Source organism: Rhodoferax ferrireducens (assembly GCF_049302455.1).
Taxonomy (GTDB): Bacteria; Pseudomonadota; Gammaproteobacteria; order Burkholderiales; family Burkholderiaceae_C; genus Rhodoferax; species Rhodoferax ferrireducens_B.
Map to the genome: position 1 here is coordinate 1 of NZ_JBAQMD010000044.1, position 57,671 is coordinate 57,671.

The window sequence follows — 57,671 nt, forward strand, 5'->3', positions numbered from 1 at the left end:
GACTGGACCGCCCATTGCCCATTCAGAAACTCAACCTTGGCGTCGAGCCGCTCCAGCGGCAGTCGCTGCTGGTCCCATGGACCGCTAAGCGTGTTGGTGAGTTGTATGCCCGCTTGCCAGCCCGGGCCTGCCGGGGTGACGGCTGCAGTGCCACCCAGGCGCGTCTGCGGTGCCTGTGGCCACAGCGCGGCCAAGTCCAGCGCCTGCCAGCGCGCCTCAAGGCTGGCGACCGGTTGCAGTTGCCAGGGCTGGATGCTTGCTTTGATGTTGGCCTGCATCACCTGCTGCTTCACGGTGGGCGTGGCCTTGAGTGCCGGTACCAGCTCGGCCTGCAGCGCCAAGGCGGCGTCACGCCCCGCCAATGCGCCGGTGATGCTGGCATGGGCCTGCACGCTGACCGGCTGCGCGCGCGACGGCACGGTCGTTTGCACGCTACCGTCCAGCTGGAGAGCCAACGCCATTGGCGAGGCTGCCTGCACGCTGGCACTGATCTGGTAGTCTCCAGATGAAATATGCACCTGGCCCCCGTCCAGTCTGTGTGAGTAGCTATCAAAATTATAGCGTCCCGCCAGCCCGGTGGCTTGCAGTGACGTGCCGCCCGCGCCCACCCATTCCACGCTGTCCACGGTAAACGGCAGGTCCACTCGCAACGGCAGGCGCAGGTCGGTGGGTGGTGTGCGGGTGGTGGGCTCCGAGGCCGGGCGGCGGTCTTCGATGCGCAGGTGCCGGGCCGCCACCTTGCCCAGCCGCAACTCGCCGCCGAGCAGTGGCCGCAGCGACCAGGCAATCGTTACGTCGTGCAGCTCGACGCTAAGCTCACCCTGCTGCCAGCGCAGCCAGCCGATGCTGCCGCCGCCGCGCAGTGAGCCGCTGACATCCTTGGCTTGCAGCGTCTGGCCCGCTGGCAGGTAGCGCGCCAGTTGACCCAGCGAGGTGGCCAGCGAGGTGCCGCTGCCGCTCCAGAACCACAGCGCGCCCGCCAGGACCAGCACGCCCAGCAGCGTGGCGGCAAGCAGATAAAGCGTGATGCGCAGTGCCTTCATTAAAAGCTGAACCCCACATTCAGATGCAAGCGAAAGCGTTTAACCGCCACGCCGTACGCTAGGTCAATCTGCAGCGGTCCGACCGGGCTCTTCCAGCGCGCGCCGACACCCACACCAACCTTGGCGCGCAGCTCGGCCGGCTTGTCGGCCACGGCCCCGGCATCGATGAAGACGGTGCTTTCCCAGTCGGTCAAACGATCATCCCTGACGATGGGGCGCTGCCACTCCAGACTTCCCACCGCCAGATAACGCCCTGCCGTGGTTTGCCCGTCTGGCAGCGTGACGCCGAGGTCGCGGTAGCCATAGCCGCGCACAGTCTTGTCGCCCCCGGTCAGAAACAGTTGGGTGCTGGGCAAGTTGATGCCATCTTTGGCGAGCACCGCGCCCGCCTCGGCGCGCAGTGCCAGGCGTCCGGCACGCAGGGCGCTTGATGCACCATCGGCACTGCGCCCCAACGGCCAATAGCCCAGCGCGCGCGCCAGAGTGCGGCCATACGGGTCACGCTGACTGCCCAGCGTGGTGCCGCCGCCCACCTCCACGCCGAAGCCCCAGCCGCTGGTGGGAAAGGGCAGGCTGTCAAAGTTTCGCAGGGTGAAGGCGTAGTTGGCGCTCAGCGCCGCGGCCGTGGCGGGTGCGCCGGCCTCGCTGGTGGCGGTGTCGGCCCGGTCGTATTGCAGGTAGTAATTGCGGTCAATCCGGTCCCCACTCTGGCTGCGCCCGCCGCGCAGGCTTTGGCTGTTGACATCGAAGCTGCCAAGCCGCTGGTTCTGCACCTGGGCTGCCGTGACCCAGCGCCAGTTGTCCGCGTCGGGCGGCGAGGTCAACTCGCTGCCGATCGCGCGTGTCTCGCGGTCCAGCATCAGCTTGCTGACGGCGCGCCAGCCGATACCCGGGACTTTGTGGTGCGTGTGTTCGACCGACAGGCGAGCGCCGCCGTCGGTGCTGGCGCCAATACCGAGTACCAGCTTTTGCAGGCGCGCCTCGCGCAGCTGCACCAACACCGGCGTGGCGGACGGGTCGCCCGAGGTGTCGAGCGAGACATAGGCCGAGTCGAAAAATCCACTGTCCGCCAGGCGCTGCTGTGCAGCCACCAGCTGCGCCTGGTCGTAGCTGGCGCCCGGTGCCAGGCGCGCCAGCCGCGTCACCAGAGCAGCATCAAAACGCTCCAGTCCGCTGATCACCAGGCCACCGAGCTGGTAAGCCGGGCCTGAGTCCAGCGTGATGTTCAAACGTGCGCGGCGGGTGACCGGATCAATGTCCGCCAGGGTGGTGCTGAGTTGTCCTGTGGGGTAGCGCCGGCTGGTGAGCTGGCGCAGCGCCTGCTGCTTGGCAGCGGTCCAGCGGGCCTGGGTAAAGCGCATGCCGGGTCGCAGCAACCAATTGTCTTCAATCTGCTGGCGTTGCCGGGACGCCGCCGGGTCGGTGGCGATCGGGCCTTTGAGTTCAACCTTCACATCAGCCACCACGGTGGGCTCGCCGGGCACGACGCGCAGTTTCAACAAGCGCGTCGAGGCGCCGTTGCTGGGGGCTTGCTGCTCGAACCGGATGTCAGGTGAGAAGTAGCCCAGCGTGGCCACCAGCTCCTGCGTGTTTTGTTCGGCCGCCGTCAGCAAGCGCGCCAGTTCGCTGTCACTCAGGTCCGTCAGTTCCCGGTAGCGCAACAGTTCAAGATGGCGCTGCAACAGCTCGCGAATTTCATCGGGCGCCTCGATGGTGAGTTCGAACGCCGCCTGCGCCGGTGCCGCCGGCACAGCGGCGGCTGACGCAGCAACTGCCGGGCTGGCTGCCAGCTCTTGCGCCCGCAGCTGCGCGGGGGCGAGCGCCAGCATCATGGTGGCAAGCAGACTGGTCAGCGCCCATTTCATTTGGTCAGCAGTCGCATCGTGTCTTCCAGCCCCTTGAGGGTGAGCGGGAACATGCGCTGATTCATGAGTTGCTGGACCACGCTGATGCTCTGGCGGTACTGCCACACGCCTTGCGGCTCCGGGTTGATCCAGGCAAATTTGGGGAAGGCGCTGGTCAGTCGCCCCAGCCATTCGACCCCAGCCTCTTCGTTGTTGTATTCCACGCTGCCGCCGGGCTGCAAAATCTCATACGGGCTCATGGTGGCGTCGCCGATGAAGATCAGCTTGTAGTCCTTGTTGTACTTGCGGATGATGTCCCAGGTGGGAAATTTCTCACTGAAGCGGCGCCGGTTGTTCTTCCACATGAAGTCGTAGACGCAATTGTGAAAGTAGTAAAACTCCAGGTGTTTGAACTCGGTCTTGCTGGCACTGAACAGTTCTTCCACCCGTGCAATGTGCTCGTCCATGGTGCCGCCGACGTCCATCAGCAGCAGCACTTTGACGTTGTTGTGGCGCTCGGGCACCATCTTGATGTCCAGGTAGCCGGCGTTCGCTGCCGTGGACTTGATGGTGTCGTCCAGGTCCAGCTCTTCTTCGTGGCCTTCGCGGGCAAACTTGCGCAGGCGGCGCAGCGCCACCTTGATGTTGCGCGTGCCCAGCTCCTGCGTGTCGTCGTAGTCCTTGTAAGCGCGCTGCTCCCATACCTTCACGGCACTCTTGTTTTTGCCCGCGCCACCAATGCGGATCCCTTGTGGGTTGTAACCGCCATGCCCAAACGGGCTGGTTCCACCGGTGCCGATCCACTTGCTGCCGCCTTCGTGACGTTCTTTCTGCTCTTCAAAGCGCTTCTTCAAAGTCTCCATCAGCTCGTCCCAGCCCATTTTTTCAATGGCGGCTTTTTCTTCGGGACTCAAGTTGAGTTCCAACGTTTGACGCAGCCAGTCCAATGGCACTTCTTTGGTGAAATCGGCCAACTGCTCCACGCCCTTGAAGTAGGCGGCAAAGGCGCGGTCGAACTTGTCGTAATGCTTTTCGTCCTTCACCAGGGTGGCGCGGCTCAGGTAATAAAAGTCTTCGATCTTGTAGCCACTGGGCTCCGCGTCACTCTGCGGCCCGGGCGCATTGGGGCCGACCACGCCCTCTTTAAGCGCTTCGAGCAAGGTGAGGAATTCCTTGACGGAGACCGGCAATTTGGCCGAACGCAGGGTATAGAAGAAGTCAATCAGCATGGTGTCTTGAAGCGTGCGTGTTCCACAGGCCTCAAACTCGCGGTTTATCCAGCAAATACAGCAGGTGCGCCTTGACCTCAGGCCATTCACCACTGCGCAGGCTGTACATCACCGTGTCGCGGATGGTGCCGTCGCGGCGCAGCGCGTGGCCGCGCAGCACGCCGTCTCTTCTGGCGCCCAGGCGCTCAATGGCGGCTTGCGAGGCGAAGTTGAAGTTGTCGGTGCGCCAGCCCACCACGTGGCAACCCAAGGTCTCAAACGCATGCGTCAGCATGAGCAACTTGCAGGTGGTGTTGACATGGGTGCGCTGGCTGCTTTTTGAATACCAGGTCCAGCCAATCTCCACGCGCTTAACGGCGGGCACGATGTCGTGGTAGCTGGTGCAGCCCAGGACGGTCCCGGTGGCGTCGTCCAGCACACAGAAGGCAAAACGGTTACCCGCCTCACGCATGGCCAACGCGTTCTCAATATAGGACCGGGTTTGTTCAGGCTCCGGCACGGAGGTGACGCGCACCTGCCACAGCGCGCCATCCGCGGCGGCGGCGCGCAAGCCGCTTTCATGGCTCAGCGCGAGCGGAACCAGCTTGATACCGCGTGCCGCCAGGGTGACAGGTTCAACAAATGCCATGGTCAATCTCTGTTTCTCGGGGCCTGTGCTTCAGCGGTTATGCCGTTGCATGAACACCAGTTTTTCAAACAAGCTCACATCCTGCTCGTTTTTGAGCAGTGCGCCCACCAGCGGCGGCACCGCCACTTTGTCGACCGGAGTTTGCAGCACTTCAAGGGGAATGTCTTCGGCCAGCAGCAGCTTGAGCCAATCCAGCAACTCGCTGGTGGAGGGTTTCTTTTTCAGGCCCGGCAGGTTGCGCACGTCGTAAAACGTCTTCATGGCGGCACTCAAAAGTTCTTTTTTCAAGCCCGGAAAGTGCACGTCGACAATGCTGCGCATGGTGTCGGCGTCGGGAAACTTGATGTAGTGAAAGAAGCAGCGGCGCAAAAAGGCATCCGGCAGTTCTTTTTCGTTGTTGGAGGTGATGAACACCAGCGGCCGGTTTTTGGCCTGGATCAACTCACGGGTTTCGTAGCAATAAAACTCCATGCGATCGATTTCGCGCAGCAAGTCGTTCGGAAATTCAATGTCCGCCTTGTCAATTTCATCAATCAGCAAGGCCACCGGCTCCTCGGCGGTAAAGGCCTGCCACAACACGCCCTTGAGGATGTAGTTGTGGATGTTCTTGACCCGCTCACCGCCGTCCAGGCTGGACAGCTGAGAGTCGCGCAGGCGGCTGACCGCGTCGTATTCATACAGGCCCTGCTGCGCCTTGGTGGTCGACTTGATATGCCACTGCAGCAGCGGCATGTTCAAGGCGCCTGCCACCTCCTCGGCCAGCATGGTTTTGCCGGTGCCGGGCTCACCCTTGACCAGCAATGGCCGCTTGAGCGTGATGGCCGCATTGACCGACAGCATCAGATCCGGGGTGGCGACGTAGTTTTTGGTTCCGTGGAATTTCATGGTGGTGATTTGATTGGGGGAAACAGCAATGTCGTAGAAGAAAGTTGACCGATATAATAATTCTCTGATCTATCTCAAACTTTGGTTGATTGTCCGAACAAAATGAATAAATTCCTGTCGCCAATGTCTGTCTTGTTGCTCGCTTGTATCACGGTTACTTCTTCTTACGCGCAGGAACTCAAGGGTGATGATAAAGCGGGCGAGAAAAAAATCGCCATGTGCGTCGGCTGCCACGGTATCAAGGGTTACCAATCCAGTTTTCCAGAGGTCTATAAGGTTCCCATGATTTCGGGCCAGGGCGCCAAGTACATTGCGTCGGCCCTCAGTGCCTACAAAAAGGGTGATCGCAAGCATCCCACCATGCGCGGCATTGCCGCTGGCCTGAGTGATCAGGACATCGCTGATGTAGCGGCCTATTATGAAGCGCATGACAAGATGCCAGCGGCGCCGACACCGGGCCCGGCCGCCGCAGGCTCGGCCCCAGTCGCAGCGCTGCTGCAAAAAGGCAACTGCGTGTCTTGCCATGGTGTCAATTTCAGCCAGCCGATTGACCCCACCTATCCCAAAATTGCCGGCCAGCACGGCGATTATCTGTTTGTGGCGCTCAAATCCTACAAGAGCGAAGGCAAAGCGCTATGGGGTCGTGGCAACCCCATCATGGGTGGCGTAGCCAAGCAATTCTCCAATGCGGAACTGAAAGAACTCGCCAACTACGTCAGCTCACTGCCGGGTGTGCTCAAGACCTTGCCGCAAGCCAAGTTCAAATAACTGTTCGAGGGTCTCCCCCCAAAAAAAACCGCCCAATGGGCGGCTTTTTTTTTACAGCTACCTGATCTCAGCCAAGGCGACAACGAGCAAATCCAATTGCCGCGAGTCCGAGCCCCAATAGCGCCAGCGAGCCGGGCTCGGGCACGGTCCCGCCACCGTTAACGGGGACGAACGGAAGGAAGGCGACCACATCCGGGCTACCTGGGGTACTTGTCACATCAAGTCCTCCGCTCAAGCCATTGCTTCCAGCGAGTTCGCCTGCGCAAATGCCGGAGAGGCTGTTTTGAATTAACGTCACCTCACCCGTATCGGCCAAGGCTCTGCCGCAAAGATCTGTTGCGGTGGAATTCATCCAGACGCTAGTGAGCGCCAGAATATTCCCCAGGAATGTAGTGTTTGTGTCGATGGTCGCGGAGCTGCGCACGTTCCAATACACACCGGCACCGTCACCGGTACCGATCAGGTTCACGACCGAGTTGGGCGAGGTGATCAGATCTGAATCCATCTGGAATACCCAGGCTGCATTGGCGTTGCCCTGACCGTCAAGCGTAAGCGCCCCCGACAAATTGGTGGTTCCCGAATGGACGGTGTAGACACCCGGAAAAAGAGTGAGTCCACTCAGGTCAGCGAGCGTCAGGGTATTACCTATTCCCAGCGAATCAAGATTCAGTCTAGCGGTGGTGAGTTCGGCCTGCGCCGACGCTGCAAGCGCGGTGTTGGAGTGCACCAGTCCGCCAGTCACCTGCCCGTCTGCCGTCGCAGTGCCTGAAACCCAGTTGAAGCCCGGAAGTGCATCCCCTGGCGAGACACCCACATTTCCGACAATGGTACTTGTGGGGACATTGGTCACCGTTTCGGCGCCCAAAACCGTAAAGCTCGCCAAACTCGAACCCAGCATTGGCGTCGCCAAGGCAGGGCCGGCGGCGCAAAACACGGCGAGCACGGCCAAGGTCAATGTTGACAACGATTTCAGTGTGCCGCCAGCGCGGGTACTGTTTGCATGCCTGGATGCGATTTTCATTCTGCTCTCCTTATGGGACTTAATGGAGGACAGCCAAGTCGGATAAGCCATCGTCTGCCCTTAGAGCAAACATATGCAACATTCATGCCTAACGTAGATTTTCCTTATTAATCAATTAGTTATATTTACCTCGTCGACACATCAAATCGCCGGTGTAAGAATTCCCGACACAATTTCTTGCTGCCCGCTCAACCGAGCCCAATGCAGCGTCAATCGCGGGTAGCACGCCCTTGCACGCAGGCAATGTAGGACGCGCCGTCGGGCGGACGACCGGCGCGCTGGCTCTCCCAAATCATCCGGCCCAAACAGTCCATGACCTCATGGTGCGCCAGGTGCAAGGAATCGCGCCGGTGCGTGAGCAACTCCACCGCCTGGCGAATGCCGCGCGGCTGGTCAATGCTGCACTGCTCGCTGATGGACAGGTGCATGGACAAGTGCAGAAACGGATTGTTCTGACCGGCCTCGGTATCCTGCATGCTGCCCAGGGCAGCGTCCACATCGGCCAACTCCGCGTGGTATTCGGGGTGCTCGTCAATCCACAGGCTCGCTATTGTTTCAATAGCGTCCAGCGCCTGACCTGCCTGGGCCTTGGCATAAATAGTACAAAAAAATTGGCGGACATCGGCTTGGGAAGGTGAAAACATAGTGGGCCGTATTGTCGCGCCCTGTCGCCCGCTTTGCAGCCGCCTGCAACGGCATCGGGTAGAAATGCAGGTCTTTACCCGGGACCATCGCCATGCGCCAAGCGTCTCAGGCAATACCCACGGGGCTTGGGCCCTCTTTTGCTCTAAACAACTGTGCCACTCGATGACATTCCCCCTCATCACCGACCCTATTTTTTACGCGGTTACCGTCCCCGCCGTGCTCTTGCTGGGTGTCAGCAAGAGCGGTTTTGGCGCAGGCTTTGGTTCGCTGGCGGTGCCTATCGTGGTAATGCGCTGCGTCAACTGCTATACAAAAGATAGCACATAAGGCAATAATGACGGGGGCTACAGCCTGTTTTATTGTATAAAAAGTCCAAAGCGGCCATTTGCGGCCGCTTTCCCCCTGCCTGCTGCCATCAATCGTCTACGACTATCTCCAGCTCAGTCACCATCACCACGTCGCCGGCCTTGCTGCCCCTGAGCTTGACCTCAACCCCCTGTTTCAGATCAGCCAGCGTGCCGTGCTCGACCTTTGTAATACCTGTGGCATCACAGCGCTGCCCCCGCACCCAGAATTCTGCCTTGCTGACAAATGAATCCATCACGCCCTTGAGCTCGACCGTTTGCAGCGTTTGCTCGGTTTCAAGTTCGACCTCGGTGGCTTTGAGCACGCCTGACTGCCAGGTACCATGCACCTCCACCCGCGCTCCCTTTTTGACCTCTGTACTGATGGGCGCAATGGCGCTGGCGTCCACCACAATGTTGCCCAGCATGAAACCGCTGGCCGTCGGCGTGTCGGTCACGAAGCCTTCAATTTCGACCTCAATTTCGTCATGCCCCGGCGGCTGGAAAACCAGCCCTGAGCCCAGCAACTTGCTGTGCTCCACTGCCAGACTGTTACTGGCAGGAGACCAGGTGCCCTGAACGCGCACCAAGGCGCCAACAGTCAGCGTGCCCGCCGTAGAGCCCGAGAGTGACAAGCCATTGAGCAAGCGCTGCGAACCCGACACGTAAACCACGCCGGTGCTGACCATATTCATAGCCATTCCCATCGGGCGCACCTCCACACGGGTGGCAGTCCAGTGCGCGCCATCCGTGCCCGCCTGCAATCCCCACACCATTACCACTTGGTTCGGCATCAGGTCCGAGGCAAACGCAACGCCGTAAAACGACGTGTTGGGGTCGGTTTGCACCGTCATCCCCGCCACCGTGAACTCGGCAGATTCGGCGAACGTGCCATCCGTACGCTGGATGCGCTGAATCACCCTGGGTATTTGCAGCACAGACCCTTGGGCAATCGACCAAACATCAATCCGACGGACCGTGGGCGGAGCGGGATCAACTCCGCGCTCGCTCTGCACTCCGGCCACCATACCTAAGCGCAAATAGTCTGAAGTGACCGTGACTCCGTCGATCTGAATGGAACCATTGGCTGACGCCATCACATCGTCAAACTCGACACCGTTGACGAACACGCTGCCAAAACCGGAAATAGAACCTTGGGTATAGCCCGTGCCGCCGGTGCCGGGCAGCGAGGCCGTGCTGACCCCACTGCCGCCACCGCATCCGCTCACGGCCGACGCGGCCAGGGCCAGCCAGTGGCGCCGGGTTAAATAAAGGTTCGGTTGTGAAGGTTCGCTCATGGTGCAGGCTTTCTCTTGTCTTGACGTCTCTTCTTTGCCCCTGGCTTGGCCGCAGGCCGCAGTTCGGGCGGCGGCTCTGGCGTCGCCTGCAGTGCGTCATGGAAATACACACCGAACCGGATTCTATGTTTGGGCCCGGCATCAGCCTGACTGCGCTGCTCGGCCACTGTGGCGGTCTGCAAAAACTGCCGCAAGCTGCTGGCCCACAAACGCCGCGCCTGCTGCTGCAATTGTCCCGCCTGCTCAGCCGACAGATCCTGCGAAAACGCGCTTTGCTCCAGCATCAAGGGCCCCTGCCGATCAGGGGCCAGGTTGTGCACCGCTGTGGCGAGGTGTTCGCTCACGTTGGCGGCCAGAAAATGAAATGACTCTTCCAGACCCTCGTGCGGCACAAACCCGCTGGTCTTCAAGGCCACATAACCATCCTCACGCAGTTCCACCACTCCCAGGCGCACCAGTTCATCGAGCACGGCGCGCGCGCCGACATCACGACTGACTTCGGCCACCAGCGTGGTGAAGTCAGGCTCGCCCACGCCACTGCGCCGGGGCGTGCGCGCCAAGGGGCGAGCCGTCTGGTCGGCATTCAAAAACCGGGGCTCGCTGATCCAGCGCGCCACCACCGAAGCCGCCACCGGGACCAAGGGCACCGCCGTGCTGGGGCTCACCGGCGCTTCGCGCAGTCGCTTCACATCCTTGCGGTGCACGCCCGTCAATAAAGCAATGCGGCTGTCGGAGCTGCCTTTGTCGGCCAAGCCATACGCTGCCGCTGCCTGTTGCACCAGCTCGTTTTTCAGCAATTCCACCATCGATGGCAACTGCAGCCCGTGGTCAATCATCAAGCGCGCCAGTGGCTGCAACACCCGCGCCATCGCCTGCGCCGCCAGCGCCGGCTCAGGCAAGCCGGCAACGGGCGGCTGAGCGGGTGCAGCGGCGGGGCTGCGCTTGTTCACGGGGTTGGCGGCTTTTTTTCTCACTGAGCGAATTGTGCACGAACAAACATTTGCATACAAATTTTGGGGGTTTTTCCCAAATATTCATCCTAAGATTACTTGACAGGCGCATGAAGATAAATCACATTAATGGGAAATATTCCCAAAATTGGAAAGAATGTTTTGCCTGCTTCTCGTTTTAACCACCTCTGGAGTCTCACCATGAAAGTTTCTAGCCATCAATTCACCCTCGGCTTGATCGCCGCAGCCGTCGTCTCACTCACCGCGTGCGGTGGCGGTGGCGGGGGCACAGCAGGCGTGGACACCACCCCCGTAACGACCACGGTCATGGATGGACTGATCTACAACGCCCTGGTATGTGTGGACAGCAACAACGACGGCGTGTGTCAAGCCACTGAGACACAAGGTTATACCGATAAAGATGGCAAGGTAACACTCAATATCCCGACCACCGAATTCGCCACCGCCAAGCTGATTGCCATGGTCGGCACCGATGCCACCGACATGGATTTCCCGGACGTCAAGGTGCCAGTTGCCTACACATTGAGAACCTCGGCCGGCAAACACAGCGTCATCAGTCCGTTGACCGACATGGTGCAAACCAAAATGGACCTCGACAGTACCAAGACCTTCGAACAGGCTGAAACCGAGGTAAAAACCGAAAAAGGCCTGGACCTCAACGTTTCTGTAACCGTTAACTTTGTCGAAAAACGCGATCACGACGGCGCCTACAAGAAGGCCAGCGACAGAGCGCGTGAGCACGTTCTTGAAATTCAAAAATCAAAGGACGAGTTGAGCAAACTCCATTGCGAACACGCTGATGAAGAAGACAGTGACGACGACCGCATTCGCAAGATGCTGGCCACCAACTCGCCCAATGCCTCTTTGGATCTGGACAACGACGACGATGTCAAGATGGCTTGTAGCGCCGACAGCAACACCAAATGCGACGATGTCAAGAAAGCCAAGATCAAACCGGTCAAGTTGAGCTGCGTGACCCCAACCCCAACCCCTACGCCTACGCCTACGCCTACGCCTACGCCTACGCCTACGCCTACGCCTACGCCTACGCCTACGCCTACGCCTACGCCGACACCGACTCCCACGCCTGCAGCACAAACCATCACTTTCGCCTCGCCTGGCAACCAGACCATGGGTATTGCTGCGCCCGCTCTGAGCGCGACCTCAACGTCGGGCCTGGCCGTCACGTTCGCGTCCACCACGCCGTCGGTCTGTACCGTCAACGGTACCGTCCTGACGCTGGTCGCAGCAGGGTCTTGCAGCGTCACGGCCAACCAGGCCGGCGACGCCAGCTTTGCACCGGCTGTCGAAGTTTTGCGCACCTTCACGGTGGCGGCCGCTCTGCCCCCCGTGGTGGTGGCATCGGCTGCTGCCGGCAAGCTGCTCTATGCTGCCAATAGTTGCGGTAGCTGCCATGGAACGCCTCCAAGCACTCTGAAGGTCCTGAATGGCGCCAATTCACCCATCACCATCAGCAGCGCCATCAGCGGCGTCGGTTCAATGAGCTCGTACAGCGGAAAATTCAGCGCCCAGAACCTCACCGACATGGCGGCCTATCTGGCCACCCCCACCATTTGATGAATAGGGGACTCACAGCCCAAGCCAAGCAGTCAATCTGACTGCCTGTGTGCAGGCTGCTGAGTCGGTGAGCCAGACACCAGGGTGATGCAAAAGCAGATGTTGTTTGATCTGCGTTGACAAGCCCTGATGAGTAAAAAAGCCGGGCCACTCAATCGTGGCCCGGCTTTTTGTGGGTTCAACGCTGGATGGCTCAGTGCCTGAAATGCCGCACGCCGCTGAACACCATGGCCACACCGCGCTCGTCGGCGGCGTCGATCACTTCCTGGTCGCGCATCGAGCCACCCGGCTGGATGACGCAGGTGGCACCGGCATCAACCACCACGTCCAGTCCGTCGCGGAACGGGAAGAACGCGTCACTGGCCACGGCCGTACCACTCAGCGACAAGCCGGCGTGCTCGGCCTTGATGCTGGCAATGCGCGCCGAGTCCAGCCGGCTCATCTGCCCTGCCCCCACCCCCATGGTCATGCCGCCTTTGCAGAACACGATGGCGTTGCTCTTGACAAATTTGGCCACGGTCCAGGCAAACAGCAGGTCTTGTAATTGCTCGGGTGTCGGTTGCACCTTGGTAACGACTTTCAGGTCCGCCAAGGTCAGCACGTGGTTGTCGGCGCTTTGCAGCAGCAAGCCGGAGCCGATGCGTTTGGACTCGACGGCATTGCGGCCATTGTCCCAATCGGTGGCGCCACCGGGCGGCAAGGCAATCTTCAAGATGCGCACGTTGACCTTCGACTTGAACACCGCCAGCGCTTCAGGCGTGAAATCAGGGGCCATCAGCACTTCAATGAACTGCTTGGACATCTGTAGCGCTGCGCGCTCGTCCAACGTGCAGTTGATGGCAATAATGCCGCCGAACGCCGAGGTCGGATCGGTCTGAAAAGCCTTGCTGTAGGCCGCCAGCGCATCGACTCCGACCGCCACGCCGCAGGGGTTGGCGTGCTTCAAGATCACGCAGGCTGCACCATCTTTGGCGACGTCAAAGCTCTTGACACATTCCCAGGCGGCATCGGCATCGGCGATGTTGTTGTAGCTCAGCTCCTTGCCCTGCAATTGCACAGCGGTCACCAGGGAGCCGGGCGCCGGGTGCAAGTCGCGGTAGAAGGCGGCGCTTTGGTGCGGGTTTTCACCATAGCGCAGGTCTTGCAGCTTGACGAAGCAGCTGTTGCTTTGGTCCGGGAACAGCTTGCGGGGTGGCGTGTTGTTGCCCTCTTCAAAATTCAAGGAAGACAAGTAGTCGCTGATGGCGGCGTCGTATTGCGCCACGCGGTTGAACGCCGCCACGCTCAGGGCAAACTTGGTGGCTTGCGTCAGCTTGCCGTCCCTCTTGAGTTCGGCGAGCACTTGCGCGTACTGCGAGGCATCGGTCAGGACGCCAACGTCTTTCCAGTTCTTGGCGGCACTGCGCACCATGGCCGGGCCGCCGATATCGATGTTCTCGATCGCATCGTCGAGCGTGCAGCCGGGCTTGGCCACGGTGGCCTCGAACGGGTACAGGTTGACCACCAGCAAGTCAATGGTGTCGATCGCGTGTGCCTTCAGGGCCGCCATGTGCTCGGGCACATCACGCCGTGCCAGCAGGCCGCCGTGCACCTTGGGGTGCAGGGTTTTGACCCGACCGTCGAGCATCTCCGGGAAGCCGGTGACCTCAGCCACTTCGGTCACCGGCAGGCCGGCGTCGGCCAGCAATTTGGCCGTGCCGCCGGTGGACAGGAGCTTGATGCCCAGCGCGTGCAAGGCTTGGGCAAATTCAACGATGCCGGTTTTGTCCGAGACAGAGATCAGTGCGTTCATAGGTTTCAATAAGTAAGGTGGGAAACAGGTCAGGGCCAGCGCGACGGCCCCGGATGGCTTACTTGATCAACTTGTGATCGAGCAGTTTTTTGCGTAGCGTGTTGCGGTTCAGGCCCAGCCATTGGGCCGCTTTGGACTGGTTGTGATCCGCATGGCGCATCACCACTTCAAGCAGCGGTCGCTCCACCACATTGACCAGCATGTTGTACATGCCGTCGGGTTCGGTGCCACCCAGATCGCGCAGATAACCCTCCAGGTTGCTGCGCACACATTCTTCAATAGGCATATGACTCATCGTGTTGTCTCCATGTGTTTTTCATTCTTTTTCAATACCCCAGGCGGCACGTTCACCGGCAGCCGGTCCATGCGCGCATTCAAAACGTCAAAAAAATCAGCGACCGCTGCGGCCTGCTGGCCACAGTCTTCCATCAAATTCATGCGCGCCCGAAATGCGTCACCACCGGGCAGGTTTTTGACGTACCAGCCAATGTGCTTGCGCGCGGTGCGCACACCGAGAAAATCGCCATACAGAGCGTAGTGGTCGTGCAAATGATCGATCAGCAGTTGCTTGACCTCGGCCACCAGGGGCGGCGCCAAGTGGCTGCCAGTGGCCAAAAAGTGCGCCATTTCCCGAAAGATCCAGGGCCGCCCCTGCGCCGCGCGACCCACCATGACCGCGTCAGCCTGGGTCACCGCGAGTACGTGGCGGGCTTGCTCGGGCGAGTCAATGTCGCCATTGGCCACCACCGGCACTTTGATCGCCGCCTTGACCGCGGCAATGGTGTCGTACTCGGCCGACCCGCTGTAACCCTGTTCCCGCGTACGGCCGTGCACTGTGATCATCTGCACACCCGCGTGCTCCGCGGCGCGCGCCAGCGCCACCGCGTTTTTGTGCGACTGACACCAGCCGGTTCGCATTTTGAGCGTGACCGGCACCCCGCGTGGCGCACAGACCGCAACCACCGCCTGCACGATGGACAGCGCCAGCGGCTCGTTTTGCATCAGGGCTGAGCCGGCCCACTTGTTGCAGACTTTTTTGGCCGGGCAACCCATGTTGATGTCAATGATCTGGGCGCCGCAGTCGATGTTGTAGGCAGCGGCCTGCGCCATCATGGCGGCTTCTGTGCCGGCGATTTGCACCGCAATCGGACCGGCTTCACCGTCATGGTTGGCACGCCGCGCGGTTTGCGGCGTGTGCCACAAATCGGGTCGGCTGGTGAGCATCTCGCTGACCGCATAGCCCGCCCCCAGCCGTCGGCACAGCTGGCGAAAGGGTCGGTCCGTCACCCCAGCCATGGGGGCGACAAAGAACCGATTGGGCAATAAATACGGGCCAATGTTCATCTGAACAAATTGCAGTCGATTGGGAAGAATGTGGTGTTGGAATCTGCGGTGGCAGGACACCGCTGGTTTATTCTAACTGCCCAATATTTCAGCAATTGAAACGCCAGCCAGAATCGCCGCCCAGACGCAAACCTATACTCACGCACCCATGCACGCCTGGCTCGAAACACTCATCACCCTACTGGCACTGCCGCAATTTGGCCTCAGCACCGTGTTTGTGGTGTCGTTCATTTCTGCCACCTTGCTGCCGCTGGGCTCGGAACCGGTGGTGTTTGGGCTGGTTCAACTCTCCCCCCATCTGTTTTGGCCCACGATTGCCGTGGCCACCGTTGGCAACACGCTGGGCGGCATGGTGACCTGGGCCATGGGGCTGGCGTCCCACCAGGTGGTTGACAAATACGGGCACTCCAACCACCACCTGCGCGCGCTGGACTGGTTGCAACGGCTCGGCCCCAAAGCCTGCCTGCTGGCATGGCTACCCGTGGTGGGCGACCCGCTGTGCGCCGTGGCCGGCTGGATCAAGTTGCCCTTCTGGCCTTGCGTGGCCTACATGGCCATTGGCAAGCTGGCCCGCTACACCCTGATGACGGCGGGACTCATCGGGCTGTTTGGCGCCTAGCGCCGTCGCAACACACTCAGGATGCTACTATTTATATAGCTAGTCAAGCATATTTCACGGGGGCTAGAGCCAGATTTCTTATAAATCAGAGGGCCATCAGGAACTGAACAGGAAGTTCATCAAATCGCCATCCTTGACGACATATTCCTTGCCCTCGCTGCGCATCTTGCCCGCGTCCTTGGCCCCCTGCTCGCCTTTGAACGCAATGAAGTCTTCATAGGCAATGGTCTGGGCGCGGATGTAGCCCTTCTCAAAATCGGTATGGATCACGCCGGCCGCTTGCGGGCCGGTGTCGCCCACATGGATGGTCCAGGCCCGCACCTCTTTCACGCCGGCCGTAAAGTAGGTTTGCAGGCCCAGCAACTTGTAGGCCGCGACGACCAGGCGGTTCAGGCCCGGCTCGGTCTGACCGATTTCGGCCAGGAACATTTTTTTATCCTCTTCCTCCATGTCGGCCATCTCGGCTTCCATCTTGGCGCAAATCGCCACCACCGGTGCCTTTTGTGCGGTGGCGTAAGCCGTCAAGCGGTCCAGGTAGGGATTGTTCTCGAAACCGTCTTCGGCCACGTTGGCCACAAACATGGCAGGCTTGGCAGTGATCAGGAAAAATTGTTTCAGGAGTGGCAACTCTTCCTTGCTGAAGTCCAGTGTGCGCACCGGTTTGGCTTGGTTCAAGGCGGCCTGGCACTTCTCCAGAATCGCCACCAGTTTGATCGACTCCTTGTCGCCCGAGCGCGCCACCTTGGTGACACGGTGCAGGGCTTTTTCAACTGCCTGCAGGTCCGCCAGGCACAACTCGGTCTGAATCACCTCCATGTCGGAGATCGGGTCCACCTTGCCAGCGACGTGAATGACGTTGGCGTCTTCAAAACAGCGCACCACGTTGATGATGGCGTCGGTCTCGCGGATGTGGGCCAGAAACTTGTTGCCCAGACCCTCGCCCGTGCTGGCGCCGGCCACCAGACCGGCAATATCGACAAACTCGACAATGGCCCGTTGCACCCTTTGCGGCTTGACAATGGCTGACAGCGCATCAAGCCGTGGATCGGGCACTTCGACGATGCCCACATTGGGCTCAATCGTGCAAAAAGGGTAGTTTTCGGCCGCGATGCCGGCCTTGGTCAGGGCGTTGAACAAGGTCGATTTACCGACGTTGGGCAAGCCCACGATGCCACATTTCATGGAGTAAATACCTTAAAAAACAAGCCCATAAGTGTATTCGATGCCCGCCTTCTACAATGCTTCCATGACTCAACCCTTTGATATTTGCATCCGCGGCGACGGTATTGTGGGACGAACGCTGGCGCTGTTGCTGGCACGCGAACGGCTTCGCGTGGGTCTGGTGTCGAGGCCCGCAGCGACGAGCCCGAGTGCTGCTGCGGCGGCCCCGGACGTGCGCGCCTACGCTTTAAATGCCAAATCCCGGGCCCTGCTGGAATCGCTGCGCTGCTGGCCCGATGCCCAGCACGCGACCGAAGTACTGGCCATGCGGGTTTTGGGCGATGACGGCGGCGAGGTCAATTTTTCAGCGCAGGAACTCAAGGTCCAGGGTTTGACCTGGATTGTGGATGTGCCGGTGCTGGAGGCGCAACTGGCGGCGGCGGTGCGGTTTCAGCCGCAAATCGAGTTACTGGACGCACCGCAACCCGCCAGCCTGACGGTGATCTGTGAAGGCAAGGCCAGCCGGACGCGCGCCGAGTTCGGCATTGAATTTGAGGTCGCCCGCTACCCGCAGACAGCGATTGCAGCGCGCCTGGCTTGCGAAATGCCGCATGCCCAAACAGCACGCCAATGGTTTACGCAAGGTGAAATCCTGGCCTTTTTGCCAATCGACGGTCCACAGGGGAACTCTGTCGCCGTTGTCTGGTCTGTCCTTGACGACCGGGTTGGGGCATTGATGGGAGCAAGCCCAGTTGAGTTTTGTCAGCAGCTCCAGGTCGCCAGTCAGGGCTGTCTGGGCCAGCTCACGCTGACCAGTGAGCGCGGCGCCTGGCCACTGCAGTCGGCGCGCGCCGGGCGCTGGGTGGGAGTCCACGAGGGCAAGGCTTGGGCTCTGGCGGGTGACGCCGCCCATAACGTGCATCCGCTGGCCGGGCAAGGTTTGAACTTGGGTTTGTCAGACGTGGCCGCCTTGGCCCAAACAATGCACGAGCGTGAATACTGGCGCAGTGTGGGTGATGAGAAGCTGCTGCGGCGCTACGAGCGCGCGCGCAAGGCTGAAGTGCTGACCATGGGTGCCACCATGGATGGTCTGCAGCGGCTGTTTTCGAACAGCAGTGCCGTGTTCCAGGCGGCGCGCAACTTGGGCATGAATGGCTTTGAGCGCAGCGGCCCGGTCAAGCAATGGGTAGCGCGCCAGGCCATGGGTTTTTAATGAATGAACGTATGAATGGACGACTCAAGATGAAACTAGCTAAATCCGCACTGCTCTGTGCCACCGTGTTGTTGGCTTTGGGCGTTAGCGCACAAGAGGCCACCATTCGCAAGAATCTGGCGGAGCGAATTCCGCAACTGGCAAAAATTGACGAAGTCAGCAAGAGCCCGATGTCGGGCTTGTATGAAATTCGGGTCAACGGCACGGAAATTTATTACACCGATGCCGAGGGCAATTATCTGGTTCAGGGCAATTTGATCGACACCATAAAGCGCCGCAATCTGACGGAAGAGCGCGTCGACAAATTAACCGCCATCCGTTTTGACGCGCTGCCGTTGAAGGATGCCTTCACCATCGTGCGCGGCAACGGTAAACGCAAGCTGGCCGTGTTTGAAGACCCCAACTGCGGCTACTGCAAGCGCTTTGAGCGCGACCTGCAAGGCGTGGACAACGTGACGATTCACCTGTTTCTCTACCCGATCCTCAGCGCTGAATCCATCGAGAAATCCAAACACATCTGGTGCGCCAAAGACAAGGGCAAAGCCTGGCAAGACTGGATGGTGCGCGACCAGTTGCCCAAAGTGGCGAACTGCGACAGCACCGCCATCACGCGCAACGTTGAGATTGGCCGCAAATACAAGATCACGGGCACCCCGACGCTGATCTTCGCCGACGGCACTCGGGTGCCCGGCGCGATTGGCGCAGCGGACGTTGAAAAGTACCTGACGACAGCCAAGAACTGAGATCGGGCATCGACAGGCTCCACCCCGTGGGGCCGACGAACCGTCTTGCCCGGCAAGTTTATTTCCCATCTCATCTGCTTCTCTATTTGTAGCTGCTTACGCTTATTGGATAAGGGCTAGCGGCCTTTTTATTGAAATATCCTCATGACCCGTCGACCCACCAACGCCACCGCAGCCGTGCACTACCGGGTCGACCTGCAGAGCCTGAGTGCCCATCTATTTGCCGTCACGCTGACCATTGCAAAGCCTGCCGCCTTGCAGCGCGTGAGCCTGCCGGTCTGGATTCCGGGCAGCTATCTGGTGCGCGAATTTGCCAAGAACCTGCAGCAACTGCAGGCGCACCAAGGCGGCCACGCCGTGGCCTTGAGCCAGCTCGACAAATGCAGCTGGCAGGCCCGGTGCCAGACGAACCAAGCGCTGGTTCTGCAGTATGAGATTTACGCGCTTGACAACTCGGTGCGTACCGCGTGGCTGGACGGCGCGCGGGGTTTTTTCAATGGCACCAGCCTGTTTCTGAGGGTCGAGGGCCAGGAGGCGTTGCCGCATGAACTGACGCTATCGGCGCACCCGGACCTACCCGACTGGCAACTGGCAACCGGTCTGACCCCCGCCAAAACCACACGCAACGGCTTTGGCACCTACCTGGCCAGCGACTACGGCGAACTGGTGGACTGTCCGGTCGAGATGGGCCCGTTCTGGCATGGCGCGTTCGTGGCGGGCGGCATCCCGCACCGGTTTGTCGTCGCGGGCGCTCCACCCGCCTTTGATGGTGAGCAACTGCTGGCCGACACGCAACGCATTTGCGAAGCGGAAATCCAGTTCTGGCATGGCGCCCGGTCGAGCAAACGCGCCCCGGCCAAACCACCGCATAAAACCTATTGCTTCATGCTCAACGCCGTGGACGACGGTTATGGCGGTCTGGAACACCGCAATTCCACCGCACTGATCTGCAAGCGTCAGGACTTGCCACGCCTGGGCCACCCGGCGCGCGCGCCAAGTGTCAACCCGTCGCCTGAGCAGCCAACCGAAGGCTATAAGACGCTGCTCGGCCTGATCAGCCACGAGTACTTCCACACCTGGAACGTCAAGCGCTTGCGCCCGGCCGAGTTCACCGACTACGACTATGGGCGCGAAAACTACACGCAGCTGCTCTGGTTTTTTGAAGGATTCACCAGCTATTACGACGATTTGCTGCTGCGCCGCGCTCATCTGATTGACGACGTCGCCTACCTGAAACTGCTCACCAAGACCATCAATCAGGTGCTGCAAACGCCTGGGCGTGCCGTGCAAAGCGTGGCACAAGCCAGTATGGATGCCTGGGTCAAGTACTACCGGCAAGACGAAAACACACCCAACGCGACCGTGAGCTACTACACCAAGGGGGCTCTGGTGGCGCTGTGTCTGGACCTGACACTGCGGCAAGAGGGCAAGACGTCATTGGACGTCGTGATGCGCGCCTTGTGGCTGCGCTGCCAGGGCGGGCCGATGACCGAGGCCGACCTGGCAGCAACGCTGGAAGCCTTGGGGGGGCGCTCCTATGCCTCGGAGGTCGCTCAGTGGGTGCACGGCACTGCCGACCTGCCGCTGCAATCCCTGCTGACAGCGCAAGGCGTCAAGGTACTGGAAGAGCCGGCCCAACTCGCGCAACGTTTGGGCTTGCGCGTGACCGAAACTGCCGGCGTGCAGATCAAGACCGTGCTGCGCGGCGGTGCGGCGGAACAAGCGGGCTTGGCGGCTGGGGATGAATGGCTGGGCCTTGAAGTGGGTTCGGGCAAGTCGGCCAGCGCCTGGCGCATCAACAAGCTTGACGATCTGATGCTCTATGCCGCAAGCGCCAGCAAAATTTACGTCCTGGTCGCGCGCGACAAGCGCCTGCTGAAGCTGCCACTGACACTGCCCCAGTCGGTCACCACCTGGCGCCTGACGGCGCGCGACAGTCAACTGATCGGTCAATGGCTCAATGCCGCTTGAAGACCCAGCGGCCAGCCTCATTTTTTCAACCACTTCCGAAAGAGCACGATGAATTACGAACTGATCACGATTCGCACCGAAGCCGACAAAATTGGCATCCTGACCCTGAATCGACCAAAGCAACTCAACGCGCTGAACGACCAGTTGATGACCGAGTTGGGTGCGGCGCTCAAAGCCTTTGACAGCGACCCGGCGATTGCCTGCATGATCATCACAGGGAGCGAAAAAGCCTTTGCCGCCGGGGCCGATATCGGCGCCATGGCCCAACTCAGTTTTGCCGACGCCTACAAAGGCGACTTCATCACGCGCAACTGGGAGCAAATTCGCAGTGTGCGCAAACCGGTCATTGCGGCGGTCAGCGGTTTTGCGCTGGGCGGTGGCTGCGAGTTGGCCATGATGTGCGACTTCATCATCGCGGCTGACAACGCCCGGTTTGGCCAACCCGAGATCAAGCTTGGCATCATTCCCGGCGCCGGCGGCACGCAGCGGCTGCCACGGGCGCTCGGCAAGGCCAAGGCGATGGACTTGGTACTCACAGGCCGCATGATGGACGCTCTGGAGGCCGAGCGCGCGGGCCTGGTCAGCCGCGTGGTGCCGCTGGACAAACTGATGGAAGAAGCGTTGGGCGCAGCCCTGATGATCGCCGAGTACTCGCAGATTGCCACCATGGCCGCCAAGGAATCCGTCAACCGGGCATTTGAAGGCACGCTGAGTGATGGCATCATTTTTGAGCGCCGCCTGTTCCACGCGCTGTTTGCCACCGCCGATCAAAAAGAAGGCATGGACGCTTTTGTGAACAAACGCAAGGCGAATTTCCAGCATCAATAAGTGCGCAAGGCCGAATCAGCGCCCGGCTTCTGGTTATAATCTGCGGCTTCGGCGCTTTAGCTCAGTCGGTTAGAGCGATGGAATCATAATCCACAGGTCCGCGGTTCGAATCCGTGAAGCGCCACCAGTCAAAGCCCTTATGGGAAAAGAAAAGCCTGCTATTTAATAAATAGCAGGCTTTTTTGTTTCTATTTGCTTTTGCCTCCTGGCAGGCAGTCTGTGGGCAGCGTCGAAATCCACCTCATCGGGTTCCCAGCGTGTCGCCTGACGCATCCGCTTGCCGGATGAGCAGAGGATTTCCACCTCCGCGAGAGCGCCCATGCCGGGCACACCATAAAAAAACCCCGCAGCTGCGGGGTTTTTTTTGAAACCAGCCCGAAGGCTGATTCTTAATGCAAGTTCTGATTACTTGCGCGTACCAACCACTTCGATTTCTACGCGACGGTTTTTAGCACGGCCTTCTTTGGTCTTGTTGTCAGCAACCGGTTGCAATTCGCCCTTGCCTTCGGTGTAAACACGGTTCTTCTCGATGCCCTTGGACACCAGATAAGCCTTCACAGCTTCAGAGCGGCGAACCGACAACTTCTGGTTGTAAGCATTGGAGCCGACGGAGTCGGTGTGACCAACAGCAATGATGACTTCCAGATTGATGTCTTTGACTTTACCAACCAGATCGTCCAGTTTGGCCTTGCCTTCAGGCTTCAGTACCGACTTGTCGAAGTCAAAGAAGGCGTCAGCAGCATAGGTCACTTTGGTGGCGGCAACCGGCATAGGTGCGGGTGCGGGTTTGACCACTGCGGGGGCAGGAGCAGCTGCCGGCGGCGCCACGGGCGCTGGTGCCGCTTTGGCGGCAACGATGGCGCCATCGCAACCAACGGCTGCCGTGGCAGGTGTCCAGTTGGAATCACGCCAGCACAGTTCATTGGTGCCATTTTTCCAGGTAATACCATTGGAGCTGACCCAGTTATCAACTGTTTGGGCACCAGAGATTGTTGCGAATGCTGCGGCAGCAACCAGCATTGCCACTTTATTTAATTTCTTCATGTGTTCTCCTTTTGGGGAAAAAAGCCGCAGCAGCGCTGCGAATATTTATAAGACGCTTTGGATGCCAATCACCCAAATCGTTATAAGGATTGTGCCACAGCGTTATTCGACCTGGAACTCGAAACAGGGCCACGGCATTTTCTCCTACATAGAAAGCAGCATTAACATACATCGCCGTTGCCGGGAAGCCACAAGGCAAGCCAAGCGGACGCCCATTAGAATGGCAGGCTGCCTTTGATCCTGCCATAGCCACGAGCGTCCCATGACCCAATTCGCCAAAGAAACCCTGCCCGTCAGCCTTGAAGAGGAAATGCGGCGCAGTTACCTCGATTACGCCATGAGCGTGATTGTGGGCCGTGCCCTGCCCGATGCGCGGGACGGTTTGAAACCAGTGCATCGTCGTGTGCTGTTTGCGATGCACGAACTCAATAACGACTGGAACCGGCCGTATAAGAAATCCGCACGTATCGTCGGCGACGTGATCGGTAAGTACCACCCGCACGGTGACCAGTCTGTCTACGACACCATCGTGCGGATGGCGCAGGATTTTTCCATGCGCCACATGCTGGTCGACGGGCAGGGCAACTTTGGCTCGGTCGACGGCGACAACGCAGCGGCCATGCGTTACACCGAAATCCGCCTGTCCAAGATCGCCCACGAGCTGCTGGCTGATCTGGACAAGGAGACCGTTGATTTCGGCCCCAATTACGACGGTTCCGAAAAAGAACCGCTGGTGCTGCCAACCCGCTTGCCCAACCTGCTGGTCAACGGCTCCGGTGGCATTGCCGTGGGTATGGCCACCAACATCCCGCCGCACAACCTGAATGAAGTGGTGGATGCCTGCCTGCACCTGCTGCGCAACCCGGACGCCTCGATTGACGAACTGATGGAGATCATTCCGGCGCCCGATTTCCCCACCGCCGGCATCATTTACGGCATCCAGGGCGTCAAGGACGGCTATCGCACCGGTCGGGGTCGGGTGGTGATGCGCGCCAAGGTTCATTTCGAAGACATCGACAAAGGCCAGCGCCAGTCCATCATCGTCGACGAGCTGCCCTACCAGGTCAACAAAAAGACACTGCAAGAGCGCATGGCCGAACTGGTACACGAGAAGAAAATCGAGGGTATCAGCCACATCCAGGACGAGTCCGACAAGTCCGGCATGCGGCTGGTGATTGAACTCAAGCGCGGCGAAGTGCCCGAGGTGGTGCTCAACAACCTGTACAAGCAAACCCAGCTGCAGGATACCTTTGGCATGAACATGGTGGCGCTGATCGACGGCCAGCCCAAGCTGTGCAACCTCAAAGACCTGATTAAAGTGTTTTTGCAGCACCGCCGCGAGGTGGTGACCCGTCGCACGGTGTTCAATCTGCGCAAGGCGCGCGAGCGCGGCCATGTGCTCGAAGGCCTGGCCGTTGCGCTGGCCAATATCGACGAATTCATCGCCATCATCCGCAACGCCCCCACGCCACCGGTGGCCAAGGTCGAACTGATGGCCAAGCCCTGGGACAGCAAGCTGGTGCGCGAAATGCTGACCCGCACCCGGCTTGACGGCGGCGTGATCAACGCCGACGACTACCGCCCCGACGGCCTGGAGAAGATGTACGGCATGGGCAGCGATGGCCTGTATCGTCTGTCCGACACGCAGGCGCAGGAAATTCTGCAAATGCGTTTGCAGCGCCTGACCGGCCTGGAGCAGGACAAAATCGTCGCCGAATACAAAGAGGTGATGGGCGAGATCGAAGACTTGCTCGACATTCTTGCCAAGTCCGAACGGGTCTCCACCATCATTTACGAAGAACTCACCGCCATCAAGACCGAGTTTGGCCAAACCAAACTGGGCGCGCGGCGCAGCCTGGTGGAGCACAGCTCGTTTGACTTGAGCACGGAAGACCTGATCACGCCCACCGACATGGTGGTCACGCTCTCGCACAGCGGCTACATCAAGAGCCAGCCGCTGAGTGAATACCGGGCACAAAAACGCGGCGGGCGCGGCAAGCAGGCCACCGCCACCAAAGAAGACGACTGGGTTGACCAGCTCTTCATTGCCAACACGCACGATTACATCCTGTGTTTCAGCAACCGGGGTCGCCTTTACTGGCTCAAGGTTTGGGAAGTGCCCCAGGGCTCACGCGGTTCACGCGGGCGCCCGATCGTCAACATGTTTCCGTTGCAAGAGGGCGAAAAGATCAATGTGGTGCTGGCACTGACCGGCGAGAAGCGCAGCTTCCCCGCTGACCAGTACGTGTTCATGGCCACCTCCATGGGCACCGTCAAGAAAACGCCGCTGGACGAATTCAGCAACCCGCGCAAGGGCGGCATCATCGCCGTCGGCCTGGATGAGGGCGACTACCTGATCGGCGCCGCGCTGACCGACGGCAAGCACGATGTGATGTTGTTCAGCGATGGTGGCAAGGCGGTGCGCTTTGACGAGAACGATGTGCGCCCGATGGGCCGCAATGCCCGAGGCGTGCGCGGCATGATGCTGGAAGACGGCCAGGGCGTGATCGCCATGCTGGTGGCCGAGGATGAGTTGCAAAGCGTGCTGACCGCCACCGTCAACGGCTACGGCAAGCGCACCAGCATCACCGAGTACACCCGCCATGGCCGCGGTACCAAGGGCATGATTGCCATCACCCAGTCCGAGCGCAATGGCAAAGTGGTGGCCGCCACCCTGGTGCATGCCGATGATGAAATCATGCTGATCACCGACAAGGGCGTACTGGTGCGCACCCGTGTCTCCGAAATTCGCGAACTGGGCCGCGCCACGCAGGGCGTGACGCTGATCGGTCTCGACGAAGGCTCCAAATTGAGCGGACTGCAGCGGATTGTCGAAAATGACGCCAACCCGGTGGCTGATGAAACCGCCAGTGACGATCAGGACGACACCAGCAGCACCGACTGATTGCTATTATTTAAATAGCAACCTATCCATAATAGACGGGGGCTGGAGCCCGATTTTATATAAATTTCTGATGAATCGACCCTATAACTTCTCCGCCGGACCCGCGGCCATGCCGCAGGAAGTTCTGACCGAAGCGGCGGCCGAAATGCTCGACTGGCACGGCAGCGGCATGAGCGTCATGGAAATGAGCCATCGCGGCCGGGAGTTCGTCTCCATTTACGAGCAGGCGCAGTTGGATCTGCGCGAGCTGCTCGCGGTTCCGGACAGCTTCAAAGTCCTGTTCATGCAGGGCGGCGGCTTGGCCGAAAACGCGATTGTCCCGCTCAACCTGTCGGCCCGTGTGTCGTCGGCCGGCGCCGCTGGCAGCGCGGACTTTGTGGTCACCGGCGGCTGGAGCCTGAAGTCGCAGCAGGAAGCACGCAAATACTGCACGGTCAACATCGCTGCCAGCAACGAGTCGGACGGCCACACCACGCTGCCTGAACCTGCCAGCTGGCAGCTCAGTCACGGCGCCAGCTACGTGCACATCTGCAGCAACGAGACCATTCACGGCGTTGAATACCACACGCTGCCCGACCTGCAGGCGCTGGGCAGTGACGCCGCGCTGGTGGTCGACTGTTCTTCCCACGTGGCGTCGCGCCCGATCGATTGGTCGCGGGTCGGACTGGCCTTTGCGGGTGCGCAGAAGAACCTGGGGCCTGCCGGTCTGACGCTGGTGGTGGTGCGCGAAGACTTGCTCGGCCATGCGCTGGCGGTGTGCCCCAGCGCTTTCAACTACAAGACGGTGGCGGACAACCAGTCGATGTTCAATACCCCGCCCACCTACGCCATTTACATCGCGGGCCTGGTGTTTCAGTGGCTCAAGCGCCAGGGCGGCATCGCCGCGATGGAGGCGCGCAACCAGGCCAAGGCGGCCCTGCTGTACGACGCGATCGACAACTCGCAGCTCTACTACAACAAAGTGGCGCCCAACTGCCGCTCACGCATGAATGTGCCTTTTTTCTTGCGTGATGAAAGTCTCAACGACGCATTTTTGGCCGGGGCACGCGAGCACGGTCTGTTGCAGCTCAAGGGACACAAGTCGGTCGGCGGCATGCGCGCCAGCATTTACAACGCCATGCCGATTGAGGGCGTGCAGGCGCTGGTGAATTACCTGTGCGAATTTGAAAAGCGCCGCAGCTGAAAAACCGGCGGTTCCGAACCACGTCTGCAAAATTCAAGTCTTAGCAATGGCGAAAACTCTCCCTGAACTGCGCAACCAGATCGACGCGCTTGATCTGGAACTGCTGGCGCTGCTGAACCAGCGTGCGTCGCTGGCCCATGAAGTGGGGGAAATCAAACGCGTGGATGGCTCGGCCGTGTTTCGCCCCGAGCGCGAGACGCAGGTCATCAGCAGCCTGCAGGCGGCCAACCCCGGCCCGCTCAAGAACATCAGTCTGGCCGTGATCTGGCGCGAAATCATGTCGGCCTGCCGCGCACTGGAGGCGGCGCAGCGGGTCGCCTACCTGGGGCCGGCCGGCACCTTCAGCGAACAGGCCGCGCTGCAGTTCTTTGGCGCCAGCATCGAGCGCGTCCTGTGCGCCAGCATTGATGAAGTGTTCCGCGCCACGGCGGCGGGCAGCGCCGAGTTTGGGGTGGTGCCGATTGAAAACTCGTCCGAGGGCGTGATCTCGCGCTCGCTCGATCTGCTGCTGAACTCGCCGCTGCACATCATCGGTGAAACCAGTTTTCTGGTGCGCCACAACCTGCTGCGACTCAAGCCCACGCTGGCCGACATTGAAGTGGTTTTTGCCCACCCACAAGCCCTGGCCCAATGCCAGGACTGGCTGAGCACGCATTTGCCCCATGCCGAGCGGCGCGCTGCTGCCAGCAACGCCGAGGGCGCCCGGCTGGCGGCCACCAACCCGGCCTGGGCCGCGATTGCAAGTGAGCGCGCCGCCAGCGAATTTGGTCTGCATGTCGCCTCACACGCCATTCAGGACGACGCCTTCAATCGCACCCGCTTTGCCGTGGTCTGCCTGCCGCAAACACTGGCGGCGCCGCTGGCCACCGGCAATGACTGCGTGAGCCTGATCGTTTCGGTGCCGAACCGGCCCGGTGCCGTGCATGACCTGCTGGTACCGCTCAAGAAGCATGGCGTCTCCATGACGCGTTTTGAGTCGCGCCCGGCGCGCTCCGGTCAGTGGGAATATTATTTTTACATCGACCTGCAAGGTCACCCCTCGCAGCCGCATGTGGCTGCGGCACTCAAAGAACTGCAGAGTCTTTGTGCCTTTTGCAAAGTGCTGGGCACTTATCCTGTAGGTGAATGAATGTTTGAACAACTTGGCCTGATTGGCTGCGGTTTGATGGGCGGCTCCTTTGCGCTGGCGCTCAAACGGGCCGGACTGGTGAAACGGGTGGTGGGCTACAGCAAATCGCCCTCCACCACGGAACGTGCCTACCAGATGGGTGTGATTGATGTGGAAGCCCCATCTGCCTTGCTGGCGGTGTCGGGTGCCGACATTGTGCTGATCGCCGTGCCGGTGGCGGCCAGCGAGGCCACTTTCAAGTCCATCAAACACCTGGTCACGCCGCAGATGCTGATCATGGACGTTGGTTCCACCAAGCGCGACGTGGTTGATGCCGGCAGGCGTGCCCTGCGCGAGCAAATCGGCTCTTTCGTGCCGGCTCACCCCATCGCCGGCAAAGAGGTTTCGGGCGTGGAGCACGCCGATGCCGATCTGTACAGCGGCCGCCAGGTCATCCTGACGCCGATTGAACGCACCCTGACCATCCAGTTGCAAAAGGCGGTTGATGTCTGGTCCGCGCTGGGCTGCCGTGTGGTCCAGATGTCGCCCGAGTTGCATGATGCGGCGTTTGCCGCCGTCAGCCATTTGCCGCACCTGATTTCATTTGCCCTCATGAACGCCATCTCGGGCCAGCCGCAAGGCAAGGACTACCTGTCGCTGGCGGGGCCGGGCTTTCGCGACTTCACGCGTATTGCCGCCAGTGACGCCAAAGTGTGGCGCGACATCATGATCTCCAATCGTGAAGAACTGCTGGCGCAAACCAAAATTTTCCAGCGCAACCTGCAAGCCCTCGAACTCATGATCTCCAGTGGCAACGGCGACGCCCTGGAAGGCCTGATTGAACAAGCCAGCCTCACCCGCGCCCATTGGCGCATGGCGCAACAACAGAAATAATGTTTTCCACCGCATTTCTTGATATTCCACCGCTCACCGGGGTGAGCGGAACAGTTGTATTACCCGGCTCCAAGAGCATCTCCAACCGCGTGTTGCTGCTGTCGGCCCTGAGCGCGGGCCGCACGACGCTGCACGATCTGCTCGACTCCGACGACACCCGCGTCATGTTTGAGGCCTTGCGCGCGCTGGGGTGTGGTGTGCGGCAATCGGGCAGCACCGTCGAGATTGACGGTCTGGGTGGCCAACTCGGGCACAGGCAGGCGGCGCTGTTCATGGGCAACGCCGGCACCGCGATTCGTCCGCTCACCGCCGCGCTGGCTGTTTTGGGCGGCGATTTCGAACTGCGCGGTGTGCCGCGCATGCACGAGCGCCCGATCGGTGACCTGGTGGATGCGTTGCGCCAAATCGGCTGCGACATCGATTACCTGGGACAGGACGGTTTTCCGCCGCTGCACATTGGCCGACCCTGCTTGAAGCTGGACACGCCGATCCGGGTGCGGGGCGATGTGTCCAGCCAGTTTCTGACGGCACTGCTGATGGCGCTGCCCTTGGTTGCCGCGACCCGTGATATGGTCATTGAGGTGGTGGGCGAGCTGATTTCGCGCCCTTACATTGAAATCACGCTCAACCTGCTGGCGCGCTTTAACGTGCGGGTGGTGCGCGATGGCTGGCAGCGCTTCACCATTCCCGCCGCCAGCCAGTTCCGCTCTCCTGGCACTTTGTTTGTTGAAGCTGACGCCTCGTCTGCTAGCTATTTCATAGCTGTTGGTGCAATAGCGACGGGGGCTAGAGGTCAAAAAGGCTTGAGGATTGAAGGCGTGGGCGCAGACTCCATCCAGGGCGACATCCGTTTCATCGAAGCCGCGCAGATGATGGGCGCGCAGGTGCAGAGCGGCCCGAATTGGCTGGAAGTATCCAGAGGCTGCTGGCCACTCAAGGCCATTGACCTGGACTGCAACCACATCCCGGACGCCGCCATGACGCTTGCCATGATGGCCTTGTACGCCCAGGGCAGCACCACGCTGCGCAATATCGCCAGCTGGCGCGTCAAGGAAACTGACCGCATCGCGGCCATGGCGTGCGAGTTGCGAAAGCTCGGCGCCACGGTCGAAGAAGGCGCGGACTTCATTCGCGTGACGCCACCGGCCGCTGCCGCCGACTGGCGCGCCGCCAGCATCCACACCTATGACGACCACCGCATGGCGATGTGTTTTTCACTCGCCGCCTTCAATCCGGCCGGTCTGCCGGTGCGGATTGTTGACCCCCAATGTGTGGCCAAGACCTTTCCCGATTATTTTGAAGCGCTGTTCTCGCTCGCGCAGACCTCAGCCGAGGCCATTCCCGTGATTTGTGTCGATGGCCCAACCGCGTCCGGCAAAGGCACCTTGGCGGGCGCAGTGGCCCAGGCGCTGGGCTACCATTTGCTCGATTCCGGTTCGCTGTACCGGATCACGGCTTTGGCGGCGTTGCAGGCTGGCCTGGCGCTGGAGTTCGCCCATGAGCAGGCGATCGCGGACTTGATTCCAAGCCTCTCCATCCGGTTCCGCCAGGACCAGGTGTTTCTGAACGGTGCTGACGTCAGCGAGGCTATTCGCACCGAAGAGGCCGGCATGAACGCTTCCAGAGTCTCGGTACTGCCCAAGGTGCGCCAGGCTCTCATCGACTTGCAGCATGGTTTTCGCCAATTGCCCGGGCTGGTTGCTGACGGGCGCGACATGGGAACCATCATCTTCCCTGAGGCCGCGCTCAAGGTGTTTTTGACCGCCAGCGCCGAAAAGAGGGCGCAGAGGCGTTATAAACAATTGATTTCAAAGGGTATTTCGGCTACACTCTCCGGTCTTCGCGCGGACTTGGAAGCGCGCGATGCACGGGACACCTCCCGCAGCGTCGCGCCTCTCAAGCCAGCACAAGATGCCCAGCTGCTTGACAACTCGGATTTAACGATTGAAGAATCGGTCAATCTGGTGTTGGACTGGTGGCAAAGCAAACAGCCTTTCAGAGCGATCTGAGAGGCACATGCGCAAAATCCACTGGATTTTGCACCGGTCCACACCAGCCTTCTCGCGCTGCTCAAGCGCACTGCCGGTGTGGTTCAACAAACTAACCCGCGGATAAAACCGCAAATTAACCTGCGGTTCATGCCGCACCCAAAAATGTCAGAATCTTTTGCCGCCCTATTTGAAGAGTCCCTACAACGCACCGAAATGCGTCCGGGCGAAGTCATCACTGCTGAAGTGGTTCGTATCGAGCACAGCTTTGTGGTTGTCAACGCTGGTCTCAAGTCTGAAGCCTACGTGCCGCTCGAAGAGTTCAAGAATGACAAGGGCGAAATCGAAGTCCAGGTCGGCGACTTCGTGTCGGTGGCCATTGGCTCCATCGAAAACGGCTACGGCGACACCATTCTGTCGCGCGACACCGCCAAGCGTCTGGCTTCGTGGATGAGCCTGGAAAAAGCCCTGGAAACCGGCGAATTTGTCACCGGCACCACCAGCGGCAAAGTCAAGGGTGGCCTGACCGTGCTGGTCAACGGCATTCGCGCCTTCCTGCCCGGCTCACTGGTTGACACCCGTCCCACCAAAGACCTGTCACCGTACGAAAACAAGACCCTTGAATTCAAGGTCATCAAGCTCGACCGCAAGCGCAACAACGTCGTGCTGTCACGCCGTGCCGTGGTGGAAGCCAGCATGGGCGAAGAACGCGCCAAGCTGATGAACACCCTGAAGGAAGGCGCCATTGTGCAAGGCGTGGTCAAGAACATCACCGAATACGGTGCGTTTGTGGATCTGGGCGGCATTGACGGTCTGCTGCATATCACAGACATGGCATGGCGTCGTGTGCGTCACCCGAGCGAAGTGGTAACCGCCGGTCAGGAAATCACGGCCAAGATTCTCAAGTTTGACACCGAGAAAAATCGCGTGTCCCTGGGTCTCAAGCAGCTGGGCGACGACCCCTGGATGGGCGTCAACCGCCGCTACCCGCAAGGCACCCGCATGTTCGGCAAGATCACCAACATCGCCGACTACGGCGCGTTTGTGGAACTCGAACCCGGCATCGAAGGCCTGGTCCACGTGTCCGAGATGGACTGGACCAACAAGAACATTGCACCCGCCAAGATCGTTGCCCTCGGTGATGAAGTCGAAGTCATGGTGCTGGAGATCGACGAAGACAAGCGCCGCATCTCCTTGGGCATGAAGCAATGCAAGGCCAATCCATGGCAAGAGTTTGCTCAAAACACCAAGCGCGGCGACCGCGTCAAGGGCCCGATCAAGTCGATCACCGACTTCGGCGTGTTTGTGGGTCTGGCTGCCGGTATCGACGGTCTGGTGCATCTGTCTGACCTGTCCTGGAACGAAACCGGCGAAGCCGCTGTGCGCGAATACAAAAAGGGCCAGGAAGTTGAAGCCCTGGTACTGGCCGTGGATGTGGACCGTGAGCGTATCTCGCTGGGTATCAAGCAGCTCGATTCCGATCCGTTCACCACTTTCGCCACCATCAACGACAAGGGTCAAGTGGTCACCGGCAAGGTCAAGACGGTGGATGCCAAGGGCGCTGAAATCGATCTCGGCGACGACATCATCGGCTACCTGCGCGCCAGCGAAATCTCCCGCGACCGCGTGGAAGATGCCCGCAACGTGCTCAAGGAAGGCGACGAAGTCACGGCTGTGGTGGTCAATGTGGATCGCAAGACCCGCAACATCCAGTTGTCCATCAAGGCCAAGGATGCGGCTGATCAAAACGAAGCCATGGCCACTTTGAGCCAGTCCTCTGCCCGCGAAAACGCTGGCACGACCAGTCTGGGCGCTTTGCTGCGCGCCAAGCTGGACAATACCGAAAAGTAAGAAGCGAACTGTCATGCCGGATTTGATCCGGCATGACAACTTCCAAAAATGACTCGCTCTGACCTGATTGAAGAACTGGCCGCCCGCTTTGGTCAACTTACCCGCCGCGATGCCGAATTTGCCGTCAAGGCCATTCTTGACGCCATCAATGATGCACTGGTGCGCGGGCACCGGATCGAAATTCGGGGCTTTGGCAGTTTTGCCATTAACCACCGACCGCCGCGTATTGGACGCAACCCACGCAATGGTGAAAGCGTCGCCATACCCGAAAAGCGGGTGCTGCACTTCAAGCCCGGCAAAGCCTTGCGCGAAGCAGTAGATCAACGTACGGCGGAGGCTGCAAGCCAGCACAAGGCCTGACTTAGAATTGGCCCGTCACTGGGAGACTAGATGAAACAAATCCTGTGGTTGCTTAAGTGGATACTTAAAGCAGCCATTTTTTTTACCCTGTTTGCCTTCGCGCTGAACAATCAGCAAGACACCACCGTGCACTTTTTCTTCGGCACCCAGTGGCGTGCGCCGCAGGTGCTGGTCGTGTTGACGGCTTTTGCGCTCGGCGTTGTGGTGGGCGCACTGGGCATGGTGCCGCGTTGGTGGAGGCATCGTCGCGCCGTCAGCCAGGTGAAGCTGACGGCCATCACCTCGGCTGAATCAGACAGGTCGCAAACCACGCCATCGGCCATCCCACATGGACTTTGACCTGAGCTGGATACTGCTGGGCCTGCCGCTGGCCTTTGTGTTGGGCTGGGTCGCCTCGCGCCTGGATCTGCGCCAACTGCGCATTGAAAACCATCAGGCCCCAAAAGCTTACTTCAGGGGCTTGAACTTTTTGCTCAATGAGCAACAAGACCAGGCGATTGATGCCTTCATCGAGGCCGTCCAAAGCGACCCTGACACGTCCGAGTTGCACTTTGCGCTGGGCAACCTGTTTCGACGCCGTGGCGAATATGAACGTGCGGTGCGCGTGCATGAACATCTGTTGTCGCGTGGCGACTTGAACCTGCTTGATCGCCAGCGTGCGCAGCATGCCCTGGCACTGGACTATCTCAAAGCCGGCCTGATCGACCGCTCTGAAGAGGCCTTGCTCAAGCTCGAAGGAACCCCGTTCGAGGCGCAGGCGCGCCTCGCCCTGCTGGCCAACTACGAGCGCAGCCGCGACTGGTTGCGCGCCGCGCAGATCGCGCAAAAACTGGAACACGCCAACCAGGGAAGCTTTCAGGGCCGTCTGGCGCATTACCTGTGTGAGCAGGCGGCTGAATCCATCACGGCCCAAGAGACTGAACAAGCCAAGTCTTTGTTGCAACAAGCTCTGAGCACGGCGCCAGACGCAGCACGGCCCCCGATTGACCTGGCCCAGTTGTTGGCGCGCCAGGGCCAACCCGAAGAAGCCTATTTGCTGCTGAAAAAATCTTTGCAGTCTGCGCCTGCGGCCACCCCCCTGATCGCAGCACCACTGACCGACTACGCCATCGCTTGCGGGCGCGCCCCTGAGGCCCTGACCTTGCTCAAGACCTCTTACGCGCATTCCCCCTCGCTGGATGTGCTCGATGCCATCGTCCTGCTGGAGGCCGGCCACGGCGGGCCCACGCCCACCGCACGTGGCTGGTATGTGCGCCATCTGGAGCGCGAGCCGTCGCTGGTCGCTGCCGCCAAGTGGCTTGCTGGCGAAAAGCTCGAACACGAGCAATTTCATCCGCAGGTTCAACGCGCGCTGGAACAGGCCATCAAGCCGCTCATGCGTTACCGTTGTGCCGCTTGTGGCTTCGAAGCCAAGCAACACTTCTGGCAATGTCCCGGCTGCCAGGCGTGGGACAGTTATCCGGCCCGCAGGATCGAGGAGCTATGACGGAACCATTCAACACCAAAACAATTTCCAGAGACATACTGTCCAACGCCAGTGTGCTGGTGGTCGGCGATGTGATGCTGGACCGCTATTGGTTTGGCGCCGTCGACCGCATATCCCCCGAGGCGCCCGTACCGGTGGTGCGCGTTACGCGCGAAGAAGAGCGCAGTGGCGGTGCGGCCAACGTGGCGTACAACGTGGTCACACTGGGTGCCCAGGCCTCACTGCTGACCGTCGTGGGCGATGACGAAGCAAGCCACAAACTCGAAGCGCTGGTCGCCGACACCGGCATCCGCACCTACTTTGGCCGCGACGCCGGCCTCAAGACCACCGTCAAGCTGCGGGTGATTGGCCGGCAGCAACAACTGCTGCGCCTGGATTTTGAAAACACGCCCAAGACTGAAGTACTGGCCTCGCAGACCGCCACCTTTGCCAAACTGCTGCCCGCACATAATGCGGTGCTGTTTTCAGACTACGGCAAGGGTGGCCTGGCCCATGTCAGCGACATGATCGCGCGCGCAGTGGCCGCGGGCAAGCCAATTCTGATCGACCCCAAGGGAGTCGACTATTCACGCTACAAAAACGCCAGCATCATCACGCCCAACCGGACCGAGTTGCAACAGGTGATTGGTCCCTGGCTGGACGAGTCCGAGCTGCAAACCAAAGTGCAGAACCTGCGCCAGCAGCTCGGACTGCAGGCGGTGCTGCTGACCCGCAGCGAAGAAGGCATGACGCTGTTTGACGACCAGGGCCAACTCAGCGTGACGGCCATGGCTCGTGAAGTGTTTGACGTCACCGGCGCTGGCGACACGGTGATTGCCACCATGGCAGCGCTGATCGCCGCTGGCACGAGTATGCGGGACGCCCTGCCACTGGCGAACCGGGCCGCTGGCCTGGTGGTCGGAAAATTTGGCACCGCCACGGTTTCTTATGAGGAGTTGTTCGCATGACCCGTATCGTCGTGACCGGAGCTGCCGGTTTTATTGGCAGCAACATCATTCAGGGGCTCAACGCCCGCGGCTTGGATGACATCATCGCCGTCGACGACCTGACGCAAGGCGACAAGTTTCGCAACCTCGCCCATCTCAAGATTTCAGACTATATAGACGCGAGCGCGTTCTACGATCTGTTTGCCAACGGCGCCTATGGCCAGATCGAGGCCGTGTTTCATGAGGGCGCCTGCAGCGACACCATGGAAAGCAATGGCAAGTACATGATGGACAACAACTATGCGACCTCTGTGAACTTGTTCCAGGCCTGCCAGAAGCGCGGAGCGCGCTTGCTGTATGCATCGAGCGCCGCGACCTACGGTGGCTCGGACACGTTCCGGGAAGACCCAGCCTTTGAGCGTCCTCTGAATGTTTATGGCTATTCCAAGCTGCTGTTTGATCAGCGTATGCGGCGTGAGTGCGGCAACGACTTTCGGCGCTCGGTAGCCGGCAAGACGGGTCAGGTGGTGGGTTTTCGCTACTTCAATGTCTATGGGCCGCACGAGCAACACAAAGGCCGCATGGCCAGCGTCGCCTTTCATCAGTTTCACCAGTTTCAGGCTGAGGGCAAGGTCAAGCTGTTTGCTGACTACGGCGGCTATGCCGCAGGAGCACAGATGCGTGACTTCGTCTTTATTGACGACGTGGTAGCGGTGAACCTGTGGTTCTTTGACCACCCCGGCGTGTCCGGCATTTTCAACCTGGGCACAGGCCGGGCGCAGCCCTTCAATGACGTGGCCAGCTCGGTTGTCAATGCATTGCGTGGCCTCTCAGGCCAAACCACACTCGGGCTTGAAGCCCTCACCGAAGCCGGTCTGATTGAGTACATCCCCTTCCCGGACGCCCTGCGTGGCAAGTACCAGAGCTACACCCAGGCCGACTTGAGCGCCTTGCGTGCCACCGGCTGCGACCACCCGTTCGCCGATGTGCAGACCGGGGTGTCGAACTATGTGCAATGGCTGGCCCAGCAAGATTCTTGACGAACGCAACAAAGGCCTGGCCAATCAAAGAACGGGGCGCGACGGTTTTTTATTGGCGCACCGTTACTGGAGGCTCATGGAACCGGTCGATTTACACTCGTACATGGCTTGATCGGCGACATGCAGCAAGTCATTCAGGCTGACCCCATCATCCGGGTACAAAGCCAAGCCGATACTTGCCCCCAGTTTCGCAACCACGCCCGTGTTCAAGGTGATTGGGTCGGTCAGCATATCAAACAGTTTCTCTCCGATATGCAACATCTCTTGTGGATCCTCGATTGATTCAATAATCAATACAAACTCGTCGCCGCCAATCCGGGCCACTGTATCGGACGCGCGCACCGCACTCGACAAGCGCTGCGCTGTGACGACCAAGACCTCGTCTCCGGCGACATGACCATGGTGATCATTAATGGCCTTGAAGTCATTCAAGTCAACCATCAAAAGCGCAAAGGATTGGCCACTGCGCTTGGCCCGCTCCACGGTGAACTGAAAACGGTCCGTCAGCAGGAACCGGTTGGCCAGACCAGTCAAACCATCATGATGGGCTTGCACTTTCAGTCGTTGCTCTCTGCCTTGCAGGTCGGCAATCTCGGCTTGCAGCACTTGTATCCGGCGCGCTGCACAGTTGGCCAGACTGGGCTTCAGGTGGCACAGTCCCTCGCACGTCGGCCATTGTTTTCTGCTCACCAAGGCCAGCGCCTCCTCACGCTGCAACCGTGCCAAGTGCAACCGGCGGTACAACACAAAAGAAATCCCGATCAGCACCATCGAACAAACGGTCAGCAGCGCCGCCATCGGTTGTCCGGTCACCGCAACAATGATCGAGACAAAAATGACCAAGCCTGACAACAGCGCGATACTGAGCCCCAGCCACCAACGCTGATGTCGATTGGAACTGCTCAGGTGTTGTTCCTCAATCCAGGACATGGTGATCTCCAAACATCAGAACGTGTGACAACTCAGGCGGCTGAATCACCCCCATGCGTTGAGGACACATCGGTCTGATAGCAGCGCATTCTGACGAGCAACCCTGTCAGCGTCCATCCCCCAAATGGGGGATGGAAGATCAATTGGTGGAGTCAATCAGAGACCCGCAACGTTCTATGATGCGGCTCATGATTTCTGTCCTCGCAATTTGCATCGGCGCCAGCCTTGGCGCCCTGGCCCGCTGGCGTTTGGGGCTGTGGCTCAACCCGGGCGCAGTGCTGCCACTGGGAACGCTGGCAGCCAACCTGATCGGCGGCTATCTCATTGGCATCTGCGTGGCCGTGTTTCAGGCCCTGCCGAATTTAGACCCTGTCTGGCGCCTGGCCCTGATCACCGGTTTTTTGGGCGCACTTACCACGTTTTCGAGTTTCTCGGCTGAAGTGGTCAACATGCTGGGGCAACAGCGCTATGCACTCGGATTCGGTACGGCTGGGCTGCATCTGTTTGGCTCACTGCTACTGACACTGGCGGGCATCAAGACTGCTACTTTTTTGATAGCGATTAACGCATGATACATGCGGGCTGGAGCAATGTCATGCTTAAAAAACATGAAACAGCTCAAGCCACCCACGCGAAAAGAGTCAATTTGACCGGCCCATAAAAGTGCTCAGCAAACAGTCGATCTTTCCGTTCCCGCAGGGTGGCCCGACAAGAACACATGGGGAAAAAGTACTGGCCCCGGGTCAAATCCTTGATCTCACCTTGTGATTTATTCGCGGTATAATCCGAATCTTGATTTTCCGCAAGAGCGACAGCAGCACCTCCGGGTCCAGCCAAACGATGACAACGTTCACGACCGGCCACCTTACCGCAAGGACTGCACTCCAAATGTTCGCCCTCACATCTTGCCTTTGGAAATCTTCTCCTTTCCAACGAACTGCGCCGGCCAATATGGGCGCCTATCCTTTCTGTCTTTTCTTTTGAAATTTCGAGGTTTTAGATGCCTGCTCAAAACACCAAGAAGCCTGTCCCGTCCGCCGCCAAACCGGTTGCCAACACAAAGCCTGCGAAAGCAGTGCCAGCAGTGGCACCTAAATCCACTACCCAAAAGCCCGCTACGAAAGAAAAATTAGTGATTGCGTCCAAGTCCCCTGCCAAAGCACCGTCGGTTGAAGTAAAGAAGGCTGTTCCTGCAGCCGTTGTGGCTGAAGTCATTGTCAAGAAGAAGCCGGGCCGACCGCCCAAAGCCGCTGCTGTCGAATCCGACACAGAGTCAAAACCAGGGGCCAAGCGAGGGCGCAAGGCGAAAAATGCGACTGAGTTGGCCGGCGCGGACGACCTGGATATGGCTGACATCGAAGCCGATCTGGTTGGCGAGCCGGTAGCGACAGGTGAAAAGGTTAAACCTTTGCGCATGAAAATCAGCAAGGCCAAAGAGCGTGCGCTGATGAAAGAGTTTGGTCTGGACGAAACGGTACTGTCCGAAGAAGACATGGCCAAGCGCCGTCAACGCCTCAAGGCCCTGATCAAGCTCGGAAAGACACGCGGCTATTTGACGCATGGTGAAATTTCCGATCACCTGCCCGACAAACTGGTCGACGCTGAAACGCTTGAGGTCGTGATCTCAATGCTCAACGACATGGGTGTGGCGGTGTATGAGCAAACGCCGGACGCCGAGACACTGCTGCTCAACAACAACGTCTCGACTGCAGCCACCGAAGAAGAAGCCGAAGAAGAGGCCGAGGCCGCGCTGTCCACAGTGGACAGCGAGTTCGGCCGCACCACCGACCCGGTGCGCATGTACATGCGCGAAATGGGCACGGTGGAGTTGTTGACGCGCGAGGGTGAAATCGAAATCGCCAAGCGCATCGAGGGTGGCTTGATGGCCATGATGGAGGCGATTTCGGCATCCCCTGCCACCATCGCCGAGATTCTTCGCCTAAGTGAAGACATCCGCGAAGGCAAGGTCGTCATTACCACCATCGTGGACGGTTTTTCCAACCCGAATGAAGCCGACGACTATGTGGCCGAGGAAGATTTTGACGAGTTCGATGCGGCCGACGATGACGACGGCAAAGGTGGCTCCAAGGCATTGACAAAAAAACTGGAAGAGCTCAAAAACGAAGCACTTAGCCGCTTCGACAGACTGCGTGAGCTGTTTGAGAAAATCCACACGATTTACAACAAGGAAGGCTACGGTACACCGAGCTATATCAAGACACAAAAAGCCTTGTCCGAAGAGCTGATGTCGATCCGATTTACCGCCAAAACCATTGAAAAGCTGTGTGACCTGGTGCGCTCTCAAGTGGACGATGTCCGCAAAAAAGAACGCGAACTGCGCCGGATCATCGTTGATAAGTGTGGCTACCCGCAAGAAAACTTCATCGCCGATTTCAGCGGGCGCGACAAGCACGGCAACAAGGTGGCCAGCCAGTTGTTGAATTTGAAGTGGATCGAAAAGCAGGCGGCCTCCGGCAAGCATTGGGGTGCCATCATGGCCCGCAACATTCCGCCGGTGCAGGATCTGCAGCAGAAGTTGACCGACCTGCAATCCAAAGTTGTGGTGCCGCTGGACCAACTCAAGGATATCAACAAGCGCATGAACGAAGGCGAATACTCATCGCGCGCGGCCAAGAAAGAAATGATTGAAGCCAACTTGCGGCTGGTTATTTCCATCGCCAAAAAATACACCAACCGCGGCCTGCAGTTCCTGGACTTGATCCAGGAAGGCAACATCGGCTTGATGAAGGCAGTCGACAAATTTGAATACCGGCGCGGCTACAAGTTCTCGACCTATGCCACCTGGTGGATTCGCCAAGCCATCACGCGCTCGATCGCTGACCAGGCCCGCACCATCCGCATCCCGGTGCACATGATCGAGACCATCAACAAGATGAACCGTATCAGCCGTCAGCACTTGCAGGAATTTGGCTTTGAGCCTGACGCCAGCGTGTTGGCCGAGCGCATGGAGATCCCGGAAGACAAGATCCGAAAAATCATGAAGATCGCCAAGGAACCAATCTCGATGGAAACACCCATTGGGGACGATGACGATTCTCATTTGGGCGACTTCATTGAAGACGCCGCCAATACCGCGCCGATGGAAGCGGCCATGCAAGCCGGTCTGCGCGACGTGGTGAAAGACATTCTGGACAGTCTGACGCCGCGTGAAGCCAAGGTGTTGCGCATGCGTTTCGGCATTGAGATGACCAGTGACCACACGCTGGAAGAAGTCGGCAAGCAGTTCGACGTGACGCGCGAGCGCATCCGTCAAATTGAAGCCAAAGCATTGCGTAAGCTCAAGCACCCTTCGCGCTCGGACAAGCTGCGTAGCTTCACCGACAACCTTTAGAGCATCAGGTAAGGCCGCTTGACCTGCCGCGCGTGCACCACGAAAAAATAGAAGCGTGGATTTTGGAGCAGCCGGGGTGCTGTTCGACAGCGCCAGCGAGCCGGGAAAATTTAAAGTTGTGGGAGGTTCCGATGGGTAAATTTGTGACTGCCGCCGCAGCTATTGACACTACCGCCGCCAAACTTGCAGGATGATTTACCTGCACCGACTGCTACCGCTGGCACTGTCGCCTATCGCGCTGATTCTGTTGCTGATGGCGTGTGCAGCGTACAGGCGTTCGCGCGTTGCAGCTCTGCTGGCCATCGTGTTACTTTATGCGGCAAGCGTGCCAGTGCTGTCAGACCCCTTGTTCCGAGCAGTGGAACAACAGCAATTGCGATTAATACCAGAAGCGGTCGCGCCGGCGCAGGCCGTGGTGGTGTTGAGCGGCATGATGGTCAACATTCCCGGCAAGCAAGGGGGCGTTCCCGAATGGGGGGGTGCAGCCGACCGCTTCTTTGGCGGCGTGGAGCTGTACGCTGCCGGCAAGGCGCCCCGACTGGTGTTCACCGGCGGGCTACTCCCTTGGCAGGGTGAACAAGAGCCAGAGGGCCAAGTGCTGCGGCGCATGGCTCTGCGCTTTGGCGTGCCGGCCGACGCCATGGTGGTCAGCGGCCCAGCACAGAACACCGAGCAGGAGTCGGCCGCAGTCAGGCAGTTGTTGGAGCCGGGTGTGCAGCGTATCGTGCTGGTTACCTCAGCTTTTCACATGCCACGCGCACAGAGGTTGTTCGAGCAGGCGGGCTTTGTTGTGACCCCCTACCCGGTGGACTTCCGTGTGACGGTGCGAGGAACCACGCCGATGGACTACCTTCCCGAGGCGGGCGCATTGGAGCGGACGGACATTGCCGTGCGTGAGTTGTTGGGACGCGGTTATTACGCACTCAGAGCGATACTTTGAGACAGCATTCGGGGTGCTAGCCCAATCAAATAGCGCCGCCACACTGCCCGCCGCGTGCGGGTTTTCTTTCGTCTGGTGTTGTCGACCCTGACCCATGCGGACGCACCCGTGAGGATTTGTAGCGAACTATTGAATTCTGGTGCCCGAGACCGGAATCGAACCGGTACGCCCGTTATTCACGAAGCGGCGGATTTTAAGTCCGATGTGTCTACCTATTTCACCACTCGGGCATGGACTGGAAGTGGAGGCGCGACCCAGAGTCGAACTGGGCTAGACGGATTTGCAATCCGTTGCATAACCGATTTGCTATCGCGCCAAATTTTCCTTACAAAAAAGGGAAGCATCAGCTTCCCCTTTTTGTTGCAATTTGGAGCGGGAAAAGAGACTCGAACTCTCGACCTCAACCTTGGCAAGGTTGCGCTCTACCAACTGAGCTATTCCCGCGTTTCAAGCTTCAAATTATAACGTAATTTCTCATACCTTTGAGAGACAAGAAAAAAATTTTGGCTTGTAAATCAATGCTTAATGGATACACCTGACTCAGGCGCAGGCACCGCGACTTGTGCAGCAGCAGCCACCACCAAGTCTTCATCAGACAAGGGCGTCGGCATTCTTTCCAATGCCACTTCCAGCACCTTGTCGATCCAGCGCACCGGCACAATCTCAAGACCGTTTTTTACGTTCTCGGGAATATCCTGCAGGTCTTTAGCGTTCTCCTCGGGAATCAGAACAGTCTTGATCCCCCCTCGCAAAGCCGCCAACAACTTCTCCTTCAGACCCCCAATGGCAGTTACTTCCCCGCGCAAGGTTATTTCACCCGTCATGGCCACATCACCACGCACCGGAATACCCGTCATGGCAGAAACAAAGGCTGTCGTCATCGCGGCACCAGCACTCGGGCCGTCCTTGGGCGTAGCACCGTCAGGCACGTGAATATGGATATCTTTCTTTTCGAAAAACTCGTCCTTGATGCCCAATCGGCGCGAGCGGCTGCGCACCACCGTGCGTGCAGCCTCAACCGACTCCTTCATCACGTCGCCCAATGAACCCGTGCGCGTGATGACCCCTTTACCGGGCATCATGGCAGCCTCGATCGTCAGCAAATCGCCGCCGACCTCTGTCCAAGCCAATCCCACCACCTGGCCGACCTGATTCTTTTGCTCAGCGCGACCATAGTCGTACTTGCGAACGCCCAGAAAATCATTGAGGTTGTCGGCATTCACCGTCACCTTCGGCGTCATCTTCTTGAGCAACAGGCCCTTCACCACCTTGCGGCAGATTTTCGAGAGCTCACGCTCCAGCGAACGTACCCCAGCCTCACGGGTGTAGTAGCGAACGATGTCACGCACGGCATCTTCGCCAACCAACAACTCTTCTTCCTTGACACCGTTGTTCTTGAGCTGCTTGGGCAACAGGTATTTGAGGGCGATGTTGGTTTTTTCGTCTTCGGTGTACCCAGACAGGCGAATCACTTCCATGCGATCGAGCAGGGCCGACGGAATATTCATGGAGTTGGACGTGGCCACGAACATGACGTCGCTCAAATCAAAATCAACCTCGACGTAATGGTCACCAAACTTGTGATTTTGTTCCGGGTCCAGCACCTCCAACAAGGCGCTCGATGGATCACCGCGAAAGTCGGTTCCCAGCTTGTCAATCTCGTCCAGCAAAAACAGCGGGTTGCGCGTGCCAACCTTCGCCAGGCTCTGCAGCACCTTGCCCGGCATGGCGCCGATATAAGTGCGGCGGTGGCCGCGAATTTCCGCCTCGTCGCGCATGCCGCCCAAGGCCACCCGCACATACTTGCGCCCGGTCGCCTTGGCAATGGACTGCCCCAACGACGTCTTGCCAACACCCGGCGGTCCGACCAGACACAAAATGGGCGCTTTGACTTTTTCAACCCTTTGCTGCACCGCCAGATACTCAACAATGCGGTCTTTCACCTTATCCAGCCCGTAGTGGTCTTCGTCGAGCACCTTTTCTGCATTGCCAAGATCATGTTTGATCTTGGTTTTGCTGGCCCACGGCAAGCCGGTCAATACATCAATGTAATTACGCACGACGGCCGCTTCTGCCGACATGGGCGACATCAATTTCAGCTTCTTGAGTTCACCTTCGGCCTTTTTCAGCGCTTCTTTGGGCATTTTGGCCGACTTGATTTTTTTCTCGATCTCGTCGATGTCGGCGCCATCTTCACCTTCACCCAGTTCTTTCTGAATCGCTTTCACCTGTTCATTCAGGTAAAAATCGCGCTGGTTCTTCTCCATCTGCCGTTTGACGCGGCCCCGGATTTTCTTATCCACGTTCAAGATATCAACTTCGCGCTCGATCTGCTCAAACAGATTTTCCAGACGTTCTTTGACACCCGAGAGACCCAATACAGCTTGCTTGCTGTCAAGCTTGAGCGGCAAATGCGCGGCGATGGTATCGGCCATGCGGCCTGCATCATCAATGCTTGAAATAGAGGTCAGAATCTCAGGTGGAATTTTTTTGTTGAGCTTGACGTACTGGTCAAACTGCTGCATCACGGCACGGCGCAAAGCCTCGATTTCACTGGCTTTGCCACGTGATTTGGTGTCGGGCTCAACCAGCACTTCAATCGGCGTGACGTTGGCTGAAAAATGCAACTCACCATCTTCAATTTTGTTGACACGTGCGCGCTGCTGGCCTTCAACCAGCACCTTGACCGTGCCGTCGGGCAGCTTGAGCATTTGCAGGATGGTCGAGACGCAGCCGACATCAAACATGTCGGTGACCAGCGGATCGTCCTTGGCAGCTGTTTTTTGGGCCACCAACATAATCCGGCGCTCAGACTCCATGGCTGCTTCCAGCGCCTTGATTCTCTTGGGCCGACCGACAAAAAGTGGAATCACCATGTGCGGAAATACAACCACATCACGCAGTGGCAGCAATGGCAAATCCAAAGGAGTAGCAGGCAAATGGGTATGACCAGACATGAAAAGTCCCTCTCGTTACCTGTTAAATATGAGTCAGAAGTTCAGGTTTTCAACCCGAACCCCATTGTTAAGCAGCCGCGCGAGTCTCAAACTTGAATAAACGCGCACAAACACCAAGCAAATCAGGCCTTCTTGGCAACCTCGCGGTACACCAACAAAGGCGGCTTATTCTCATCAATAGTCGATTCATCCACGACGACCTTGTCAACGTTAGCCGTATTGGGCAAGTCGAACATGGTGTCGATCAACGATTGTTCAAGAATCGAGCGCAGGCCACGCGCTCCCGTCTTGCGGGCCAGTGCTTTTTTGGCGATGGCTTTCAAAGCCGAAGGACGAATTTCAAGATCAACGCCCTCCATCGCCAACAGCTTGCTGTACTGCTTGACCAGCGCGTTTTTGGGCTCGGTCAAAATCTGTACCAACGCATCTTCACTGAGTTCAGCCAGCGTTGCCACCACCGGCATCCGGCCCACCAATTCAGGAATCAGACCAAATTTGATCAAGTCCTCAGGCTCGACTTCCTTGAAAACCTCAGTCAGACTGCGCTGCTCTTTGCTTTTGACCGTGGCCCCAAAACCCATGCCAGACGATTGGGTGCGGTTATCGATCACTTTCTCCAGACCGGAAAATGCGCCACCGCAAATGAACAGGATATTGGTGGTATCGACTTGCACAAAATCCTGATTCGGATGTTTGCGCCCGCCTTGCGGTGGCACGCTGGCCATGGTGCCTTCAATCAGCTTAAGCAGCGCTTGCTGCACGCCTTCCCCCGAGACATCACGGGTAATGGAAGGGTTGTCCGACTTGCGGGAGATTTTGTCGATTTCATCAATATAGACAATGCCGCGCTGGGCGCGCTCAACTTCATAATTACAGCTTTGCAGGAGCTTGAGCACAATGTTTTCAACATCCTCGCCCACATAACCCGCCTCGGTCAGTGTGGTGGCATCAGCCATCACAAAAGGCACGTCGAGCATGCGGGCCAGCGTCTGCGCCAACAGCGTTTTGCCGGAACCGGTCGGGCCGATCAGCAAAATATTGCTTTTGGCCAACTCCACATCATCTTTTTTGGCCTTTTCCTGGTGCCGCAAGCGCTTGTAGTGGTTGTAAACCGCCACCGCCAGCGTCCGCTTGGCAGGCTCCTGGCCAATCACGTAATTATCAAGATTGGTCTTGATCTCCAGCGGCGTTGGCAGCTCACTGCTGCCACCTCGCGCTTCGGTGCTGGGCGGCAACTCATCGCGAATGATTTCGTTGCAAAGGTCAATACACTCGTCGCAAACAAATACCGACGGGCCCGCGATCAGCTTCTTGACTTCATGCTGGCTTTTGCCGCAAAAAGAACAATAAAGCGTTTTCTCGCCGGAGGAGCCTTTTTTTTCAACCATGAGAACTATGCCCTTTTCGAGATGACCTGGTCAATCAGGCCATATTCCTTGCACTCGTCCGCCGACATGTAATAGTCGCGCTCGGTGTCGCGCTCAATACGCGCCAACGGCTGGCCGGTGCGCTCGGCCAGAATTTTATTCAACTGCTCGCGGGTCTTCAAAATCTCGCGCGCCTGAATTTCGATCTCCGTCGCCTGCCCCTGACTGCCACCCGAGGGCTGATGAATCATGACCTTGGAGTTGGGCAGTGAGAAACGTTTGCCTTTGGCCCCGGCGGCCAGTAAAAATGCGCCCATGCTGGCGGCCATACCGGTACATAAGGTAGACACATCGGGCTTGACAAAGTTCATCGTGTCAAAAATCGCCATGCCAGCGCTGACCGAGCCGCCCGGCGAGTTGATATAGAACGAAATGTCCTTATCCGGGTTGTCGCTTTCCAGGAACAGCAATTGCGCCACCACCAGATTGGCCACATAGTCGTTGACTGGACCGACCAAAAAAATGACACGCTCCTTCAGTAGCCGCGAGTAAATGTCGTACGACCGCTCGCCGCGCCCTGACTGCTCAATCACCATGGGCACCATGCCCAAAGCTTGCGTTTGCATTGCACCCATCATCATGTTCGGCAGACTCATCTTGACTCCAAAAAATTAACTGTACTGTAGCGAAAAATATTTGCCCCAAAAGAAATGGGGCCTGCAGGCCAGACTACAAGCCCGGCCCAAGCCCCATTGCAGCTGCCAGGGAACAGCTATTTATCAGTTTTGAGCCATCAGTTCGTCAAAGGACAGGGTCTTGTCGCTGACTTTGGCTTGTGCCAACACAAAGTTGGTCACATTGTTTTCAATCACGATCGCCTCGACCTCGGCCAGACGGTTGTTGTCGCTGTAATACCAGCGCATCACATCGGCCGGCTTTTCGTAGCTGGCCGCCAATTCCTCAATGTGCGCCTTGACTTGCTCGGGAGTGGCTTGCAGATTGTTGGAGCGAACCAGCTCAGCCACCACCAGGCCCAAACGCACACGACGTTCAGCTTGGGGACGGAAAATATCTTCAGGCATCGGCGCCTTGTCCGCGTCCTTGATGCCACGTTGTTTGAGATCAGCGCGCGCACCTTCCATCAGGCGATTGACTTCTGCTTGCACGCTCGCGTTCGGCAGATCCAGTTCGGCCTTGCCCACCAAAGCATCCATAACAGCCTGTTTGTTGCGGGCCAGCAGGCGGGCCTTGACCTCACGCGCCAGGTTTTTTTTGATGTCTGCGCGCAAGCCTTCCACGGTTGCGTCTTCAATGCCCAGTGACTTGGCCAGCGCCCCGTCCACTTCCGGCAGATGGGCGGCTTCAATTTTCTTGAGCGTCACCATGAAGTCTGCGGTCTTGCCTGCCACGTCCTTGCCGTGGTAGTCAGCCGGGAAAGCCAGCTGAAAGGTCTTGCTTTCACCTGATTTCATGCCCCGGGTGGCTTCTTCAAACTCTTTGAGCATCTGGCCGTCGCCGACAATGAACTGAAAATCTTCCGCCTTGCCGCCGGCGAACACCTCGCCGTCAATTTTGCCTTCAAAATCAACCGTCACACGGTCGCCGTCTTGCGCGGCAGCGTCATGCGGGCGCTGGGAAAAGGTACGGCGCTGCTTGCGCAGGATATCAACCGTCTTGTCGATGGCGCTGTCAGTGACTTCAGCGGATATTTTTTCCACCTCGGCGGTGCTCAGATCACCAATTTTCACGTCTGGATAGACCTCGAACACCGCGTCAAACGCCATTTCGCCTTCCGGCGACGCTTCTGATTCAGAGATGCGTGGCTGGCCAGCCACGCGCAGCTTGGCTTCATTGGCTGCGTTAAAAAAGGCCTCGCCGACCTTGTCGTTCATCACTTCATAATGCACCGAGTAACCATAGCGCTGTGACACCACATTCATGGGCACCTTGCCTGGACGGAAACCGTCCATTTTGATGGTGCGTGCGAGCTTTTTCAAACGCGATTGCACTTCAGACTCGACAATACCAACAGGTAAGGTCAGCGTCATTTTGCGTTCCAGCTTTTCCAGCGTTTCAACGGTAACGGCCATGGTGATTCTCCTAAATACAAACAATGGGAGGGACAGAGCTGGTCGCTACGCGACTGCGGACTGTCCCGCAAATATCCAAGTGGTGCGCGGGGGGGGACTCGAACCCCCACACTGTTTCCAGCGTCAGGACCTAAACCTGGTGCGTCTACCAATTTCGCCACCCGCGCAAAAAACAAAGAGGCCGGTCTGCAAGACCAGCCCCGGGAAATCGGTCAACCTAGAATTCTAACTTGCCGCGTTCGGTTCCCGCTTGACCCGGAACCAGGCCGCATACATGGCCGGCAAGGCCAGCAAGGTCAAAACCGTGGCCACAACCAGTCCGCCCATGATTGCCACCGCCATCGGGCCCCAGAAAACCGAGCGCGACAGGGGAATCATGGCCAGCACGGCCGCCGCTGCGGTCAGCACAATCGGGCGCAGGCGGCGCACTGTCGACTCCACAATCGCCTCCCAATCCGGCACGCCGCGGGCGCGGTCCTGCTCAATCTGGTCGATCAGAATCACCGAGTTGCGTTGAATCATGCCCATCAACGCGATCACCCCCAGCAGCGCCACAAAGCCAAAGGGCCTATTCAGCAGCAGCAGCGCCCCCGCCACGCCCGCAATACCCAGCGGTCCGGTCAGGAACACCAGCATCGCGCGGCTGAAGCTGTGCAACTGCAGCATCAGCAGCGTGAAAGTGATGAACAGCATGATGGGAACGCCAACAATGATCGAGGCCGAGCCCTTGCTGCTCTCCTCCACCGCACCGGCGACTTCGATGCGGTAGCCGCTGTGGCCGCTCTGCGCCCATTGCGTTTCCAGCTTTTTGAGTTGCGGCAGCAATTGAGCCGTCACCGTGGCGCCCTGCAGTCCTTCAACAATATCGCCCTGCACGGTGATGGCGTAGTCGCGGTTCTCACGCCACATCACGCCCGGCTCCCAGGCAAACACCGGCTTGGCGATCTGCGTCAGCGGAATCGATTTGCCTGAGGCCGTCGGCACATACGCATTGGCAATATCGCTGATGGCGTTGCGCTCAGCCAGCGGTTGGCGCAGCATGATGTCGATCAATTGGTCACCTTCACGGAACTGGCCGACCGCGGCACCGCTAAAGACGGCTCTGGACGCTTGGGCAATGGACTGGCTGCTCACGCCCAGGGCGCGGGCCTTGGTCTGGTCCACCTCCAGGTGCATCACCTTGACCGACTCGTTCCAGTTGTCATTGACACCGCGCATGTTCGGGTTCAGGCGCAGGATGGCGTTGACCTCGTCGGCACGCTCGCGCAGCAGCAGCGGGTCCGTGCCCACCACACGAAACTGCACCGGATACGGCACCGGGGGGCCGCTGGGCAAGAGCTTGACCCGCCCGCGCACCTCGGGGAACTCGGTCGCCAGCAGCGCTGGCAAATTGACCCGCAGCGACTCACGCAGCTTCAGGTCCGCGGGCACGACGATGAACTGCGACACATTGGTCTGCGGGAAAACCTGATCCAGCGGCAGGTAAAACCGCGGCACCCCCGAGCCCACCCACTGCGTGACGGATGCCACGCCCGGCTCGGCCAGCAGGCGCGCTTCTACCCGCTTGGCCACGGCTTCATTGGCGGCAAACGAGCTGCCTTCGGGCGACCAAATGTCAACAATGATTTCAGGCCGGCTCGAATCCGGAAAGAACTGTTGCTGCACCCGGCCCATGCCCACAATGCCCAGCGCAAACACCAGCAGGGTCGCGCCCAGGGTGAGCCAGCGGTGCTGCACACAAGCGTTCACCGCGCGCCGGAACGTGTTGTAAAACGGCGTGTCGTACGGATCATGCACGGGACCCGCGCTTGGCTCGCCCGCGCCGGCGCGGTTCGCCAGCACCACATGCGGGGGCGCCTTGAGCAGCAGCGTGCCCAGGTAAGGCACAAAATAGACCGACACGATCCAGCTCAGCACCAGCGCAATGACCGTCACCGCAAAGATCGCAAAGGTGTATTCACCCACCGTCGACTGAGCCAGGCCAATGGGCAAAAAGCCGGCCGCCGTGATCAGCGTGCCGGTGAGCATCGGCATGGCGGTGATTTCATAGGCAAAGGTGGCAGCGCGCACCTTGTCATAGCCCTGCTCCATCTTGGTCACCATCATCTCGACCGAAATAATGGCGTCGTCCACCAGCAGCCCGAGCGCAATGATCAGCGAACCGAGCGAAATTTTGTGCAGTCCAATGCCCCAGTACTGCATCGCCAGGAACGTCATCGCCAGCACCAGCGGAATGGTGATGCCCACCACTAGGCCGGGGCGCATGTCGAGCGTCCAGCGTTTGAGCAGTGAGTTTTGACCGGGCCGCTTGTGCAGCCCCAGGCTGATGAAGCTGACCGCCAGCACGATCGTCACCGCCTCGATCAGCACCTTGACAAACTCACGCACCGACGTCGCCACCGCCGTCGGCTGATCCTGAATCTGCACCAATTTCACGCCGACCGGCAGCGCCTTTTCCAGCCGCTGCGTCGTTGTCTTGAGGGCCTTGCCCAAAGCGATGATGTCGCCGCCCTTGGTCATGGCAACCCCGAGCGCGATCACTTCCTGGCCCTGATGGCGCACCTTGATGACAGGCGGGTCCACATAAGCGCGCTCGATGCTGGCAATGTCACCAAGGCGCAGTTGCGCGCCCGAGCTGCCACGTATGGGCATGGCGCGCAACTCCTCAATCGCCTTGAACTGCCCGGCCACCCGCACCTGCACCACGTCCAGCGGCGTCTGCACTGCGCCCGCCGACTCGACCACATTTTGCTGGCCCAGTTGCGCCAGCACCGCGTTCATATCCAGGCCGAGCTCGGCCAGGCGCCTTTGCGAGATTTCTATGTAGAGCTTTTCGTCCTGCACACCGAACAGCTCTACCTTGGCCACATCCGGCACCCGCAGCAACTGTTGGCGTGCATCGTCGGCAAAGGTCTTGAGCTCGGCATAGCTGAAGCCATCGGCCTGCAGCGCATAGATCACGCCAAAGACATCGCCAAAATCATCGTTAAAGAACGGGCCCAGCACGCCTTGGGGCAGCGTGCCACGCATGTCGCCCACCTTTTTGCGTACCGAATACCAGACGTTGGCAACCTCGCTGGCCTTGGACGAGTCCTTGATCTGGAAAATGATCTGCGACTCGCCCGGCTTGGAGTAACTGCGAATCTTGTCGGCGTAGGGCACCTCCTGCAGGGTGCGCTCAATCTTGTCGGTCACCTGCTCCGCCACCTGCTGGGCGGTGGCGCCGGGCCAGTAGCTGCGCACCACCATGGCGCGAAAAGTGAACGGCGGGTCTTCGTCCTGCCCCAGCTGGAAGTAAGCCGACACGCCCAGCAGCAGCAGCACCAGCATCAAAAACCGGGTCAGCGCCGCATGCTCCAGCGCCCATCTGGACAGATTGAAACTCTTTTTGGATTGGTGGTGTTTCATGCGCACCTCACTTGGCCACAGCGCTCGCAGCGGACGCAGCCGGTGCTGGAGTGGCGCCTGGTGACGCCGAAATTGCTACTGAATTAGTAGCTGATTGCGTAGTATTGACGGGGGCTAGAGCTTCATTTCCCTTATAAATAGTCACTTTTTGACCGGGCGACAACACATGCACACCGGCCACCACCACCTGCATGCCAGGCTGCAGACCGCCCGCCAGCACCACCTCGTTGCCATCGACCGTGGCAATTTGGACCGGCTGCAGCCGGACCGTCATGCCGGGCTTATCTAACACCCACACCGCTTGCGACTTGCCGTCCTGGCGCAAGGCACTGGTGGGCAGTTTGATGACCGGCGCGGCGCCGCGATCCACGCTCGGCAGCAGCACCGTGACGGTCGAACCCAGGGCCAGGGTGTCTTGGACCCCCAGCGCCACCTTCACGCCAAAAGTGCGCGTCACCGGGTCGGCACTGGCTGCCACCTCACGCACCACCCCGTTGAAGCTGGCCGCGCCGGACCAGCCGCGCACGACCACCGCCGCGCCGGTCTTGATCAACGCGACCTGGTCTTCCGGCACGGCAAACACCACATCGCGCGGGCCGTCCTGCGCCACCCGCACCACCGGCGCGCCAGCAGCCACCACCTGACCCGGCTCGGCCTCCACCGCCGTCACCACGCCCGCCACATCGGCCACCAAGGTGGTGTAGGAAGCCTGGTTGCCTTGACCGCTGGACTGCGCCCGGGCCTGGGCCAGCTGCGCCTGCGCAGCCTTCAGGCTGGCCTCTCGCCGCTCCAGTTCAGCCGCGCTGATGAAGTTGCGCTCGCGCAGGTCCTGGTAGCGCTTGAAATCGGAAGCGGCCAGTTCGTGGCTGCTGACCGCTGCGGCCACCTGCGCCCGCGCCGCTTGCGCCGCCAACTGGTAGTCCAGCGGATCGAGCTGCGCCAGCACCTGGCCCGCCTTGACCCGCTGGCCCAGTTCCACCTGGCGCCGCACAATTTTGCCGCCAACCCGAAAGCCCAGGCGCGACTCGACGCGGGCGCGCACCTCGCCGGCGAATTCGGCGCCAGAGTCCATGCGCGCCAGCCCCACGGTCACGACCTTCACGGCGCGAATCGGCTCCTCAGTCGGCGCTGGCCTGGAACAAGCGGCCAACAAAAGCACGGCAGCGATGAGCGTCGCCCGGAATTGAATTGAGTTGATAGACATGGTGAAAACGTGGTGAAGAGTCGTAAAGGCCGCCGTGGTCGGCTGGCAGATTAATTAATGACCAACAGGTTATTAATTTATGAGAAATACGAAGACTTGTCAATAGTGAGCGAGAAACAAAGCACTTGCAGGCAAAATCAGCTCACCATGCAGCACCCTACCGCCGCCGCGCCGCCACCCGCAAGCCTCACTCCAATCACGCACTACGAAAACTTTCCCGTCGCATCCTTGTTGTGTCCGGCCCACTTGCGTGCCCCGATTACCGCGCTGTACCACTTTGCCCGCACCGCCGACGACCTGGCCGATGAAGGCGATGCCACGGCGACGCAGCGCCTGCAAGACCTGCGGGACTACCGCCAGCAGCTGATCCGTGCCTGTCAAACGGCCGGCGCTGCCGCCGACACTGACAGCAGCGCGCGCTGGGCGTCCGTATTCGGGCCATTGCAACACGCCGTGCAGACGCACCAGCTGCCAGCGCCGCTCCTGCACGACTTGCTCGATGCGTTTGTGCAAGACGTTGAAAAAACACGCGATGGCAGCGGCTACGCGACCCAGGCCGAGTTGCTGGACTATTGCCGCCGCTCCGCCAACCCGATTGGCCGCCTGCTGCTGCATCTCTACGGCGTGACAGATGCGCAGGCGCTGGCCCTGAGCGACGACATCTGCACCGCCTTGCAGTTGATCAACTTCTGGCAAGACCCGAGCCGCGACCTGCCGCGCGGGCGCAACTACTTCGCGACCGACGACTGCCAGCGCTTTGGCGTCGTACTGGCCGATCTGCAAGCCTGCCAGCAGACCCAATCAGTGACCAATTTGATAGCTGCTTACGCAGTCGCAGCAAGGGCCAGGATGCTAAAAGGCTCTGAACTGGTGCATCTGATTGCGGGCCGTGCCGGCTGGGAGTTGCGCCTGGTGGTGCAAGGGGGCTTGCGCATTCTGGACAGGATCGAAGCCCTGCACTTTGCCACGCTGCGCCAGCGCCCACGCCTGCGCTGGTGGGACGCCCCCATCCTGCTGTGGCGCGCCCTGTGGATGTAACAATAGCCCCATGACGCCACAAGACTACGTCCAGCAAAAAGCCGCCGCTTCGGGCAGCAGCTTCTATTACGCCTTTCTGTTTTTGCCGCCGACCCAACGCGCCGCCATCACTGCCTTTTATGCGTTTTGCCGTGAGATCGATGATGTGGTGGACGACATGGTGGACCCCAGCGTGGCCAGCAGCAAGCTGGCCTGGTGGCAGGCCGAAGTCACCCAGTCGTTTGCCGGGCGGCCCAGCCACCCGGTGCTGCAGGCCTTGATGCCGCTGGCGGCCGAGTTCCAGATTGAACAACACCACCTCCAGTCCGTGATCGAAGGCTGCCAGATGGACCTGACACAAACCCGCTACCTCGACTACCCCGGCCTGCAGCGCTACTGCCATCTGGTGGCGGGCGTGGTGGGCGAGGTGGCAGCGCAGATTTTTGGTCAGACCGTGCCGCAAACCACCCTGTACGCGCACAAACTGGGCCAGGCGCTGCAACTCACCAACATCATTCGCGACGTGGGTGAAGACGCCGGGCGGGGCCGCATCTACCTGCCGGTCAACGAGCTGCAGCAGTTTGATGTCAAGGCACATGAAATCCTCAAGCGCAGCTACTCCGAGCGCTTTACCGCACTGATGCAGTTCCAGGCCCGGCGTGCACAAGGCCTGTACGACGAGGCGCTGGCCCTGTTACCCGCCGTAGATCGCCGCGCCCAAAAGCCAGGCCTGATGATGGCCAGCATCTACCGCGCCTTGCTGCTTGAGATCGAGCGTGACAACTTCCAGGTGCTGCACCAGCGTATCAGCCTCACGCCCTTGCGCAAGCTGTGGCTGGCGTGGAAGGTGCAGGCACTGGGGCGGATGTGAGGGAACAGGAAATTTCCAATATCCCCGTTTCATCATGGCGCGGGAAACCGGACTCTTTGGCCGTGCTTGTGGGTTTGACTGGGTTGGCATTTTGATCGTTCTTGCCCCCACTCACACCCCCCCGCCCCTCTCTCGCCCCGCCGGGCGAAAGAGGGGAGCCTCATGTGGCCGCGTCTTTAAAGGTGGGAAATCTGAGCTCGACTGTGCGCTGCCCTCAAAGTGGCCACAACGCAGACCCGAGGCGCACAGGTCAATTTCCGAGCAGCATCAAAAGGCCTTGAAGAGCTTGCAGCAGATCGAAAAACCGCTTAGTCAGTTTGATGGCAACGCGCCCATACGTGCCTTTTTCCCACCTTCAAAAACAGGACCAAATGTGGCTGTTAGCTCCCCTTTCCGCCCCGGCGGGGGTGGAGAGGGGTTGGGGGAGAGGGGGGGGATACAACGCAAAAAAAACAAAACCGCTGTTAGTAGCCAGGTTGACAATTCAAGCCCTGTTAGCCATCACGCTCAAGTAACACTACAAAAAACTGAGCATACTAGGCATATAACACGGGGGCTAGAGGCCAAAAACATTCAAAGGAATGCAGTTTCGCCGCCAGCAAGTTCAACCTCCCTCAGCCTGCGCAGCAGCCCATGAAAATTGCCATCATCGGCGCTGGCTGGGCCGGTTTGGCGGCGGCAGTGGAGGCCACGCAAGCCGGTCACCATGCGACTATTTTCGAAGCGACTCACGCCATCGGCGGGCGGGCCAGAGCCTTAGAAAGCACATTACCCGACGGCGCCCCCGTCACGCTGGACAACGGCCAGCACATTCTGATTGGCGCCTACACCGAGACCCTGCGCCTGATGCGCCTGGTCGGAGTGGAGACAACGACGGCCCTGCTCCGGCTACCCATGACCCTGCTGTTCCCCGACGGCCTGGGCGTGCGCTTTGCCGCCTGGCCGACGCCGCTGGACGCCTTGGTGGGCATCGTGCGTGCCCGTGGCTGGAGCGTGCGCGACAAGTGGTCCTTGCTGCGTGCGGCCACGGCCTGGCAACTGGCGGGTTTCCAGTGCGACGCCCGCAGCAGTGTCGCCCAACTCTGCCAGACCTTGAGCCCGCGTGTGATGACGGAGCTGATTGAGCCGCTGTGTGTGTCGGCCCTCAACACCCCGGCCGCGCGGGCCAGCGCCAGCGTGTTTTTGCGCGTCATGCAAGACGCCTTGTTGGGTGTGCAGGGCGGCTCCCGGTTGCTGCTGCCTCGGCTTGATCTCTCCCAGCTGTTTCCCAACGCCGCGGCCCTTTGGCTCGCGCAGCGCGGTGCGCAGCTGCACCTGGGCGCGCGGGTAGCCACCATCGAGCCCCAAGGCGCGCAGTGGCGGGTGCACGGCGGGCCACTGCCGGAGGCCCTGTTTGACGCGGTGATTTTCGCGACTTCAGCCTCAGAATCGGCCCGAGCCCTTGATAACACGGCGCAAGCAGCTCCTGATTCAATAGCAAATGAAATCCGGCACTGGACGCAGGCCTGCCGCGCCCTGCAGTTCGAATCCATCGCCACCGTCTACGCCTGGGGCCTGGGCGCCACCCTGCCCGAGCCGATGCTGAGCCTGCGCAGCCACGCTGCTGCCCCAGCCCAGTTTGTCTTTGACCGCGGACAAATGGGGGGCCCGAGCGGCCTGTTGGCCTTCGTGGTGAGCGCCAGCAGCGCCGGCACAGCCACCTTGCAGACGCAAGTGCTGCAACAGGCCCAACAACAGCTTGGCCTGGCGCTGCAAGCGGTGCAAACCATTCAGGAAAAGCGCGCCACCTTTGCCTGCACACCCGGGCTGCAACGCCCTGCCCTGCGCATCGCACCCGGCCTGTTCGCTGGTGGCGACTACGTGGCAGGCCCCTACCCGGCCACGCTGGAGGGCGCCGTGCGCAGTGGCATGGCGGCGGTGGCAGCGGCCATGGCTTGACCAGCCGGCATTTATGATGCGGCGTCAAACACCCACAATCCACACACCAGCCCCATGAAACCCGTCCTGAAAACTGCCGCCCTGCTGCTGACCGGGCTGATCGCAACAGCGGGCGCGCTCGGCGCCTGGTACATCCACACCAAGCAGCCGCAGCGCTCGGGCGCCATTGCCATGACGAACCTGCAGGCCCCTGTCAGCGTGCGTTATGACGAGCGCGGCGTGCCGCACATCTGGGCCGAAAACGAAGCCGACCTGTACCGCACCCTGGGTTTTGTGCACGCGCAGGACCGCCTGTTTCAAATGGAGATGGTGCGCCGTCTGGCCCAAGGGGAGCTGGCCGAGGTGCTGGGACCCAAACTGGTGGACGTGGACCGCCTGTTTCGCACCCTGGGCATACGCGCCCACGCGCAGGACGCAGCGGCCAAAATGGACCTGCAAAGCCCCGCCAGCCGGGCCTTGCTGGCCTACCTGGACGGCATCAACCAATTTCAAGCCACCCACCCGGCCCCGCTTGAATTCGACTTGCTGAAAATCCCCAAGCGGCCCTTCACCGTGCAGGACACACTGGCCGTATCGGGCTACCTGGCTTACAGCTTTGCCGCTGCATTTCGCACTGAACCGGCCCTGAGCTACATGCGCGACAAACTCGGCGCGCGCTATTTGACCGTGTTTGACCTCGACTGGAACCCGCAAGGCGTGATCAAGCCCGGCGCGCCCGCCAGCACCACGGCGGCCCTGAGCCCGCCCGACTGGCAGGCGCTCGCCCAGCTGTCCCAGCTCAGCGGGCAGGCGCTGGCTCTGGCCGGTGTGCCACCCTTCGAGGGCAGCAACGCCTGGGCCGTATCTGGCAGCCGCACCGCCAGCGGCAAACCCCTGCTCGCGGGCGA

Annotated in this window: 46 protein-coding genes, 5 tRNA genes and 2 pseudogenes (1 of these 53 running past the window's edge); 27 read left to right on the forward strand and 26 right to left on the reverse strand. The window is 59.6% G+C overall.

Annotated elements, in window-relative coordinates:
- The 5 genes and pseudogenes from WA157_RS08260 to WA157_RS08280 form a co-directional block, all read right to left on the reverse strand.
- Positions 1 to 1,043 (reverse strand): annotated as a pseudogene (locus tag WA157_RS08260) (DUF490 domain-containing protein); the annotation flags it as partial.
- Positions 1,043 to 2,908: an autotransporter assembly complex protein TamA gene (locus tag WA157_RS08265; RefSeq protein ID WP_422620491.1), complete on the reverse strand. Its 1,866-nt coding sequence runs from the start codon at positions 2,906 to 2,908 to the stop codon at positions 1,043 to 1,045. The pseudogene WA157_RS08260 and the gene WA157_RS08265, both read right to left, overlap by 1 nt.
- The gene (locus WA157_RS08270; RefSeq protein ID WP_422620492.1) at positions 2,905 to 4,116 is read right to left on the reverse strand and encodes a vWA domain-containing protein; all 1,212 of its coding nucleotides are present in this window, start codon (positions 4,114 to 4,116) and stop codon (positions 2,905 to 2,907) included. The genes WA157_RS08265 and WA157_RS08270 overlap by 4 nt, the downstream gene beginning before the upstream one ends.
- Before the next feature lie 31 nt (positions 4,117 to 4,147).
- The gene (locus tag WA157_RS08275; protein ID WP_422620493.1) at positions 4,148 to 4,744 is read right to left on the reverse strand and encodes a GNAT family N-acetyltransferase; all 597 of its coding nucleotides are present in this window, start codon (positions 4,742 to 4,744) and stop codon (positions 4,148 to 4,150) included.
- 30 nt (positions 4,745 to 4,774) lie between these two features.
- A complete protein-coding gene (locus WA157_RS08280; protein ID WP_422620494.1) occupies positions 4,775 to 5,629 on the reverse strand; it encodes an AAA family ATPase in 855 nt (284 codons plus the stop codon).
- Positions 5,630 to 5,731: 102 nt separating this feature from the next.
- Here WA157_RS08280 and WA157_RS08285 point away from each other — a divergent pair, with 102 nt between their 5' ends.
- Positions 5,732 to 6,397 (forward strand): c-type cytochrome, encoded by a 666-nt coding sequence (locus WA157_RS08285; protein WP_422620495.1) that lies wholly within the window; start codon positions 5,732 to 5,734, stop codon positions 6,395 to 6,397.
- Between the two features lie 67 nt (positions 6,398 to 6,464).
- Here WA157_RS08285 and WA157_RS08290 read toward each other — a convergent pair whose 3' ends face one another.
- Positions 6,465 to 7,418 (reverse strand): ice-binding family protein, encoded by a 954-nt coding sequence (locus WA157_RS08290; RefSeq protein WP_422620496.1) that lies wholly within the window; start codon positions 7,416 to 7,418, stop codon positions 6,465 to 6,467.
- 209 nt (positions 7,419 to 7,627) lie between these two features.
- Positions 7,628 to 8,062: a DUF1841 family protein gene (locus tag WA157_RS08295; protein WP_422620497.1), complete on the reverse strand. Its 435-nt coding sequence runs from the start codon at positions 8,060 to 8,062 to the stop codon at positions 7,628 to 7,630.
- Positions 8,063 to 8,225: 163 nt separating this feature from the next.
- On the opposite strand from WA157_RS08295, the pseudogene WA157_RS08300 reads away from it, so the two are divergent.
- Positions 8,226 to 8,354, forward strand: a pseudogene (locus WA157_RS08300) (sulfite exporter TauE/SafE family protein); the annotation flags it as partial.
- Between the two features lie 124 nt (positions 8,355 to 8,478).
- On the opposite strand, the gene WA157_RS08305 reads toward WA157_RS08300, so the two are convergent.
- Complete coding sequence (locus WA157_RS08305; protein WP_422620498.1) at positions 8,479 to 9,705, reverse strand: DUF5666 domain-containing protein; 1,227 nt, start codon at positions 9,703 to 9,705, stop codon at positions 8,479 to 8,481.
- On the reverse strand, positions 9,702 to 10,679 hold the full coding sequence (locus WA157_RS08310) for a DUF6502 family protein (protein WP_422620499.1): 978 nt from the start codon (positions 10,677 to 10,679) through the stop codon (positions 9,702 to 9,704). The genes WA157_RS08305 and WA157_RS08310 overlap by 4 nt, the downstream gene beginning before the upstream one ends.
- Positions 10,680 to 10,856: 177 nt before the next feature.
- Here WA157_RS08310 and WA157_RS08315 point away from each other — a divergent pair, with 177 nt between their 5' ends.
- Positions 10,857 to 12,254 carry a c-type cytochrome gene (locus tag WA157_RS08315; RefSeq protein WP_422620500.1) on the forward strand — a complete coding sequence of 466 codons (1,398 nt, stop codon included), beginning with the start codon at positions 10,857 to 10,859 and terminating at the stop codon, positions 12,252 to 12,254.
- A 193-nt stretch (positions 12,255 to 12,447) separates the two neighbouring features.
- Here the strand turns inward: WA157_RS08315 and purH are convergent, their stop codons facing one another.
- The 3 genes from purH to dusB are packed head-to-tail and all read right to left on the reverse strand — an operon-like array spanning position 12,448 to position 15,390.
- Complete coding sequence (gene purH / locus WA157_RS08320; protein ID WP_422620501.1) at positions 12,448 to 14,046, reverse strand: bifunctional phosphoribosylaminoimidazolecarboxamide formyltransferase/IMP cyclohydrolase; 1,599 nt, start codon at positions 14,044 to 14,046, stop codon at positions 12,448 to 12,450.
- A 58-nt stretch (positions 14,047 to 14,104) separates the two neighbouring features.
- Positions 14,105 to 14,341, reverse strand: coding sequence for a helix-turn-helix domain-containing protein (locus tag WA157_RS08325; protein ID WP_011463881.1), 237 nt, complete (start codon positions 14,339 to 14,341; stop codon positions 14,105 to 14,107).
- Positions 14,338 to 15,390 (reverse strand): tRNA dihydrouridine synthase DusB, encoded by a 1,053-nt coding sequence (dusB, locus tag WA157_RS08330; protein WP_422620502.1) that lies wholly within the window; start codon positions 15,388 to 15,390, stop codon positions 14,338 to 14,340. The genes WA157_RS08325 and dusB overlap by 4 nt, the downstream gene beginning before the upstream one ends.
- Positions 15,391 to 15,538: 148 nt before the next feature.
- Between dusB and WA157_RS08335 the strand changes: the two genes are divergently transcribed.
- Positions 15,539 to 16,009 (forward strand): YqaA family protein, encoded by a 471-nt coding sequence (locus tag WA157_RS08335; protein WP_011463879.1) that lies wholly within the window; start codon positions 15,539 to 15,541, stop codon positions 16,007 to 16,009.
- Positions 16,010 to 16,105: 96 nt separating this feature from the next.
- Here the strand turns inward: WA157_RS08335 and ychF are convergent, their stop codons facing one another.
- On the reverse strand, positions 16,106 to 17,191 hold the full coding sequence (gene ychF, locus WA157_RS08340; RefSeq protein ID WP_422620503.1) for a redox-regulated ATPase YchF: 1,086 nt from the start codon (positions 17,189 to 17,191) through the stop codon (positions 16,106 to 16,108).
- Between the two features lie 64 nt (positions 17,192 to 17,255).
- On the opposite strand from ychF, the gene WA157_RS08345 reads away from it, so the two are divergent.
- From WA157_RS08345 to WA157_RS08365, 5 genes are all read left to right on the forward strand, one after another.
- The gene (locus tag WA157_RS08345) at positions 17,256 to 18,383 is read left to right on the forward strand and encodes an FAD-dependent monooxygenase (protein WP_422620504.1); all 1,128 of its coding nucleotides are present in this window, start codon (positions 17,256 to 17,258) and stop codon (positions 18,381 to 18,383) included.
- 29 nt (positions 18,384 to 18,412) lie between these two features.
- Positions 18,413 to 19,126, forward strand: coding sequence for a DsbC family protein (locus WA157_RS08350; RefSeq protein ID WP_422620530.1), 714 nt, complete (start codon positions 18,413 to 18,415; stop codon positions 19,124 to 19,126).
- A 144-nt stretch (positions 19,127 to 19,270) separates the two neighbouring features.
- The gene (locus WA157_RS08355) at positions 19,271 to 21,097 is read left to right on the forward strand and encodes a M61 family metallopeptidase (RefSeq protein WP_422620505.1); all 1,827 of its coding nucleotides are present in this window, start codon (positions 19,271 to 19,273) and stop codon (positions 21,095 to 21,097) included.
- Between the two features lie 48 nt (positions 21,098 to 21,145).
- Positions 21,146 to 21,925 (forward strand): enoyl-CoA hydratase, encoded by a 780-nt coding sequence (locus WA157_RS08360; protein WP_422620506.1) that lies wholly within the window; start codon positions 21,146 to 21,148, stop codon positions 21,923 to 21,925.
- 50 nt (positions 21,926 to 21,975) lie between these two features.
- Positions 21,976 to 22,052 (forward strand) — tRNA-Met (locus tag WA157_RS08365).
- 278 nt (positions 22,053 to 22,330) lie between these two features.
- Here the strand turns inward: WA157_RS08365 and ompA are convergent.
- The gene (gene ompA, locus WA157_RS08370; RefSeq protein ID WP_422620507.1) at positions 22,331 to 22,969 is read right to left on the reverse strand and encodes an outer membrane protein OmpA; all 639 of its coding nucleotides are present in this window, start codon (positions 22,967 to 22,969) and stop codon (positions 22,331 to 22,333) included.
- The gene (locus tag WA157_RS08375; protein ID WP_422620508.1) at positions 22,953 to 23,222 is read right to left on the reverse strand and encodes a hypothetical protein; all 270 of its coding nucleotides are present in this window, start codon (positions 23,220 to 23,222) and stop codon (positions 22,953 to 22,955) included. Before WA157_RS08375 ends, ompA begins: the two co-directional genes overlap by 17 nt.
- A 9-nt stretch (positions 23,223 to 23,231) precedes the next feature.
- Here WA157_RS08375 and gyrA point away from each other — a divergent pair, with 9 nt between their 5' ends.
- From gyrA to rfaD, 11 genes are all read left to right on the forward strand, one after another.
- A complete protein-coding gene (gene gyrA / locus WA157_RS08380; protein WP_422620509.1) occupies positions 23,232 to 25,874 on the forward strand; it encodes a DNA gyrase subunit A in 2,643 nt (880 codons plus the stop codon).
- A gap of 70 nt (positions 25,875 to 25,944) precedes the next feature.
- On the forward strand, positions 25,945 to 27,057 hold the full coding sequence (serC, locus tag WA157_RS08385; protein ID WP_422620510.1) for a 3-phosphoserine/phosphohydroxythreonine transaminase: 1,113 nt from the start codon (positions 25,945 to 25,947) through the stop codon (positions 27,055 to 27,057).
- A 46-nt stretch (positions 27,058 to 27,103) separates the two neighbouring features.
- Positions 27,104 to 28,186 carry a prephenate dehydratase gene (pheA, locus tag WA157_RS08390; protein WP_422620511.1) on the forward strand — a complete coding sequence of 361 codons (1,083 nt, stop codon included), beginning with the start codon at positions 27,104 to 27,106 and terminating at the stop codon, positions 28,184 to 28,186.
- Complete coding sequence (locus tag WA157_RS08395) at positions 28,187 to 29,059, forward strand: prephenate dehydrogenase (protein ID WP_422620512.1); 873 nt, start codon at positions 28,187 to 28,189, stop codon at positions 29,057 to 29,059.
- On the forward strand, positions 29,059 to 31,068 hold the full coding sequence (locus tag WA157_RS08400; protein ID WP_422620513.1) for a bifunctional 3-phosphoshikimate 1-carboxyvinyltransferase/cytidylate kinase: 2,010 nt from the start codon (positions 29,059 to 29,061) through the stop codon (positions 31,066 to 31,068). The genes WA157_RS08395 and WA157_RS08400 overlap by 1 nt, the downstream gene beginning before the upstream one ends.
- A gap of 78 nt (positions 31,069 to 31,146) precedes the next feature.
- Positions 31,147 to 32,898: a 30S ribosomal protein S1 gene (rpsA, locus tag WA157_RS08405; protein ID WP_279587707.1), complete on the forward strand. Its 1,752-nt coding sequence runs from the start codon at positions 31,147 to 31,149 to the stop codon at positions 32,896 to 32,898.
- Between the two features lie 48 nt (positions 32,899 to 32,946).
- Entirely contained in the window at positions 32,947 to 33,258 is a 312-nt protein-coding gene (locus WA157_RS08410; protein ID WP_011463865.1) for an integration host factor subunit beta, read from the forward strand.
- Between the two features lie 30 nt (positions 33,259 to 33,288).
- Positions 33,289 to 33,597 carry a LapA family protein gene (locus tag WA157_RS08415; protein ID WP_422620514.1) on the forward strand — a complete coding sequence of 103 codons (309 nt, stop codon included), beginning with the start codon at positions 33,289 to 33,291 and terminating at the stop codon, positions 33,595 to 33,597.
- Complete coding sequence (lapB, locus tag WA157_RS08420; protein WP_422620515.1) at positions 33,587 to 34,744, forward strand: lipopolysaccharide assembly protein LapB; 1,158 nt, start codon at positions 33,587 to 33,589, stop codon at positions 34,742 to 34,744. Before WA157_RS08415 ends, lapB begins: the two co-directional genes overlap by 11 nt.
- Entirely contained in the window at positions 34,741 to 35,691 is a 951-nt protein-coding gene (rfaE1, locus tag WA157_RS08425) for a D-glycero-beta-D-manno-heptose-7-phosphate kinase (protein ID WP_422620516.1), read from the forward strand. Before lapB ends, rfaE1 begins: the two co-directional genes overlap by 4 nt.
- Positions 35,688 to 36,710 carry an ADP-glyceromanno-heptose 6-epimerase gene (rfaD, locus tag WA157_RS08430; RefSeq protein ID WP_422620517.1) on the forward strand — a complete coding sequence of 341 codons (1,023 nt, stop codon included), beginning with the start codon at positions 35,688 to 35,690 and terminating at the stop codon, positions 36,708 to 36,710. The genes rfaE1 and rfaD overlap by 4 nt, the downstream gene beginning before the upstream one ends.
- A gap of 63 nt (positions 36,711 to 36,773) precedes the next feature.
- Here the strand turns inward: rfaD and WA157_RS08435 are convergent, their stop codons facing one another.
- Positions 36,774 to 37,640 (reverse strand): diguanylate cyclase domain-containing protein, encoded by an 867-nt coding sequence (locus tag WA157_RS08435; RefSeq protein WP_422620518.1) that lies wholly within the window; start codon positions 37,638 to 37,640, stop codon positions 36,774 to 36,776.
- A 188-nt stretch (positions 37,641 to 37,828) separates the two neighbouring features.
- Here WA157_RS08435 and crcB point away from each other — a divergent pair, with 188 nt between their 5' ends.
- The 3 genes from crcB to WA157_RS08450 all read left to right on the forward strand — a co-directional run bounded on the left by crcB (position 37,829) and on the right by WA157_RS08450 (position 41,932).
- A complete protein-coding gene (gene crcB / locus WA157_RS08440) occupies positions 37,829 to 38,212 on the forward strand; it encodes a fluoride efflux transporter CrcB (protein ID WP_422620519.1) in 384 nt (127 codons plus the stop codon).
- 428 nt (positions 38,213 to 38,640) lie between these two features.
- A complete protein-coding gene (gene rpoD / locus WA157_RS08445) occupies positions 38,641 to 40,992 on the forward strand; it encodes an RNA polymerase sigma factor RpoD (protein WP_422620520.1) in 2,352 nt (783 codons plus the stop codon).
- Between the two features lie 190 nt (positions 40,993 to 41,182).
- Positions 41,183 to 41,932 (forward strand): YdcF family protein, encoded by a 750-nt coding sequence (locus WA157_RS08450; RefSeq protein WP_422620521.1) that lies wholly within the window; start codon positions 41,183 to 41,185, stop codon positions 41,930 to 41,932.
- A gap of 137 nt (positions 41,933 to 42,069) precedes the next feature.
- Here the strand turns inward: WA157_RS08450 and WA157_RS08455 are convergent.
- The 10 genes from WA157_RS08455 to WA157_RS08500 all read right to left on the reverse strand — a co-directional run bounded on the left by WA157_RS08455 (position 42,070) and on the right by WA157_RS08500 (position 52,958).
- Positions 42,070 to 42,162, reverse strand: a tRNA-Leu gene (locus tag WA157_RS08455).
- 12 nt (positions 42,163 to 42,174) lie between these two features.
- A tRNA-Cys gene (locus tag WA157_RS08460) sits at positions 42,175 to 42,248 on the reverse strand.
- 52 nt (positions 42,249 to 42,300) lie between these two features.
- A tRNA-Gly gene (locus WA157_RS08465) sits at positions 42,301 to 42,376 on the reverse strand.
- A gap of 71 nt (positions 42,377 to 42,447) precedes the next feature.
- Entirely contained in the window at positions 42,448 to 44,889 is a 2,442-nt protein-coding gene (gene lon, locus WA157_RS08470; RefSeq protein WP_422620522.1) for an endopeptidase La, read from the reverse strand.
- Positions 44,890 to 45,011: 122 nt separating this feature from the next.
- Positions 45,012 to 46,277, reverse strand: coding sequence for an ATP-dependent Clp protease ATP-binding subunit ClpX (gene clpX / locus WA157_RS08475; protein ID WP_422620523.1), 1,266 nt, complete (start codon positions 46,275 to 46,277; stop codon positions 45,012 to 45,014).
- 5 nt (positions 46,278 to 46,282) lie between these two features.
- On the reverse strand, positions 46,283 to 46,891 hold the full coding sequence (clpP, locus tag WA157_RS08480) for an ATP-dependent Clp endopeptidase proteolytic subunit ClpP (protein WP_041791699.1): 609 nt from the start codon (positions 46,889 to 46,891) through the stop codon (positions 46,283 to 46,285).
- A gap of 144 nt (positions 46,892 to 47,035) precedes the next feature.
- On the reverse strand, positions 47,036 to 48,346 hold the full coding sequence (gene tig, locus WA157_RS08485) for a trigger factor (protein WP_422620524.1): 1,311 nt from the start codon (positions 48,344 to 48,346) through the stop codon (positions 47,036 to 47,038).
- A gap of 80 nt (positions 48,347 to 48,426) precedes the next feature.
- A tRNA-Leu gene (locus WA157_RS08490) sits at positions 48,427 to 48,513 on the reverse strand.
- Positions 48,514 to 48,571: 58 nt separating this feature from the next.
- Entirely contained in the window at positions 48,572 to 51,754 is a 3,183-nt protein-coding gene (locus WA157_RS08495) for an efflux RND transporter permease subunit (protein ID WP_422620525.1), read from the reverse strand.
- Between the two features lie 7 nt (positions 51,755 to 51,761).
- On the reverse strand, positions 51,762 to 52,958 hold the full coding sequence (locus tag WA157_RS08500) for an efflux RND transporter periplasmic adaptor subunit (protein ID WP_422620526.1): 1,197 nt from the start codon (positions 52,956 to 52,958) through the stop codon (positions 51,762 to 51,764).
- 147 nt (positions 52,959 to 53,105) lie between these two features.
- Here WA157_RS08500 and hpnC point away from each other — a divergent pair, with 147 nt between their 5' ends.
- The 4 genes from hpnC to WA157_RS08520 all read left to right on the forward strand — a co-directional run.
- Positions 53,106 to 53,996: a squalene synthase HpnC gene (hpnC, locus tag WA157_RS08505; protein WP_422620527.1), complete on the forward strand. Its 891-nt coding sequence runs from the start codon at positions 53,106 to 53,108 to the stop codon at positions 53,994 to 53,996.
- 10 nt (positions 53,997 to 54,006) lie between these two features.
- On the forward strand, positions 54,007 to 54,846 hold the full coding sequence (gene hpnD / locus WA157_RS08510; RefSeq protein ID WP_318667504.1) for a presqualene diphosphate synthase HpnD: 840 nt from the start codon (positions 54,007 to 54,009) through the stop codon (positions 54,844 to 54,846).
- A 633-nt stretch (positions 54,847 to 55,479) separates the two neighbouring features.
- Positions 55,480 to 56,784, forward strand: coding sequence for a hydroxysqualene dehydroxylase HpnE (gene hpnE / locus WA157_RS08515; protein WP_422620528.1), 1,305 nt, complete (start codon positions 55,480 to 55,482; stop codon positions 56,782 to 56,784).
- A gap of 54 nt (positions 56,785 to 56,838) precedes the next feature.
- Positions 56,839 to 57,671 carry the 5' portion of a penicillin acylase family protein gene (locus tag WA157_RS08520; protein ID WP_422620529.1) on the forward strand. The gene runs 1,597 nt beyond the window's last position, so 833 of the gene's 2,430 nt are visible here — the first part of the coding sequence; it begins with the start codon at positions 56,839 to 56,841; its stop codon lies off the right edge, out of view.

Excerpts from the sequence above, each read along its gene's own strand:
- WA157_RS08265 (WP_422620491.1), bottom strand. The coding sequence starts at position 2,908 with ATGAAATGGGCGCTGACCAGTCTGCTTGCCACCATGATGCTGGCGCTC.
- WA157_RS08270 (WP_422620492.1), bottom strand. The coding sequence starts at position 4,116 with ATGCTGATTGACTTCTTCTATACCCTGCGTTCGGCCAAATTGCCGGTC.
- WA157_RS08275 (WP_422620493.1), bottom strand. The coding sequence starts at position 4,744 with ATGGCATTTGTTGAACCTGTCACCCTGGCGGCACGCGGTATCAAGCTG.
- WA157_RS08280 (WP_422620494.1), bottom strand. The coding sequence starts at position 5,629 with ATGAAATTCCACGGAACCAAAAACTACGTCGCCACCCCGGATCTGATG.
- WA157_RS08285 (WP_422620495.1), top strand. The coding sequence starts at position 5,732 with ATGAATAAATTCCTGTCGCCAATGTCTGTCTTGTTGCTCGCTTGTATC.
- WA157_RS08290 (WP_422620496.1), bottom strand. The coding sequence starts at position 7,418 with ATGAAAATCGCATCCAGGCATGCAAACAGTACCCGCGCTGGCGGCACA.
- WA157_RS08295 (WP_422620497.1), bottom strand. The coding sequence starts at position 8,062 with ATGTTTTCACCTTCCCAAGCCGATGTCCGCCAATTTTTTTGTACTATT.
- WA157_RS08305 (WP_422620498.1), bottom strand. The coding sequence starts at position 9,705 with ATGAGCGAACCTTCACAACCGAACCTTTATTTAACCCGGCGCCACTGG.
- WA157_RS08315 (WP_422620500.1), top strand. The coding sequence starts at position 10,857 with ATGAAAGTTTCTAGCCATCAATTCACCCTCGGCTTGATCGCCGCAGCC.
- purH (WP_422620501.1), bottom strand. The coding sequence starts at position 14,046 with ATGAACGCACTGATCTCTGTCTCGGACAAAACCGGCATCGTTGAATTT.
- WA157_RS08325 (WP_011463881.1), bottom strand. The coding sequence starts at position 14,341 with ATGAGTCATATGCCTATTGAAGAATGTGTGCGCAGCAACCTGGAGGGT.
- dusB (WP_422620502.1), bottom strand. The coding sequence starts at position 15,390 with ATGAACATTGGCCCGTATTTATTGCCCAATCGGTTCTTTGTCGCCCCC.
- WA157_RS08335 (WP_011463879.1), top strand. The coding sequence starts at position 15,539 with ATGCACGCCTGGCTCGAAACACTCATCACCCTACTGGCACTGCCGCAA.
- ychF (WP_422620503.1), bottom strand. The coding sequence starts at position 17,191 with ATGAAATGTGGCATCGTGGGCTTGCCCAACGTCGGTAAATCGACCTTG.
- WA157_RS08345 (WP_422620504.1), top strand. The coding sequence starts at position 17,256 with ATGACTCAACCCTTTGATATTTGCATCCGCGGCGACGGTATTGTGGGA.
- WA157_RS08350 (WP_422620530.1), top strand. The coding sequence starts at position 18,413 with ATGAAACTAGCTAAATCCGCACTGCTCTGTGCCACCGTGTTGTTGGCT.
- WA157_RS08355 (WP_422620505.1), top strand. The coding sequence starts at position 19,271 with ATGACCCGTCGACCCACCAACGCCACCGCAGCCGTGCACTACCGGGTC.
- WA157_RS08360 (WP_422620506.1), top strand. The coding sequence starts at position 21,146 with ATGAATTACGAACTGATCACGATTCGCACCGAAGCCGACAAAATTGGC.
- ompA (WP_422620507.1), bottom strand. The coding sequence starts at position 22,969 with ATGAAGAAATTAAATAAAGTGGCAATGCTGGTTGCTGCCGCAGCATTC.
- gyrA (WP_422620509.1), top strand. The coding sequence starts at position 23,232 with ATGACCCAATTCGCCAAAGAAACCCTGCCCGTCAGCCTTGAAGAGGAA.
- serC (WP_422620510.1), top strand. The coding sequence starts at position 25,945 with ATGAATCGACCCTATAACTTCTCCGCCGGACCCGCGGCCATGCCGCAG.
- pheA (WP_422620511.1), top strand. The coding sequence starts at position 27,104 with ATGGCGAAAACTCTCCCTGAACTGCGCAACCAGATCGACGCGCTTGAT.
- WA157_RS08395 (WP_422620512.1), top strand. The coding sequence starts at position 28,187 with ATGTTTGAACAACTTGGCCTGATTGGCTGCGGTTTGATGGGCGGCTCC.
- WA157_RS08400 (WP_422620513.1), top strand. The coding sequence starts at position 29,059 with ATGTTTTCCACCGCATTTCTTGATATTCCACCGCTCACCGGGGTGAGC.
- WA157_RS08410 (WP_011463865.1), top strand. The coding sequence starts at position 32,947 with ATGACTCGCTCTGACCTGATTGAAGAACTGGCCGCCCGCTTTGGTCAA.
- WA157_RS08415 (WP_422620514.1), top strand. The coding sequence starts at position 33,289 with ATGAAACAAATCCTGTGGTTGCTTAAGTGGATACTTAAAGCAGCCATT.
- lapB (WP_422620515.1), top strand. The coding sequence starts at position 33,587 with ATGGACTTTGACCTGAGCTGGATACTGCTGGGCCTGCCGCTGGCCTTT.
- rfaE1 (WP_422620516.1), top strand. The coding sequence starts at position 34,741 with ATGACGGAACCATTCAACACCAAAACAATTTCCAGAGACATACTGTCC.
- rfaD (WP_422620517.1), top strand. The coding sequence starts at position 35,688 with ATGACCCGTATCGTCGTGACCGGAGCTGCCGGTTTTATTGGCAGCAAC.
- WA157_RS08435 (WP_422620518.1), bottom strand. The coding sequence starts at position 37,640 with ATGTCCTGGATTGAGGAACAACACCTGAGCAGTTCCAATCGACATCAG.
- crcB (WP_422620519.1), top strand. The coding sequence starts at position 37,829 with ATGATTTCTGTCCTCGCAATTTGCATCGGCGCCAGCCTTGGCGCCCTG.
- rpoD (WP_422620520.1), top strand. The coding sequence starts at position 38,641 with ATGCCTGCTCAAAACACCAAGAAGCCTGTCCCGTCCGCCGCCAAACCG.
- WA157_RS08450 (WP_422620521.1), top strand. The coding sequence starts at position 41,183 with ATGATTTACCTGCACCGACTGCTACCGCTGGCACTGTCGCCTATCGCG.
- lon (WP_422620522.1), bottom strand. The coding sequence starts at position 44,889 with ATGTCTGGTCATACCCATTTGCCTGCTACTCCTTTGGATTTGCCATTG.
- clpX (WP_422620523.1), bottom strand. The coding sequence starts at position 46,277 with ATGGTTGAAAAAAAAGGCTCCTCCGGCGAGAAAACGCTTTATTGTTCT.
- clpP (WP_041791699.1), bottom strand. The coding sequence starts at position 46,891 with ATGGGTGCAATGCAAACGCAAGCTTTGGGCATGGTGCCCATGGTGATT.
- tig (WP_422620524.1), bottom strand. The coding sequence starts at position 48,346 with ATGGCCGTTACCGTTGAAACGCTGGAAAAGCTGGAACGCAAAATGACG.
- WA157_RS08495 (WP_422620525.1), bottom strand. The coding sequence starts at position 51,754 with ATGAAACACCACCAATCCAAAAAGAGTTTCAATCTGTCCAGATGGGCG.
- WA157_RS08500 (WP_422620526.1), bottom strand. The coding sequence starts at position 52,958 with ATGTCTATCAACTCAATTCAATTCCGGGCGACGCTCATCGCTGCCGTG.
- hpnC (WP_422620527.1), top strand. The coding sequence starts at position 53,106 with ATGCAGCACCCTACCGCCGCCGCGCCGCCACCCGCAAGCCTCACTCCA.
- hpnD (WP_318667504.1), top strand. The coding sequence starts at position 54,007 with ATGACGCCACAAGACTACGTCCAGCAAAAAGCCGCCGCTTCGGGCAGC.
- hpnE (WP_422620528.1), top strand. The coding sequence starts at position 55,480 with ATGAAAATTGCCATCATCGGCGCTGGCTGGGCCGGTTTGGCGGCGGCA.